Below are 55,918 nucleotides of genomic sequence, written 5' to 3'. Positions count from 1 at the left end.
GTGCCCTCGGCGCGGTGGATGTCGAAGAACTCCTGCACTTCGCGCAGGATCGAGTCGAAGGGCCGCGTCTTGTAGCCGGTCGAGGACTTGATGACATTGCCGTGCATCGGGTCGCAGGACCACAGCACCTTGGCGCCCTCGGCCTCGACCGTCCTGATCAGCCGCGGCAGGTGGTCGGCCACCTTGCCCGCGCCGAAGCGCGCGATGAGCGTCAGCCGCCCGGCCTCGTTCTCGGGGTTCAGCTTGGCCATCAGGACCTTGAGGTCTTCCTCGGTCGTGGTGGGGCCGCATTTCAGGCCGATGGGGTTCTGCACGCCGCGGCAGAACTCGACATGCGCGCCATCGGGCTGGCGCGTGCGGTCGCCGATCCAGATCATGTGGCCCGAGCCCGCCAGCCACTTTCCGCTGGTGGAGTCGAGCCGGCAGAGCGCCTCTTCGTATTCCAGCAGCAGCGCCTCGTGGCTGGTGTAGAAATCCACCGTCGACAGCTCGTGGTTGGTCTCGCCCGTCAGGCCCGCGGCCGCCATGAAATCAAGGCTGTCCTGGATGCGGTTGGCGATGTCGCGGTACCGCTCGGCATCGTCCTGGTCGGTGAAACCCAGCGTCCAGCTGTGAACGCGGTGGATGTCGGCGAAACCGCCGGTCGAAAACGCGCGCAGCAGGTTCAGCGAAGCCGCGGCCTGGGTATAGGCCTGCAGCATCCGGTTCGGGTCGGGGATGCGCGCCTCGGGCGTGGGGGTGATGTCGTTGATGATGTCGCCCTTGTAGGACGCCATCTCGACCCCGCCCACAACCTCCATCGGGGCCGAGCGCGGCTTGGCGAACTGACCGGCCATGCGGCCGACCTTCACCACCGGCACCTTGGCGCCGTAGGTCAGCACCATCGCCATCTGCAGCATCACCTTGAAGGTGTCGCGGATGTTGTCTGCGGAAAACTCCGCGAAGCTTTCGGCACAATCGCCGCCCTGCAGCAGGAAGGCCTCGCCCCGGCTGGCGGCGGCCAGCTCGGCCTTGAGGCGGCGCGCCTCGCCCGCGAAGACCAGCGGCGGATACTTGGACAGCTGCGCCTCGACGGCGTTCAGCGCCGCGGCGTCGGGATAATCGGGCATCTGCACGCGCGGCTTGGCGCGCCAGTCGGTTTTGCTCCAGGCCGCTGCGGTCATGGCGGTGCCTCCTCTGGTCGTGTCTCGGGGGCTTATAGGCAAGCGGGGTGCCGCTTCCAATGGCGAAATTCGCAAAGCCTTGGGGATTGCACCGGCTGACAATAAATGCTTTCGCTCACGGCACGGTCGGCGACGGGCTGGCCAGACGCAGATCCATGAGCACGCCATGCCCCAGCATATCGGCCCCCGCCGCTTCGTCTTCGTCCTGCTGGACCAATTCACCATGCTGTGCTTTTCCAGCGCGGTCGAGGCGCTGAGGATCGCCAACCGCATGTCGGGGCGCTCGCTGTATTCCTGGACGCTGGTGGGCGACGGCGGCGAGGTCGCGTGGTGCTCGGCGGGTATCGGTTTCAAGCTCGACAGCGACCTCGAGGAGGTGACGCGCGACGACACCGTGCTGGTCTGCGGCGGCATCGACGTGGCCGCGGCCACCTCGCGCCGCGTGGTCAGCTGGCTGCGCCGCGAAGCGCGCAAGGGCGCGGTGATGGGCGGGTTGTGCACCGCGGGCTACACGCTGGCCAAGGCCGGGCTGCTCGACGGCAAGCGCGCCACGATCCACTGGGAGAACCAGGACAGCTTCACCGAGGAATTCGAGGAGGTGACGCTGACCAAGTCGGTCTTCGTCATCGACGGCAACCGCATCACCACCGCGGGCGGCACCGCCTCGATCGACCTGATGCTCAAGATCATCGCCGACGATCACGGCGAGGACCTGGCCAATCTCGTGGCCGATCAATTGATCTACACCTCGATCCGCACCGATCAGGACACGCAGCGCCTGTCGATCCCGACCCGCATCGGCGTGCGCCACCCCAAGCTGGGGCAGGTCATCCGCATGATGGAGCAGAACATCGAGGACCCGATCAGCCCCGCGACGCTGGCCAAGGATGTCGGCATGTCGACGCGCCAGCTCGAGCGGCTGTTCCGGCGGTATCTGAACAGGTCGCCCAAGCGCTACTACATGGAGCTCCGGCTGGGCAAGGCGCGCAACCTGCTGATGCAGACCGACATGAGCGTGATCAACGTGGCGCTGGCCTGCGGCTTCGCCTCGCCCTCGCATTTCTCGAAATGCTACCGGGCGCATTACAACACCACGCCCTACCGCGAGCGTGGCGCGCATGGCGCGAAGGACCGTGCCTGACTCGAAGGAAGGCGAAGGACCGCGCCTGACTCGAAGCAAAGCGAAGGACCGCGCCCGCGCGATCAGCCGTCGCGCATCCGCGCCGCGCGCCCGCCGCGCCTGCGGGCGCTGGGGGCCTCGGTCAGCCCTTCGCGCAGGACCAAGGTCATCGGGTGATCCTCCGCGCCCGCGCCATAGCGCGCCAGAAGCGCCTCGATCGCGGCGCGCGGCTGGGTCTCGGACAGGCTCAGCGCCCAATCCACGAGGATCGACCGGCATTCCGCATCGGTGATCCCCTCGATCCGGTAGGACTCGCGGATCAGGCCCTTGGGGTCGTTGGGGTCGGCGGGCGCGCGCGGGTGGCTGGCGTCGGTCATCATGGCTCCTCCGGCGGCGGTGCGCCCAATACGCTGTCGATGATCTGTGCCGCGTGTGACCGGGTCTTGTCCAGATGCGACGCGAGCGCGGTCGCGTCGGGCTGTCCCGCGACCCGCGCCAGAAAGGCGCGGCCCCCCTCGCCGATGGCATCCGGGTCCAGCGCCTCATCGGTCAAGAGCCGCGCCGCCCCTTGCACGCGGGCGGCCAGCGCATGCGCCTCGGCCAGCGTCGCGGCGGCCTCTTGCGACAGCCAGCCGAGCGCAGGCGCATGGCCCAGCTGCGCCGCCGTCGCGCGGTCGCCCGCGCCTGCGGCCAGCGCCACGGCCTGACCCAAGAGCTCGATGTCCTGCATCCCGCCCGGTCCGTCCTTCACCGCCCATGTGCCCCCGGCCCGCCCCGCCGCGGCGAGCCGCGCGCGCATCTCGGTGGCCTCCCGGCGCACGGTGTCGGGCGCGGCCTTTTCCGTGATGACCGCGCAGCGCACGGCCTCGATCTCTTCGGCGAGGGGCGCAGGACCGGCCACCACCCGCGCGCGGGTGAGCGCCATGTGCTCCCAGGTCCAGGCTTCCTCGCGCTGATACGTGCGGAACGCGGTGATCGAGGTCGCCACCGGCCCCTGCCGCCCCGAGGGGCGCAGCCGCATGTCGACCTCGTAGAGCTTGCCCGCCGCGGTGGGTGCGGAAAGCGCGGTGATCAGCGTCTTGGTCGCCTTGGCATACCAGCCCCTAGGGTCGAGCGGGCGGCGGCCCTCGCTCATCTCGGCCTCGGCGGGGTCGTAGATCACCAGCAGATCAAGGTCCGAGCCCGCGCTCATCCGCCCCGAGCCAAGGCTGCCCATGCCCACGACCGCCCCGCCAATCCCCGGCGCGGGCCCATGCCGCGCGGCGATCTCGGCGCAGACCGCGGGCCAGAGCGCGCCGATCACGCCATGGGCAAGGTCGGTGTATTGCGCCTGCGCTTCATCGGTGTCGATCAACCCGCGCAGCTGGTGGACGCCGATGCGGAAATGCCAATCCTTCTGCCAGCGCCGCGCGAGGTCGAGCTGCTGCTCGTAATCGCGCCCCGAGAGCATCCGCGACAATTCTTGCGTCAGGCCCTCGGCCCCCGGCCAGTCCGCGAAGAAGCGGCCGTCGAGCACCGCGTCCAGCACGCCAGAATGACGGCTGAGATAGCGCGACAGCCCCGGCGCGGTGGCGCAGATGTCGACGATCAGGTCGACCAGCGTCGGGTTTGCCTCGAACAGGGAAAACAGTTGAACTCCGGCAGGCAAGCCCTTGAGAAAGCCGTCGAAATTCAAAAGTGCCTCTTCGGGTTTCGCGGCCGACTGGAAGCGGCGCAAAAGGTCGGGCTTCAGCCGCTCGAAGATCTCCTGCCCCCGCACCGAGCGCAGCGCCGGGTAGCCCGGCCAGCGCGCCACGATCTCGGCCTGCGCGGGGGGGATCTCGGGGGCGCGGGGCTTTTCGCCCTTGACCGGCTGGAAAAACTCTCCGGTCAACTGTTCGACGCGGCGGATGCGCTCGGCCAGCCTTGCGCGGAAGGCGCGCGTATCGCCCTCGCCGCAGAGCCGCGCAAGGCGATCGAACCCCTCGTCCGACTTCGGCAAGGCATGGGTCTGCGCGTCGTCGATCATCTGCACGCGATGCTCGACCTCGCGGTGATGGGCGTAAAGCGCGGTGAGTTCCTCCGCGACATCGCCCTCCAGCCAACCCGCCTGCGCCAGCGCCGCCAGCGCCTCGACCGTGCGGCGCGAGCGGAGCGAGGGGTCGCGCCCGCCTGCCACGAGCTGCCGGGTCTGGGCGAAGAACTCGATCTCGCGGATGCCGCCCGCGCCGAGCTTCATGTTGTGACCTTCCAGTTTAAGATCGCCGTGCAACCCTTTGTGATCGCGTATCCTTTGGCGCATGTCCATCGTGTCCTGCACCATTGCGAAATCGAGGTGCCGCCGCCAGACGAAGGGCTTCATCGTCTCGAGAAACCGCGCCCCCGCCGCAAGATCGCCCGCTGCGGGCCGCGCCTTGATATAGGCCGACCGCTCCCACGACCGCCCCTCGGCCTCGTAGTAGCGTTCGGCTGCCGTCATCGAGATGCAGACCGGCGTGACGCTCGCATCGGGCCGGAGCCGAAGGTCGGTGCGAAAGACGTACCCCTCGGCATTGGTGTCGCCAAGCGTCGCCGCGATCCGGCGCGTGGCGCGGATGAAGCCCGCGCGTGCCTCCATCACGTCGCCCTCATCGAAACGGTCGTCGTCGAAGAGGCAGATCAGGTCGATGTCGGAGGAATAGTTCAGCTCCCCCGCCCCCATCTTGCCCATGGCAAGCGCGACCATCCCCGCGCCGTCGCGGTGGGCGTCCTCCTCGGTCTGGCCCGGCAGCTTGCCGCGCCGCGCCTCGGCCGCCACATGGGACACAAGTGCCGCGGCAAGGCAGGCATCGGCGATGTCGGTCCAGTGCTGCGTGACCTCGTGCAGTGGCCAGAGCCCGCCGAGGTCGGCCAGCGCCACGATCAGCGCCGCGCGCCGCTTGATCCGGCGCAACCCGCTGTCCAGCTCGCCGGGGGCAAGCCGACCCGTCTCGGCGATCAGGGCTGCAACGGCCTCCTCGGGCGGGGCGGCCAGCGCCTGCGACAACCACACGGCCTCCTTCCCGATCAGCCCGGCGAGATAGGGCGACGAGCCTGCCGTGCCCTCGATCAGGGGGCGCAGGCCGATGTCCACATCGCCAAGGGCGGCCCAGCCCTCGGCCCCCCGCTCGGGGGAATGCGGGATGGGATGGCGGGCGATGCGGCTGGCGAATGTCATGGCACGGAGTTAGGGCCGCGGCCCCCCCGCGGTCAACGGCTTGCGCGGCGCTCCGGTCCCTGCAATGACGGCGGGGAACGGAGGGATGCCGATGTCGAAAAGCCTGAAACGGGTGGAACGCGCGTTGCAAGACGCCGGGGTCACGGTCGAGATCCTCGAAATGGCCGAGGGCACCCGCACCGCGGAGGATGCCGCGCGCGCGGCGGGCTGCGCGCTGGACCAGATCGCCAAGTCGATCATCTTTCGCGCCGAAACCCATGGCGACGCGGTCCTGTTCGTGACGGCGGGCGGCAACCGGGTGGATGACGCGAAGGCCAGCGCGCTGGCGGGCGAGCCATTGGGCAAGGCCGACGCAGGCCTGATCCGCGCGCAGACGGGATTCGCCATCGGTGGCGTCGCCCCGGTGGGCCACCTCAACCCGATCCGGGCGTGGTTCGACCCGCGCTTGCTGGAGTTCCCGGTGGTCTGGGCCGCCGCGGGCACGCCGCGCCATGTCTTCGCCATCGCGCCCGAGGTGCTCTTGCGCCTCAGCACTGCCGAAAAGGCCGATTTCACGGCCTGAAGCGCCCCGTTCCGGTCGCGTCAGATCACCGACAGCACCGAGCGCGCGGCGCGCAGGCCCGGCGGCTCGCCACCGCGGCCCAGCCGCTGCATGGTCAGCGCCATGGCATCCAGTTGCTCGAGCCGCGTCGCCTCGTCATCGAGCAGCCGGTTCAGGGCGGCGGCGACCGGCGCGGGCTTGCACGCCTCGCCAAGGAACTCGGGCACGGCGCGCGTGTCCGAGACGAGGTTGACCAGCGTCACCGTGTCGACCCGCAGCATGGAGGCGACCATCTTGCGGCTGAGCCAGCTCATGTCATAGGCGATGACCATCGGCGTCTCGGAGGCCGCAAGCTCGAGGCTGACCGTGCCGGACGCCGCCAGCGCCACGTCTGCCACGGCAAAGCCCGCGCGTTTCTCGGCGGCGAAGGCCTCGGCCCCCTGCCCGCGCGGATCGAGGAGGATGGGCTTGCCCGGCCATCCCGCCAGCTTGTCGCCAAGATACCCCGCCACCGCGGGGGCGGCGGGCAGGATCACCTGCGCATCCGGATGGCGCGCCAGCACCGGGCGCAGCGCCTCGCCGAAGACAGGGGCAAGGCGCTCGATCTCGGAGCGGCGCGAGCCGGGCAGGACCAGTACCTTTGGCCCGTCCCCCAGCCCGTGCTTGTCGCGGAACGCCGCGATCTCGGCCTCGGAGGCCCGCGGCTCGGTCACGACGGGGTGGCCCACGCAATCGCAGGACATGCCTTCGGCCTGCATGTAGGGTGGCTCGAAGGGCAGCAGGGCAAGGACATGGTCGATGCTTTTGGCCATCTTGCGCGCCCGCTTGGGCCGCCAGGCCCAGACGGTCGGGGCCACGTAATGCACCGTGGGCTGGTGCGGGGCTGCGGCCTTCACCTTGGAGGCGACGCGCAGCGAGAACTCGGGGATGTCGATTGTGATGAGCGCGTCGGGCTTCATCGCCAGCACCGCCTGCGCGGTGTCGGTCACGCGGCGGGCAAGGCGGCGGTAATTGGCGAGGATCTCGGTCAGGCCGATGACCGACAGCTCCTCCATCGGGAAGAGGGTCTGCAGCCCCTCGGCCTGCATCATCGGGCCGCCGATGCCGTGGAATTCGATGGGGTCCTCGACGAGGGCTTTCAGCCCCGCCATCAGCGCCGCCCCCAGCCGGTCGCCCGAGGGCTCGCCCGCGACAAGGAACAGCCGCAGCGTCATGGCACGGCCCAGAGGGTGACGTGATGCGCCGCGCAGGCGGCCCTGACGGCGGCGGGGTCGAGCAGAAGGACATGACCGGCCTGCAACTCGATGCCGGACAGGCCCGCTTTCGCCACGCGCGCCACCGTCTCGGGGCCGATCGCGGGCATGTCGACGCGCAGGTCCTGCCCCGGCTTGGCGCGTTTGACCAGCACGCCGCCCGAACCGGGCGCGGTGGCGGCGACGAAGTCGAGCATGGCGTCGGTGCCCTGCAAGGTCTCGATCCCCAGCATCTGCCCCTTGGCCGCAACGGCGGCCTGTCCCACGTCATGCGGCCCAAGCGCCGCAAGCACGGCGCGCGCACGGGCGGCGTCGCCCTCGGGGCGCGCCTCGCCATGCAGCGCGCCCGCGGGTGCAACAAGGTCGGGGCGCCAGTCATGGGCGCCGCGGATGGCGAAGCCCTCGGCCTCGAAGATCGCAACGATCCGGCGCAGGAGCGCGTCATCCCCCTGCCCCATCGCGGCCTCGAGGTCGGGCAGAAGCGTGGCCGTCTCGGCATCGAGCACCGCGCGGTCGAAGCCCGTCCGCCGCATCGCGCCCGCAAGGCACAGCTCGGTCACACCGCACGCGCGCAGCTCGGCGAAGAGGCCGCCCAACCGCTCCAGCCGGGCGACCACGTCCGCGCCATCGGTGCCGCCGGGCTGGCCCTCAAGCCGCACCATCAGCGCCGGTCCCGCCTCGGCCAGCAGCCCCGGCAGCGCGCCGTCGCCCGCGATGATCGCGCGGCCCATGGCTCAGCCCGGCGTGAGGAAGGAGCGGTCGCTGTCGCCCAGCACGAACTCGACGATCTCGCGCACATAGGGCGATTTGCCGGCCTCGTCCTCGGTCAGACGGCGGGCGCGGTCCTGGAAGGCCCCCTCGCCCTGCGCCAGCGCCTGAAACGCGGCGCGCAGCGCCATGATGTCCTCGCGCGCGACGCCCCGGCGCTTGAGCCCGACCAGGTTCAACCCGTCCAGCCCCCCGCGCGGCCCCTGCACGAGGCCGTAGGGGATCACGTCATTGGTCACCATGGTGACCGCGCCGATGATCGCGCCCTTGCCGATGCGCACCCATTGGTGAACGCCCGACAGCCCGCCGATGATGACATCGTCGCCGACGATGCAATGGCCCGCCAGCGCCGAGTTGTTGACCATGATCACCCGGTCGCCGACCTGCGCGTCATGGGCGACATGGGCACCGGCCATGAAGAGACCGTCATCCCCGATCCGCGTGACGCCGCCCCCGCCCTCGGTGCCGGTGTTCATCGTCACGCCCTCGCGGATGCGGTTGCGCTTGCCCACGATCAGGCGACTTTTCTCGCCCGCGTATTTCAGGTCCTGCGGCACCTCGCCGACATTGGCGAAGGGAAAGATCGTGCTGCCCTCACCGATCTCGGTCCAGCCGGTGACGACGACATGGGATTTCAGCGTGACCTCGGCGGCCAGCGTCACATCGCGGCCCACGACGCAGAACGGGCCGATCTCGCAGCCGGGGCCGATGCTGGCCCCCTCCTCGATCACCGCCGAGGGGTGGACGCGGGCCGAGGCGTCGATGCTCATCCGGCAGCCCCCGCGCCCGCACCTGCGCCAAGGTCCATCATCGCGGTGAACTCGGCCTCGGCGGCCATCTCGCCCTCGACCATGGCGCGGCCCGCGAATTTCCAGACCTTGCCGCCCGGCTTGCCACGGACGGTGGTGACATGCAGCTCCAGCACGTCGCCCGGCACCACCTTGCGGCGGAACTTCACCCCGTCGATGCCCATGAAGTAGATCAGCATCTTCTTGTCCACGAGATCGGCCGAGACGCCCACCATGACGGCGGCGGCCTGCGCCATCGCCTCGATGATGGTGACACCGGGCATGATCGGCGCACCGGGGAAATGGCCCTGGAAATGCGGCTCGTTCATTGTGACATTCTTGATCCCCACGGCCGAGGTGAAGGGCACGATGTCGCGCACCTTGTCGACCAGCAGGAACGGGTAACGGTGCGGAATGATCCGCTGGATCAGGTCGATGTCGGCAGTGGTGGGGGTTTCGGTCGTCATGGGTCCTCTGGCGTCGCGGGCCTTTGGGGTCTGGTAGCAACTCGGCCCCGCGGCGGCAAGCGCGCTCAGGGCGTCGCCCCCTCCCGCGGCAGGCTGCCGGTGCCGTCGAGGTCGATCAGCGGCGCATCGCCGCCCGCGCCGATCTCGGCGTCGACCAGCGCGATGGCTTCATCGGTGATGTCCGCCCCCTCGACCGACAGGAGCACCGCGCGGTTGTCCATCAGCACCGCCGCGCCGCGCTCACGCAGAAGCCCGATGAGCACCGGAAAGGCCTGTTCGAAGAACTGCGCCTGCGCCGCCTCGGCCTGCGCCTGCAGGGCGCGGCTCTTGGCTTCCTGGGCCGCGCGGATGCCCTCGACACGGGTGTCGAAGTCCTCGGCCAGTGGGCGGAAATCCTCGGCCGACATGGTCGCGCGCTGCTCGGTCAGGCGCAATTCCTCTTCGGTGAGCTGCGCCTCGATGCGGCGGTTCTCCTGCGACAGCGCAAGGCCCGCCGCCTCGACCTCGCGCTGGATGCGTTGGCCATAGAGCGATTGCGACAGGAGCCGTTCCTGGTTCAGGACCGCAATGGGAAAGCCCTGCGGTGACGGCTCTGCCGCGCGCAAGGGCGCGCCGAGGGGCAGAAGCGCATCCTGGGCCGCGGCCGGCGCTCCGAAAAGCGCCAGCGCGATCAGCGCCCGGAGGGACCGCCCCGTCAGGCCGCGCGCCGCAAGGCCCATGCCACCGACCTCAGAACCGCGCCTCGATGGTGAGGTCGAACTCGCGGGTCAGGTCATAAGTCTCGAAGGCGAGCGGATGCGAGAAGTTGAACCGCAGCGGGCCGATGGCCGTGTCCCAGAAGACCGACAGGCCGATGGTCTGCCGCCAGATCAGGCTGTCATCGACGACACCCGACGAGCCGGCCGTGTCATCAAGGCCCCAGACCGTACCGACGTCATAGAAAGCGCCGCCCGAGATGCCGTATTCATCCGGCAGCCCGAGGGGGAACGCCGCTTCGAAGCGCGCCACGGCCATGTAATTGCCGCCGAGCGCATCATTGCCATCCCGCGGCCCCAACCCGTTGGGCTCGAACCCGCGCATCTGGCGGCTGCTGAGGAAGAACCGGTCGCTGGAGCGCGTGTTGCCGCTCAGGGCCTCGATCGCGCCGGCCTCGAAACTGGCGCGCAGGGTGACTTCCTCGCGCATGATCTGCTGCTCGGCGATCCCGAGGAAGGTCGCGCGCAGGTATTCCGCATCGCCACCCAGCCCGGCATATTCCGTGCCGAACTGAAGCCGGACGCCGCGCGTCGGGTCGATGCCGCGATCCCGCGTGTCGTAGGAATATTGCCCGCCCACGTACGCCGCCAGCCGCGACCCCTCATCCGCCGCGATGATCGGCGACACGCCGCCCACGTTCGAAATCTCGTTCTGCTCGACCCCGGCATAGACGTTCAGGCGACCGAACTCGCTGACGGGGAAGCCGAGGCCGCCGCGCAGGCCGATGTCCAGCGTGTCGAAGTTGCGGTTCTGCGACGAGGTTTCCGAATAGAACAGGCGCAGGTTCAGGCTCAGGTCGCGGGCCATGAACTGCGGTTCGGTGAAGTTGAAGTCCAACGCGCGGCTGCCGTCGGTGGTGTTGAAGGAGAAGGCCAGCGCCTGCCCCCGGCCGAGGAAATTCGACTCTGAGAAATTCACCGCAAGCCCGACGCCCGTGTCGGTCGAGAAGCTGGCCGAGAAGCCGAGCGAGCCGGTCGGCTGCTCCTCGACATCCACGTCGACGATCACCTGGTCGGCCGCGGTTCCGGGCCGGCCGTCGACCTGCACGTCCGCGAAGAAGCCGGTCGCGCGCAGGCGCTCTGCCGCCTGGCGGATGGCGCGCGGATCGAAGGGGTCGCCTTCGACGGTGGTGAACTGGCGGCGGATCACGCGGTCCAGCGTGGTGGCATTGCCCTCGATGTCGATCCGCTCGACGAAAACGCGCTCGCCACGGCTGATGACGAATTCCACGTCCAGCGTGCGTGCGGCGTCGTTGCGGGTGATGACCGGCTCGACCCGAACGAAGCGCAGGCCCTGCTGGGTGGCGAGGTTCTCCAGCCGCGTGATCGTGTTGTCGATCAGCCGCGGGCTGTAGGTCTGGCCCGCGCGCAGCGCGATGGCGGCCTGGTAGGCGTCGGCATCCACACCCTCGATCTCGGACCGCGCGGTGACCGCGCCGATCTCGAAGCTTTGGCCCTCGCGGATGTTGAAGGTCACGAAATAGGCGTCCCGCCCGCGCGCCAGTTCCGGCGTCACGCTCAGGATCTGGAAATCGACGTAGCCGCGGTCCTGGTAGAAGTCCGTCAGCAGCTGCCGGTCCAGCGCGATGCGCTCGGAGATGAACGTGTCACGGCGGATGATCGCGCGGAACAGGCCCGCCTGCGTGCTTTCCAGCACCCGGCGCAGGCGGCGGTCGGAATAGGCGCGGTTGCCGACGAAAGAGATCCGCTCGGTCTCGACCACGCGGCCCTCGGCCACTTCGAACACCAGGTCGACACGGTTGTCGCTGCGGCGGATGATCCGCGGCGTCACGGTGGCGGTCAGTCGGCCGGCGACGCGATAGGCCTCGGCGATGGCGTTGGCGTCCTGTTCGGCGACGCTGGGCGAATAGGTGCGCCGCGGCGTCGATTGCAGCGTCGGCAGAAGCGCGTCGTCGTCGAGACGGTCATTGCCCTCGATCGAGATGCGGTTGATCGTCGGGTATTCGCGCACCGCGATCACCAGGGTGGTGCCGCGCGGCTCGATGGTGACCTCTTCGAACAGGCCGGAATTCTGGATGCGCTGCAGCGCGTCGTTGACCTGCGCACCGGACACGACCGCGCCGGGCGTGATGCCCGCGTAGGTCAGGATCGCGGAATCGCTGACCCGCTCGTTGCCCTGCACGTCGAAACCCGTGAAGCGGAAGGTCTGCGCCTGAGCGGTGGACGAAAAGCCCGTGGCAAGGCCCGTAGCAAGCACAAGGCAGGTCGCCAAGGCCATGGAAACACGAGAAAATCCCGAGCCGAACAAAGGGCTGTGCCCAAGGAAAGCTAGGCGTGCGCGCAGACGCATAGGCATCGATTCCAACCCCGTGTTCTTCAGCAGACCCTCCTTGCCTAGCGGAGGGCCAAGGGGTTGTCAAAACGATCACATCGGGGTGCGCGTCTTCCGGTGGCTGTGCCACATTTTCGCCATGATCCCGCAACTGGCCCTGTGCGGGCGGCCCGGCGTCAGTGGTCTGCCGGGTATTGGAGCAGCGCCGCGGCCAGCACGAGGGCTGCGCTGATCAGCAGCGGCACCAGCAGCCGATCCGCGTTCAGCTGCACCAGAACCGACATGTGACGGGTGTTTTCGACGATCAGTTTCATCTGCTCACTCTCTCGGCGCACTCGATACGGGGCCACCCGCGCAGGGGCGGCCACGCCCAAGGAGTGCCCCGCGAGTGTGGCAGGAATTCGGCCCGACCGGGGCCAGACTGCGGAGATTGCGCCAAGCGTCCCGGCATCGGGACAGCCGGGGATCAGGGGCAGAAGATGTCGTTGGTCAGCGCGAACAGCATCAGCGACAGGAGCAGCGTCAGGCCGATGGTCATGAACAGCCGCAACGCCTTTTCCGAGGGCGGCTTGCCCGTCACCGCCTCGTAGGCGTGAAACACCAGGTGGCCGCCATCCAGAACCGGGATCGGGAACAGGTTCAGAAGCCCCACCGCCGTGGACAGGACCGCGACGAACCAGATGAAATTGTCGATGCCCTGGCTTGCCGCCGCGCCCGAGGTCTCGGCGATGCCGATGGGGCCTTGCAGGTTGCACGAGGAAATCGCGCCCGTGATCATGTGCCACAGCCCCGACAGCGAGCTTTTCACCACGAACAGCGTCTGTTCCGCCCCGTACATCAGCGCCGCGCCGGGGCCGACGGCCTGCCGCACCGGCTCGAAGCTCAGGCCGCCGGTGACGCCGATCAGCCAGCGGGTCTCGAACCCGCCCTCGGGCAAGGGCAGGTCGGTGCGACGCGGCGACAGGGTGACCTCCATCGTCTCGCCCGCGCGCCAGATCGTCAGCGTCAGCGGCGCGCCCTCGGCCTCGGCCACCGCCTCGCGCAGCTGGCGGAAGGCGTAGATCGGCGCGCCGTCCACGTCGCGGATCACGTCGCCCTCTTCCAGCCCCGCGGAAATCGCGGCGGATTGCGGCGCGACCGATTGCACCAGCGGGATCAGGGGAAAGGCGGCCTCGGTCTCGATCACCGCGCCGTCGCGCTCCACGGTATAGGTGACGGTGGGCTGCGGCGGCAGTTTCTCGGCGACCTCGACGATCTCGTTGAAGGCGCTGACCTCCTGCCCCGCCACGGCCAGGATCAGGTCGCCCGCCTCAAGCTGCTGGACATCGGCCGGCAAAGGCGCCTGCGCACCGACCAGCGGCTCGTCGGCCGTGCGCCCGGTGAAGGCGAGGAACAGCGCGAAGATCAGGATCGACATGATGAAGTTGAAGATCGGCCCGGCCGCGACCGTGGCCGAGCGCGCCCAGAGCGGCGCGCCATGCATCGAGCGGCGGCGTTCCTCGACATCCAGCGCATCCAGCGCCGCCCCGTCCTTGCCCGAGGCCGCATCGGCATCGCCAAGGAACTTGACGTAGCCGCCGAAGGGAAGTGCCGCGATCTGCCAGCGCGTCCCGCGCCTGTCGGTGCGGCTGAGCAGCACGGGGCCGAAGCCGATGGAAAACACCTCGGCATGGATGCCCGACCAGCGCCCGACGATGTAATGCCCGTATTCATGCACGGCCACGATGATCGACAGCGCGGCCACGAAGGCCGCAAGCGTGAAGGCGATGCTGCCGAACTGGGGGATGAACTCCATGACTTACGTGCGCTCCATCTTCTCGATCTCGGACCAGGCCGTGTTACGGGCCATGTGGTCGGTATGTAGGACGTCCTCAAGACCGGACATGGGCGAAACAAGGCAAAGCCGGGGCGATATCGCGGACAGGGTGCGGTCCACGACCTCGGACATCTGCATGAAACCGATGCGCCCCGCGATGAAGGCGTCCAGCGCGATCTCCTTGGCGGCGTTGAAGACCGCGCCGCTGCGCCCGCCCGCCTCCATCACCTCGCGCGCGATCCTGAGCGCGGGGTAACGCACCAGGTCGGGGGCATAGAACTCCAGCGTGGCGATCTGCGCAAGGTCGATCCGCGCGACGGGCAACTCGCGCCGGTCGGGCCAATGCAGCGCGTAGCCGATGGCGTGGCGCATGTCGGGCGCGCCCAGATGCGCCATCAGCGCCCCGTCGCGGAAGCCGACAAGCGCATGAACGATGCTTTGCGGATGCACCACCGCCTCGATCCGGTCGGGCCCGACGCCGAAGAACTCTTTGGTCTCGATCAGCTCCATACCCTTGTTGAACATCGAGGCTGAATCGATCGTGATGCGCTGGCCCATCGCCCAGTTGGGATGCGCGCCCGCATCGGCGACGGTGGCCTTGGGCAGCGCCTCGAGCGGCCAGTCGCGCAGCCCCCCGCCGGAGGCGGTGATGATGATCTTCTCGACCGCCTCCATCTCTTCGCCGACGAGCGCCTGGAAGACGGCGGAATGCTCGCTGTCTACCGGCAGGATCGTGGCCCCATGCGCCCGTGCCTCGGCCAGCAGGAGGGGGCCCGCGGTCACAAGGCTTTCCTTGTTGGCCAGCGCCAGCGTGGTGCCATGCCTGAGCGCGCGGAACCCCGGCGCAAGCCCCGCCGCCCCCACGATGGCCGACATGACCCAGTCGGCGGGCCGGTCGGCGGCCTCGACCAATGCACCCTGCCCGGCCGTGGCCTCGACCCCCGACCCGGCGAGCGCCGCGCGCAGGTCGTCCAGCCGGTCGTCATGGGCGGTGACCGCCACCTCGGCCTTCAGGCGGATCGCGTCCTCGGCCAGTTGCGCGATATTCGCGCCCCCGGTCAGCGCCACCACGCGGTACGCCCCCGGATCGCGCGCGATCAGATCGACGGTGTTCTGTCCGATGGAGCCTGTCGCCCCGAAGATGCTGACGCTTCGCATGTCCCCGCCCTATCCTAGAGCGGCGGCGGCGGAAAGGCCGTCAGGCTCTCGACGATCACCAGAAGGAAGGCCGCGCCGAGCAGCCCGTCGAACCGGTCGTAGACGCCGCCATGACCGGGCAGGAGGTTGGACGAATCCTTCACCCCCATCTGCCGCTTCACCGCCGATTCCGCGATGTCGCCCATCTGGCTGGCCATGGCGAGCGCCACGGAAATGCCGATCAGCTCGATCCCCGAGCCGGTCTTGGCCATGAAGGCCCAGCCGACCAGCGCCGCCCCCAGCCAGCCCGCGACCGTGCCCGACCATGTCTTTTTCGGGCTGACCTTCGGCCAGAACTTCGGCCCGCCGAGGATGCGACCCGCGAAATAGCCCAGGATGTCGGAGGCGGCCACGACAAGCACCAGCCACAGCATCCAGGTCAGGCCGAAACTGTCGCGGTGCAGGATCAGGCCGAACCCCGCCAGCAGGATCATTGCCGTCATGGTGATGAAAAGCCGCCGGTTGCGCTCCAGCAGGGCGACGCCCGCAAGCGGCACAGCCATCGCCAAAGGCAAGGCGAAACCGACCGGCAACAGCTTGGTGGCGAGGATCGCCGCCCCCGCCATCGCGCCGAGGATCAGCGCCCGGCGCGGTCCGCCGCCCAGCATCCGGGCCAGCTCCCAGACCAGCGCGGCCGTCAGCACCAGCACCAGCCCGGTGAACCACCAGCCCCCGGCCCAGACCGCAGCCAGGCCGACGCAGGCGATCACGAGGCCCGTCGCCATCCGCGTGGCGAGATCCGCGAAACTGCCCTGTCCCAGCGCCAACCCGTTCCCCTCAGGCGGCAGGCACCGCGCCGAAGCGGCGCTCGCGCATCCCGTAGCGCGACAGCACCTCGGCAAAGACGGCGGGGGTGAAGTCGGGCCAGAGCGTGTCGATGAACTCGTATTCCGAATAAGCCGACTGCCACAGCAGGAAGTTCGAGATCCGCGCCTCGCCGCTCGTGCGGATCACGAGGTCGGGGTCGGGCAGCACATGGGTGTCGAGGTAGCGCGGAAAGGTCTCGTCGCAGATCTGGCGCGGGTCCAGCTTGCCCATCGCCACGTCATGCGCCAGCCGCCGCGCGGCGCGGGTCACCTCGTCCCGGCCACCGTAATTCAGCGCGATGGTCAGGTTGGTGCCGGTGTTGTCGGCGGTCAGAAGCTCGAGATTGTCCATCAGGTCGACCAGCGAAGGCTCCAGCCGCACGCGGTCGCCGATGAAGCGGACGCGCACGTTTTCCTCGTGGAGCGAGCGGGTTTCGCGGCGGATGTAGCGCTTGAACAGCTTCATCAGCCCCGCGACCTCGGTCTGGGTGCGCTTCCAGTTCTCGGTCGAGAAGGCGAAGATCGTCAGGTATTTGACGCCGAGACCGGGGCAGGCCCGCACGATCTCCTTCACGCGCTTGGCCCCGGCGTGATGCCCGATCAGCCGCGGACGGCCGCGGTTCTGCGCCCAACGCCCGTTGCCGTCCATGATGATCGCCACATGGCGCGGTGCCTGTTGGGGGGTCTTCATCGCTGCCGTCCTCGCTTGCCTTCATCGGCAGGCATAGCCGCTCCTGCGGGGTCGGCACAGACCGGAAACCCCTCCCCGCGCGGGAAACCGCCGGATGGTGCCGCTAGGGCAACAATCCGGCGCACGCGCCCGATGCTCAGACCTGCATGATCTCGCCCTGCTTGGTCTCGAGCGCGCTGTCGACCTTGGCGATATGGGCGTCCGTGATCTCCTGCACCTCGGCCTCCCAGAGTTTCACGTCGTCTTCCGACATGCCCGCGGCCTTGGCCTTCTTGATCTGGTCCATGCCGTCGCGGCGCACGTTGCGGATGGCGACGCGGGCATGCTCGGCATATTGGGCCGCGACCTTGGTCAGCTCGCGGCGGCGTTCCTCGTTCAGCTCGGGGATCGGCAGCATGATGATCGTGCCGTTGAGCTGCGGGTTGATGCCCAGCCCGCTTTCGCGGATCGCCTTCTCGACCTTGCCGACAAGGCTCTTGTCCCAGACGTTGATCGTGACCATCCGCGGCTCGGGCACGTTCACGGTGCCCACCTGGTTGATCGGCGTCATCGAGCCATAGGCATCGACCTGCACCGGGTCGAGCATCGAGGCCGAGGCGCGGCCCGTTCTGAGCGAGGCGAACTCTGTCCTGAGCGAGGCGATCGCCCCGTCCATGCGCCGTGCCAAATCATCGGTGTCGATGTCGATCTCGTCCTCGGACATGCCCCGTCTCTCCGTCAGGTTTTCGTGCTGAACGCGGTTCTAAGGTCTCAGGAGACCTTTGTATAGGTGCCCTGCCCCGCCAGTATCCCGCGGAAGCCGCCCGGCTCGTCGAGGCTGAAGACGATGATCGGCAGGTCGTTTTCGCGCGCCAGCGCGATGGCCGAGGCGTCCATGACGCCCAGGTGCTGCGCCAGCACCTCGTCATAGGTCACCGTCTCATACCGCTTGGCGTCGGCGTGTTTCTTGGGGTCCTTGTCATAGACCCCGTCGACCTTGGTGCCCTTGAAGATCGCCTCGCAGTTCATCTCGTTGGCGCGCAGGGTGGCTGCGGTGTCGGTGGTGAAATACGGGTTCCCTGTGCCGGCCGCGAAGATGCAGACGCGCTTTTTCTCGAGATGCCGCACGGCGCGGCGGCGGATGTAGGGCTCGGCCACCTCGTTCATCGTGATCGCCGAGATCACGCGGGTGAAGACGCCAAGGCTTTCCAGCGCCGATTGCATCGCCAGCGCGTTCATCACGGTGGCCAGCATCCCCATGTAATCGGCGGTGGTCCGCTCCATCCCCTGCGCACTGCCCTGGAGCCCGCGGAAGATGTTGCCGCCGCCGATCACCATGCAGATCTCGACCCCGAGGTCATGGACGATCTTCACCTCGCGCGCGATGCGCTCGACGGTGGGCGGATGCAGGCCGAATCCCTGGTCGCCCATCAAGGCCTCGCCCGAGATCTTCAGCATGACGCGGCTGTAGAGCGGCTCGACCGAGGGGGCGGTTTCGTCCGGCATGGGTGTTTTCCTTTGGCTGTGTTCGGCTGGCACGTGGGAACGCGGCATTGCGCGGGGCGCACCATGGTCTAAAACCGGGGCGGGTTCAACGCCCCTTCGGGCGGCCAACCCTGCACCCGCGCCCACGGCGCGTTCCGCATCGCACCATCAGCACCACAAGGCAGCGCGTTGATTTCACTCGACTCCATCCCGCCGGACCGCCCCGTTCTGATCGCAGGGCCGACCGCCTCGGGCAAATCGGCGCTGGCGCTTCGCATCGCCGAGGCGCAGGGCGGCGTGATCATCAACGCCGATGCGCTGCAGGTCTACGAGGGCTGGCGCATCCTGACCGCCCGCCCCTCCCCCGAAGAGGAGGCGCGCGCACCCCACGCGCTTTACGGCCATGTCCCGTTCGGGGCGGAGTATTCCGTCGGCGACTGGCTGCGCGCGCTGCGCCCGCTCCTGTCCGGCGCGGCCCGCCCGATCATCGTCGGAGGCACCGGCCTCTACTTTCGCGCGCTGACCGAAGGGCTGGCCGAGATCCCGGCGATCCCGCCCGAGGTCCGGGCCGAGGCCGACACGATGCCCGACGCGGGCCTGCTGGCCGCGCTCGACCGGGTCGACCCGGTGCTGGCCGCACGCATCGACCGGCAGAACCGCGCCCGCGTGCAGCGCGGCTGGGAGGTCTGGCGCGCCACCGGCCGCCCCCTCAGCGCGTGGCAGGCCGAGACGGCCGCGCCCGACCTGCCGCTTGCGCAGACCGTGCCGCTGGTGATCGACGCCGACCGCGACTGGCTCAACGACCGCATCGCGCGGCGCTTCGACAGGATGCTGGACGAGGGCGCGCTGGAGGAGGCGCGCGCCAACCTGCCGCGCTGGGACACGGCGGGCGGCGCGCGCAAGGCCATCGGCGCGCCCGAGCTGATCGCGCATCTGCGCGGCGAGATGACGCTGGCACAGGCGCGCGAGGCCGCCATCATCGCCTCGCGCCAATATGCCAAGCGTCAGCGCACCTGGTTCCGCGCCCGGATGGGCGGCTGGACGTCGGTTCGCCTGCCCTGACCGGCGACCGCCTTGCATATTTCGAACCTGCGCCGCAGCTTGGCCCCATGGCCGAGTCACACCGCTCCTTCTCCGTCCTGTCGCTGGGCAAGCTGCGCATGCAGGAGGCGTGGCGGCTGGAACACCTGCACAGCCAGACCCGCCACCGGCTTTACTGGGTGACGCGCGGACAGGGCCGCGTGACGGTCAACTGCATCACCCGCGGGTACGGGCCCAACACCGCCGTCTTCGTGCCCGCGGGCTGCCAGATGGCGCTGGAGCTGCCGAGCCAGCTTCAGGGGCTCGAGCTGTCGCTGCCGCCCGAGGCGGAGCTGCACCTGCCCGAGGCGCCCTTTCACCTGCGCATCTCGCATATCGAGGCGCAGGCGAGCCTGACCAGCCATGTCGAGAAGATCGAGCGCGAGCTGTCCGCCCGCGCCCCGGCGATGGACCGGGCGTTGATGGGCTACGGGCTGCTGATCTCGGCCTGGATGCAGCGCGAACTGGGCCGGGCCGAGGGCGCCATCCTGCGCGAAAGGACGCACCGCCTCGCCGAGCTCTACGCCGAGAAGATGGAGGCGCAATTCCGCTCGGGCCGGGGCGTCGCCGACTATGCCGAGGCGCTGCAGGTCACGCCGACGCACCTGTCGCGCGTCTGCAAGGACGCCGCCGGCCGCCCAGCCCATGCCCTGCTGGTCGAACGCGTGATGCACGAGGCCCGCCGCCTGCTGCGCGACACCGACATGCCGGGCCGCGAGATCGCCCAGACCCTCGGGTTTTCCTCGGCGGCCTATTTCACCCGCGCCTTCCAGCAAGCGACGTCACACACGCCCAGCGAGTTCCGCGCTGCACCGCGTCGCTTCTGAGCTGTGCAGGTGCAGAAACCCGGAAAAAGGGTTGCGAGCGACGGCCATGTCGTTTTTGTTGGGGGTGGGTGTCGCAAACGATGCCAAACCATTCGCAACCGGCGATTGACGAATATCGAATTCTGCTGACGACTGGGCCCGTGGGTTCAGCTTACGTCTCGTAAGGGGCGGCGAAACGTCAGACCGAAGAAACAACCAAGTCAAGCAACACCACAGGGAGAACATACATGTTGCCAACGACAACCCAGCATCTCGAAAACCATCCGGTCGCCGAGATGTATGCCGAGGAGTACAAGGCAGGCCAGCTCAGCCGCCGCGAATTCCTCGTGCGCTCGACCGCGCTGGGCGTTTCCGCCGCGGCGGCCTACTCGATGATCGGCCTCAGCCCGGCCATGGCCGGTGGCCACATGGTCACGCCGCCGATGGGCGGCAGCCTGCGCATCCAGATGGAGGTGCGCGCCCAGAAGGACCCGCGCACCTACGACTGGTCGCAGCTGGCCAATGTCGTGCGCGGCACGCTCGAATACCTCGTCGAAAGCCGCGCCGACGGCTCCTTCGCCGGTGTCCTGCTCGAAGGCTGGGAAGCCAACGAGGACGCCTCGCAATACACCCTGCGCGTGCGTCAGGGCGTGACCTTCAACAACGGCGACGCCTTCACCGCCGAGGACGTGGCCGCCAACTTCCGCGGCTGGTGCGACGCCACGGTCGAGGGCAACTCGATGGCCGCCCGCATGGGCGCGCTGGTCGACCCCGAGACGAACCAGGCGCGCGAGGGCGCGATCGAGGTTGTCGACGACTACACCGTCGTGGTCACCTTCCCGGCCTCCGACATCACGCTGATCGCGGGCATCGCCGACTATCCGGCCGCCGTGCAGCACCGTGACCTGATCGGCACCAACCCGCTGGATCACGGCGTGGGCACCGGCGCCTACCGCGTCACCGATTACGAGGTCGGCGTCTCGGCCCGGCTCGAGAAGAACCCCGATCACACCTACTGGGGTGACGCCTATCTCGACGAGATCGTCTTCATCGACCTCGGCCAGGACCCGGCGGCATGGTTCGCGGGCGCCGAAGCCGGTGAATTCGACATGACCTACGAGACCGTGGGCGAGTTCGTCGATCTGTTCTCGGCAATCGGCTGGACCCAGTCGGAAGTGGTGACCGCCGCGACCGTCGTGATCCGTCCGAACCAGAACAACGCGCCCTATGACAACGTCATGGTGCGCAAGGCGATCCAGCTTGCCGTCGATCCGCAGGTCTGCCTCGACCTCGGCATCAACGGCCAGGGCATCGTGGCCGAGCATCACCATGTCTGCCCGATCCACCCGGAATACGCCGAGCTGCCGCCGCTGACCGTGGACAAGGACGCCGCAGCGGCCATGCTGGCCGAAGCGGGTCACGCGGACCACGTCTTCGAGATCGTGTCGATCGACGACGACTACCGCCGCAACACCACCGACGCCGTCGCCGCACAGCTGCGCGATGCCGGCATGACGGTGGAACGGACGGTCATCCCCGGTTCGACCTTCTGGAACGACTGGACGACCTACCCGTTCTCCTCGACGAACTGGAACCACCGCGAACTTGGCGTGATCGTTCTCAACCTCGCCTATCGCTCCGGCGTGGCGTGGAACGAGTTCGGCTACGCGAACCCCGAGTTCGACGCGCTGCTCGACCAGGCGAACGGCATCGCCGACGCCGACGGGCGCCGCGAGGTGATGGCGCAGCTCCAGCAGATCCTGCAGGAGGACGCCGTGACGCTGCAGCCCTACTGGCGGTCGCTGTTCCGGCATTACCGTGACGGGGTTCTCAACGCGGAGATGCATCCGAAGTTCGAGATCAACGTCCACTATCTCGGCGTCGAGGCCTGATCGACGCAAGCGGCGGCCCGGAGAACCCCTCCGGGCCGCCGTCCCCGGACAGGGCGCAGCCCTGCCGATCCTGACCGAGGCCCGCGACAGAACGGGCCATGCCACGCCGCACCGGCACAGCTCTAACGACAGGGGACTTCATGGCATTCTTCATCCTGCGCCGCGTCGGCGTGATGGTGCTTACTGCCCTTTGCCTGACCTTCGTGGTCTTTTTTCTCACGAACCTTTACCCGAACCTCGAAAAACTCGCCAAGACGCAGGGCAATGCCCGCATGACCGACACCGAGGTCGCCAGCTGGATCGACCGCAACGGCTACGGCGGCCCGATGATCCTGCGATACGGCGAATGGCTGGGCGTGATGCCCGGCTGGGTGCGCGAGGACCCGGTGAACGGCGAATGGCGCGGGCGCTGCCTCGAGCGCGGCCAGACCCCGGAGGACGCGCCGCGCTATTGCGGGCTGCTGCAGGGGGATCTCGGCTTTTCCACCGTCTCGGATGACGAGGTGTCGAACATCATCGGCGGCCGTCTCGCCCTGACCGGCGTCCTGATGTTCTGGGCCTTTGCCGTCATGGTGCCCTCGGCGCTGCTGGTGGGCGTGCTGGCGGGGATGCGCGAGGGAAGCCGCCTCGACCGAAGTCTGTCGACGCTTGCCATCGGATCGACCGCGACCCCGGAATACGTCTCGGGCGTTATCTTCATCGTGTTGCTCGCTTCCAGCCAGGCGGGACTGTCGCCGCTGCTGGTCGAATGGGGCTGGCTCGATGGCGGCACGCTGTTCCTCGGCTCGGCGCGCTCGGCGATGGACGGGCCGAATTTCTGGAACTTCACCCTGCCGGTGATGACCATCGCGCTCTACGGCATGGGCTACATCGCGCGCATGACCCGCGCCTCCATGGCCGAGGTGATGACCGCGCAATACATCCGCACCGCGCGGCTGAAGGGCGTGAGCTTCCGCAACATCGTGCTGAAACACGCGCTGCGCAATGCGCTGATCGCGCCCTTCACCGTCATCATGCTGCAGTTCCCCTGGCTGCTGACCGGCGTGGTGATCGTCGAGACGCTCTTCAACTACAACGGCTTCGGCTGGACACTGGTGCAAGCCGCCTCGAACAACGACATCGAGCTGCTTCTGGCCTGTTCCATCGTCGCCGTCTTCGTCGTGCTGGTGACGCAGCTCATATCCGACATCGGGTATGTGTTCCTGAACCCGCGCATCCGCATTTCCTGAGGGAGGACCATAGATGGAACCCTTGAGCTGGTCCGGCGCGCTCGGCCCCTTCCTCAACCCGCTGATGCTGGCCGCCGTCGTGGTCTTCGTTGCGGGCTTTCTCGCCAATACCGTGATGACCCTTGCGGGCCTGCGGGCGGGCGAGATGGTGGTCAACCCCGACCACACGCTCAGCCTGCGGCGCACGCCCGTCGATTACGCGCTGATGTCGATGAAATACGCGGTGCTGCTGGTGCTCGCCTGCTGCCTTGTCTACGTGGTGGCCGGCGTCGTGATCGCCGCGCCCGAAACCACGGGCATCATCGGCGCCATGGCCGCGCGGCTCACGCCGGTCTGGATCGCGCTGGTCGCGCTCTTTGCCGTGTCGATCACCTTCAAGCGCAAGCTCGGCCTCTACGGCAAGCTCTTCGACAGCATGATCGGCATGATCGGCTTCGGGCTGGTGATGTTCTGGATCTTCACCGCGCTCTTCGCGGGGATGGTCGCCACCCACGGGCCGATCGACGTCATCAGCCAGATGCGCAACGAACTGCCGGGCTCGCCCCTGCCCTCGCCCGAGGACGGACAATACGCCTGGTATCTTCTGGGGGGCGACAACCTCGGCCGCGATGTCTTCAGCCGGATGGTCTACGGCTCGTTCGAGGTGCTGAAGATCGCGCCCCTTGCCACCCTCTTCGCCTTCATGGTCGGCATCACGCTGGGCCTTCCGGCAGGCTATTACGGCGGCAGGCTCGACACGGTCATCACCTTCATCGCCAACCTCGTGCTGGCCTTCCCGGTGATCCTGCTCTTCTACCTGCTGGTGACACCCGAGATCGTGGCGGCGGGCGTTCCGAACTACCTGTCGCTGGTGCTGTTCATCTTCCCGCTGCTGTTCCTCGTGGTGCTCTTCAACTCGCGCTACAGGACGCAGCCGCCGGTGCGCAACGTCATCGTCTCGGTCGTGCTGGTGCTGGGCGGTCTGGCCTACCTGTCGCTCATCTCGGACAAGTCCGACCCCGATCTACCGTTGCTCTTCCGGCTCTGGCCCGAGGCGCTGGACCTCTTCGACATCCCCGGCAACCTGCTGATCGTCTTCGTCTCGGTCGTCTTCGTGAACTCGCCCACGGTGTTCCGCATCGTCCGCGGCATCGTGCTCGACATCAAGACGCGCGACTACGTGGCCGCGGGCCAGACCCGTGGCGAAGGCCCGTGGTACATCATGCTGTGGGAGATCCTGCCGAACGCCCGTGGCCCCCTGATCGTCGATTTCTGCCTGAGGATCGGCTACACCACGATCCTGCTCGGAACGCTGGGCTTCTTCGGCCTCGGCGTCTCGCCGGAATCACCTGACTGGGGATCGACGATCAACGAGGGCCGCCGCCTTCTGACGATCTACCCGCATCCCGCCCTGCCCCCGGCGCTTGCCCTCATGAGCCTCGTTCTTGGCCTGAACCTCTTGGCCGACGGGTTGCGTGAAGAAAGCCTGAGGGACTGAAGATGCAGAATTTTCGCATGAAAATTCGCACCCGCCGAAATCTTCGGACGAAGATTTCGGCGGGCGGACAACCGAACACGAGGGAAACCCGCCATGCTCGATGAAACCCCCGATCCCTCCAGCGTCGTTCCCGAAACCTACGACGGCCCGATCCTCGAGATCGAGAACCTCTCGATCTCCTTCTTCACGCGGCTGCGGGAAATCCCCGCCGTGATGGACTTTTCCACCAAGGTCATGCCCGGCGAGGCGATGGGCCTTGTGGGCGAGTCCGGCTGCGGCAAGTCCACCGTGGCGCTTGGCGTGATGCAGGACCTTGGCGTGAACGGCCGCATCGTCGGCGGCTCGATCAAGTACAAGGGCCGCAATCTCAACGAGATGAGCCAGGAGGAACTGCGCGCGATCCGCGGCCGCGAGATCGCCATGATCTACCAGGAGCCGATGGCCTCGCTCAATCCCGCCATGCGGATCGGCCGGCAGCTGATGGAAGTGCCCATGATCCACGAGGGCATCTCCGAGGCCGAAGCCTACAAGCGCGCCCTCGAGGTCGTGACCGACGTGCGCCTGCCCGACCCCGAACGGATGCTGCGCTCCTACCCGCACCAGCTGTCCGGCGGCCAGCAACAGCGCATCGTCATCGCCATGGCGCTGATGTCGAAACCCTCGCTCCTGATCCTCGACGAGCCGACCACCGCGCTCGACGTGACGGTCGAGGCAGCCGTGGTGGACCTGGTCAAGGATCTCGGCCGGAAATACGGCACCTCGATGCTGTTCATCTCGCACAACCTCGGCCTCGTGCTCGAGACCTGCGACCGCATCTGCGTGATGTATTCCGGCGAGGCGGTCGAGACCGGCTCGATCACCGATGTCTTCGACCAGATGCAGCACCCCTACACGCAGGCGCTGTTCCGCTCGATCCCTCTGCCCGGTGCCGACAAGACCCAGCGCCCGCTGGTGGCCATTCCGGGCAATTTCCCCCTGCCCCATGAACGCCCGCCGGGCTGCAACTTCGGACCGCGGTGCGACTACTTCCAGCAAGGGCGCTGTGACGCGCAAGAGATCCCGATGGTCGGCGTGCCGGGCAATGACCGCCACGCGACCCGCTGCCTGCGCCACGAGGAAATCGACTGGGACGCCCCGCTTGCGGCCGCGGTGGAACAGGCCGGCACCGAGAAGGGCGACGTCGTGCTGCGGGTCAACAACCTCAAGAAATATTACGAGGTCGCGGCCAGCGCGCTGTTCGGCGGCGGCGACACGCGGGTCGTGAAGGCGAACGAGACGCTCAGTTTCGAGGCCCGCGAAAGCGAGACGCTGGCCATCGTGGGCGAGTCGGGCTGTGGCAAGTCCACGCTCGCCAAGGTGTTGATGGGGCTCGAGACGGCCACCTCGGGCGAGGTCCATCTCGGCAACCGCTCCATCGGCAACACCGCCATCGAGGACCGCGGCACCGACACGGTGTCCTCGATCCAGATGGTGTTCCAGAACCCGTTCGACACGCTCAACCCCTCGATGACCGTGGGCCGCCAGATCATTCGCGCGCTCGAGGTCTTCGGCATCGGCGCATCGGACGCCGAGCGGCGCAACCGGATGCTGGAACTTCTCGACCTCGTGAAACTGCCCCGCGCCTTCGCCGACCGCATGCCGCGGCAGCTGTCGGGCGGGCAGAAGCAGCGCGTCGGCATCGCGCGCGCCTTTGCGGGCGACGCGCGGATCGTGGTGGCGGACGAACCCGTCTCGGCGCTCGACGTCAGCGTGCAGGCCGCGGTGACCGACCTGTTGATGGAGATCCAGCGCACCCAGAAGACGACGCTTCTGTTCATCTCCCACGACCTGTCCATCGTGCGCTACCTCAGCGACCGGGTGATGGTGATGTATCTCGGCCACGTGGTCGAGATCGGCGAGACCAACCAGGTCTTCAGCCCGCCCTACCACCCCTATACCGAGGCGTTGTTGTCGGCCGTTCCGATCGCCGACACCAAGGTGAAGAAGAAGCACATCGTGCTCGAGGGCGACATCCCCTCGGCGATGAACCCTCCGCCGGGTTGCCCGTTCCAGACGCGCTGCCGCTGGAAATCCGAGGTGCCGGGCGGCAAATGCGAGACCGAGGTGCCGCCGATGGTGACGCTGGCCGAGGGGCACCAGGTCAAGTGTCACCTGTCGCGTGAGATCCTCGAACGGATGGAACCGGTCATCACCTTCGACGCGGCGGAATAAGCGCCGTCGGCGCTCAGGGCACCTCGTGCCCGAGCGCCGCGGTGTAGATCTCGAACCAGGTCTGCCGATCAAGCGTCACTTTAGCCGCGTCGCCCAAGCCCTTGATCCGGCGCAGGTTGTTGGTTCCCATCACCGGCAGGATCAGCGCCGGATGCCGCAGCAGCCAGGCGACCGCCACGGCCTCCGGCCCCACGCCCGCCTCCGCGCCGATGCGCGTCAGCACCTCGCGCACCGCGGCGCCTTCGTCACCGAACAGACGCCCGCCCGCCAGCGGCGACCAGGCCATGATCGGCACGGCTTTCTCCTGCATCCAGGCGACCTCGCCATCGGTCAGCGGGGCATGATGCATGACCGACAGCTCGACCTGGTTGGTCGCCAGCGGCACCTCCATCGCCGATTGCAGCAGCGACCAGTCATGCCGCTTGAAGTTCGACACGCCGACCGCGCGCACCTTTCCGGCAGCCACCAGCGTATCGAGCGCATGGCCCGTTTCCTCGTGGTTCATCAGCGGATCGGGACGGTGTATCAATAGCAGATCAATCACCTCGATCCCCATCGCGCTCAGCGATTGTTCGACCGAAGCGGTGATGTGATGCGCCGAGGTGTCGTAGTATTTCACCCGCCGGTCCGCGTAGCGGCCCACGGGCGCGATGATGTCGCATTTGGTGACGATCTCGATCTTGTCGCGCAGGCCGGGGGCCGCCCGCAGCGCATCGCCCAGGATCGCCTCGGCGGTGTAGCCGCCGTAGATGTCGGCCTGGTCCATCGTCGTGATGCCCTGTGCGAGGCACGCCTCGATCTTGGCCTGAACATGCGCGGGCGAGGTATCCGCGTCATCACCCAGCCGCCACATGCCGTAGACGATGCGGCTGACATCAAGCGGCCCTACTTTCACACGATCCATCAGCGTCTCTCCCCAATCCCCAGTGGTGTGGCGGGCGTGCTCGCGGGCACCCGCCCGTATTCATGCGGCAGCGAGCAGGTCTTCAGCTCCGGCATCACCAGCCGCCCGAAATGCTCGCATTCGTCCATATGCGGATAGCCCGAGAAGATGAAGGCCCGGATGCCCATCTTGCGATAGGCCTCGATCTCGGACAGCACCTGGTCGGCGGAGCCCACCAGCGCCGCCCCGCAGCCCGAGCGCGCGCGACCGACGCCCGTCCACAGATGCGGTTCGACATAGCCGAACTTGTCCGCAAGCTCCCGCGCCTTGGCCTGGTGGCTGACGCCGAGCGACCCTGAGTCAAGCGCCCGCTCGCGGATCAGCTGCCCCAGCTCGTCGTTGAGCTTCGAGGTCAGATGCTCCGCATACTCCCGCGCCTCGGCCTCGGTGTCACGGACGATCATGTGAACGCGCAACCCGTAGTCGAGCGTTCTGCCATATCTTTCAGCGACTTGGTGGACGTCCTTCATCCTTTGCGCGAGCATCTCCTTGGGCTCGGGCCACATCAGGTAGACGTCGCAATGCTGCCCGCAGAGCTCCAGCGCGTCGGGGGAATATCCCCCGAAATACAAGAGCGGCCCGCCGGTCTGGTAGGGCTTGGCCGGGTCGGTCGTCAGCCCTTTGAAATCATAGACTTGGCCGGTGTAGTTGATCTGATCTTGGGTCCATGCCTGCTTCAGGATCTCCACCACCTCGCGGCTGCGCTGGTAGCGAAAGCCGCTCTCGGCCTTCTCGCCCGGAAAATCCGACGAGATGATATTCACCGTCAGCCGCCCCTCGAGCATGTGGTCGAGCGTGGCGAGGGTGCGCGCCAGCATGATCGGCTGCATCTCGCCGCAGCGCACGGCGGCAAGGAAGTTGATCTTGTCGGTGATCGGCGCGCAGCCCGCGACGAAACTCAGCGTGTCCTGCCCCACCTGGTAGGAGGACGGGCACAGGATGTTGCGGAACCCCTGTTTCTCGGCCGCCTTCACGATGCCCGAGCAATGCGCCCAGCTGGAACGCAGCCGCCCGTCGGGCACGCCGAGAAACTCGTAATCGTCCGAGCAAAGCGCCGCGAACCAGCTGACTTCGCTGGCGTCGAGATCGGGGGACGTGACGGGAACGACGGTCATGATGCGGCCCTCCCAAGCCTTGTGACTGGACAAAGGCGTAGCGCGGCGGGCACACTGGATCAATGGTGTATCAATCGGCGGAAACCAAGGGGGGCCGCGATGCAGGGGGCCTTGCCCAGCTACCTCAGGATCGCCGAGGCGCTGACCCGCGACATCGGCGCGGGGCTGCTGCGCCCCGGTGACAAGCTGCCGACCGAGCGCACGCTGGCCGCGCAGCACGGCGTGACGGTGACGACGCTGCGCAAGGCGCTGGCCGTGCTGACCGAGCGCGGTCTGCTGGAGCGGCGTCAGGGGTCGGGCAACTACATCCGTCCGGGCGAAGGCGCGCAGGGCACCTATGCACTCTTCCGGCTGGAACGCCCCGAGGGCGGCGGGCTGCCCACCGCCGAGCTGATCACGCTGACCCGCCGCGACAAGCCCGCCGATCTGCCCGATCTCGGCTCGGACGCGGCCCAGGCGTGGAACATCCGCCGGTTGCGCTCGCTCGACCACCAGCCCGTCGCGGTGGAGGACATCTGGCTCGACGGCCGTTTCGACGGCGCGCTCACGCCCGAGCGGGTCTCGGAATCGCTCTACCGCAGCTACCGCGAGCGTCTCGGCCTGCAGATCGCCCGCGCCGAGGACCGGCTGTCTGCGGGCGCCCTGCCCGGTTGGGCCGCCACCCGGCTGGGTCTGCCCGAGGGCGCGATGATGGGGCTTGCCCAGCGTCGCGCTTTCGACGCAGATGGGCGAATTGCGGAGGTCTCGACCACCTGGTTCGACCCCGCCCGCGCGGCCTATGTCGCGCGCATTCCGTGACGCGCAAGGGTTGGGAGGCCGCGCATGACACGATACGGCATCATCGGGTCCGGCATGATGGGGCAGGAGCATATCCGCAACATCGCCCTTCTGACCGAGGCCGAGGTTTCGGCCTTTGTCGAGCCCGATCCGGGCATGGCGGCGGCGACCCAAGGCCTTGTGCCGATGGCGGCCAATTGCCCCGACATCCCCAGCCTTCTGGCGCGCAACGACGTGGACGCGCTGGTCATCGCCTCGCCCAACCACATGCATGTCGGCCAGTTGAAACAGGTGGCGGGGCTGCGCCCCCTGCCCGTGCTGGTGGAAAAGCCGCTTTACACCGACGAGGCGCAGATCCCCGAGTTGCAGGAGATCATGGCGGCCTATCCCGCGCCCATCTGGGTGGCGATGGAATACCGCTACATGCCCCCGGTGCAAAAGTTCCGCGAGATGGCCGCAGAGGCCACCGGCGGCATCCGCATGCTCACGATCCGCGAGCACCGCTTTCCCTTCCTGACAAAGGTCGGCGACTGGAACCGCTTCAACCGCAACACCGGCGGCACGATGGTCGAGAAATGCTGCCATTTCTTCGACCTGATGCGCCTGATCCTCGAGGATGAACCGGTGCGCGTGATGGCCAGCGCCGGGCAGGCGGTGAACCACCTGGACGAGGCCTATGGCGGCGAGACGCCGGATATCTGGGACCACGGCTATGTCATCGTCGATTTCGCGCGCGGCGCGCGGGCGATGCTGGAGCTGTGCATGTTCGCCGAAGGCTCCCGTTACCAGGAGGAGATCTCCGCCGTCGGCCCCGCGGGCAAGATCGAGGCGCTGGTGCCGGGGCCCACGCGGTTCTGGAACTTCGACCACGGGCCGGCACCCACGCCCAAGGTCGTGGTCAGCCCGCGCAGCCCCGCAGGCCCGGTCGAGCATGAGGTGCCGGTGGACCGGCAGCTTTTGGCCGCAGGCGACCATAACGGGGCCACGTATTACCAGCACCAGCGCTTCCTCGAGGTGATCCGCAGCGGGCGGCGGCCCGAGGTGACGCTCGCCGATGGGGCCAACGCGGTGCGGATGGGACTGGCCGCGCAGGAGTCGGCGCGGACAGGACAGGCGGTTTCGCTGGTCTGAGCTTCGGCATAGATTGGGCCACATGACACCCCGGATCGACATCGGCATCGACGGCGGCGGCACCGGCTGCCGCGTGGCGCTGTCGGTCGCGGGCGGCCCGGTGCATGAGACACGCGGCGGCGCGGCCAATATCGTGACCGACCCTGCAGGGGCCGAGGCGGCGATCCGGCTGGCAATGACCGAGGCGTTGGCGGCCCATGGCCTCGGGCTGGATGCATTGGCCGAGGCCCGCATCTGCGCGGGCCTTGCCGGTGCGCGCCTGCCGGGCGAGGCCGACCGCTTCGCCACCCGCCTGCCCTTTCTCGCCTATGTCGTGGACGACAGCGTGACCGCCTTGGAGGGCGCGCTGGAGGGGGCCGAGGGCACGTTGGCAAGCCTTGGGACAGGCAGTTTCTTCATCTCGAAATCGGGCGGTCGTGTGACCCATGTCGGCGGCTGGGGCTTCCGCCTCGGCGACGAGGGGTCCGCCGCATGGGCGGGCCGGATGGCGCTGTCGCTGGCCCTGCGCGTGGCCGATGGCCGCCTGCCCGCCGACCCCTTGGCCGAGGCGCTGATGGCCGCCTGCCCGCCGCACCCCGTCCTCTGGGCGCGGGAGGCGACACCGGGGGATTTCGCGCAGCTGGTGAAGCTGGTCGTGGCGCATCCCGAAAGCGCGATCTCAGCAAGCGTGCTGGCCGCGATCCTCGGGGCCTTGCGCGAGGGGGTGGAGGCCGTGGGCCACGCCCCCGGCGCGCCCTGGGTGCTGACCGGGGGCTTGGGCGAGATGCTGGCGGGCCGCCTGCCCGAGGACCTGCGCGAAGGGCTGCGCCCGGCGTCGGGGCGTCCGCTTGACGGCGCGCTCAGGCTGGCGCGGGGCTTGCCGTGAGCTGGCTGACCGGTCTGGACCTGCTCGACGGGGCGGGCCTGCGCCGCAACATGGCGCTGCGGGTCGCGGGCGACCGGCTGGCCGAGGTGGCGGCGTTTGACGGGCAAAAGGGCACCGACCTGTCCGAGGGCGGCGCGCGGGCGCTGGTGACGCCGGGGCTGTTCGACCTGCAGGTCAATGGCGGCGCGGGGCTGATGCTGGGCGACTGCCGGACGCCCGCCGACGTGCTGACCATCGCCGCGGCCCATTGGGCCAGCGGCACGGCGGCGATCCTTCCCACGCTGATCTCGGACCGGCCCGAGGTGACGGCCCGCGTGATCGACCTCGTCGTCGCGGCGCAGGCGCAGGCGGAGACGCAGGCAACGGGGGCGTTGCCGGGCCTGCATCTCGAGGGGCCGCATCTGGCCATCGCGGGGGCGCATGACCCGGCCTGCCTCCGGCCCATGACCGACACCGACCTCGCGCTCTATGCCGAGGCCCGCGCCCGGCTCGGCCGCCTGCTGATCACCGTCGCGCCCGAAGTGGTGCCGCCCGCGCAGATCGCCGCGCTGACGGCGGAGGGCATTACCGTGGCGCTGGGTCATACCGCATGTGACAGGGATTTGGCCGAAAGCGCCTATGCGGCGGGCGCGGTCATGGCGACGCATCTCTTCAACGCGATGTCCGGGCTGCATCACCGCGCGCCGGGGCTGGTGGGGGCGACGCTCGACCGGGGCGCCCCCTTCGGGCTGATCGCGGACGGGGTGCATGTGGACCCCGCGGTTTTGCGCGTGGCGCTGCGCGCCAGCCCCGGCGCGGCGGTTCTGGTCTCGGACGCGATGGCGGTCGCGGGAACCGGGGCGGAGCGGTTTACCTTGGCAGGCCGCGAAGTGCTGCGCCGGAACGGGCGGCTGGAGCTGGCCGACGGCACGTTGGCGGGGGCGGACCTGACGCTTGTGCAGGCGGTGGAGAATGTCGCGGGATGGCTTTTCGCCGGGATCGAGGAGGTCGCGCCGATGGGGTTCGACGCGCCTGCCCGGGTGCTGGGCATGGAGGCGCCGGAGCTGGCCGAGGGGGCGGCGGCAAGACTGCTGGTCTGGCGCGGCGGGCGCGCGGTGGCGCGGGTGGATGGGGGCGGGGTCTTGCCCGTCATGGACGGGCAAGTGCCGGGATTGCCGGGCTGAAGCCCGGCCTACGGCCCTACAACGCCTGTCCCACCAGCGTGCCGATGGCGCTGGTCGCGGCCATGGCGAGCACGCCCCAGACCATCACGCGCAAGGCCGCGCGCCTGCGCGGTGCGCCGCCCGCCTGTGCGCCCAAAGCGCCAAGCGCGCCGAGCGCCAGCAGCGTGGCACCGCCGACCCACAGCGGCAGCGTCTCGAGCGGGGCCACGGCCCCCACGACCAGCGGCACCGCCGCCCCCGCGGCGAAGGTTCCGGCCGAGACCACGGCCGCCAGCATCGGCTGCGGCGGCGACAGGTCGGTCAGCCCGATCTCGTCGCGCAGATGCGCGCCAAGCGCGTCGGCGCGCGTCAGCTCCTCGGCCACCTCGCGGGCCAAGGTCGGCGGCAGGCCGCGGGTCTCGTAGATCGCGGTCAGCTCGTCCAGCTCCCCCTCGGGGTTGAGCCGCAACTCGCGCTTTTCCTTGGCGATATCGGCGCGCTCCACGTCCTCTTGGCTGGAGACCGAGACATATTCCCCCGCCGCCATGCTGAGCGCGCCCGCGACCAGGCCTGCGACGCCCGCCAGAAGGATCGTCACGTGATCGGCCGCCCCCGCGGCCACCCCCACGATCAGCGAGGCGGTCGAGAGGATGCCGTCATTCGCCCCCATCACCGCCGCGCGCAGCCAGCCCGAGCGGCTGGACAGATGCGGCTCCAGATGCGCCGAGGGGATGCCGTGATGCGTGGGCCGCGCCATCAGCCCAGCCCCATCTTGCCGGGGTTCAGGATGTTCAACGGGTCCACCGCCCGCTTGATCGCGCGCATCATCTCCATTGCGCCCGGCCCCAGTTCGCGCTCGAGGTATTTCGCCTTGCCCTGCCCTATCCCGTGCTCGCCGGTGCAGGTGCCGCCCATGGAAATCGCCAGGTCGTTGAGCCAGCCGATGAACTCCTCGGCGCGCGCGATCTCGGCGGGGTTCTCCATGTCGATCAGCAGAAGGGAATGGAAATTCCCGTCGCCCACATGGCCCACGATCGGCGCGATGAAGCCGTCGGCGGCCAGCCGCGCCTGCGCGGCACTCACACATTCGGCAAGCCGGCTGACCGGCACGCAGACATCGGTGGAAATCCCCTTGGCGCCGGGGCGCAGGGTCAGCGCCGCCCAATAGGCATCGTGCCGCGCCTGCCACAGCTTCGTGCGGTCCTCCTCGCGCGTGGTGAAGGTGAAACCGCTGCCGCCCATCTCGGCTGCGATCCCCCCGAAGACGTCGGCCTGTTCGGTGACCGCGGCCTCGGTGCCGTGGAACTCGAGCAGCAGAAGCGGCGTCTCGGGCAGATCGAGTTTCGAATAGGTGTTCACGGCGCGCACCTGCAGCGCGTCCAACAGCTCGATCCGCGCGACGGGCAGGCCATACTGGATCGTCAGGATCACGGCGTTGCAGGCGGCCTCGACGCTCGGGAAAGAACAGGTCGCCGCGGAGATCGCCTCGGGGATGCCCTGCAGCCGCAGGGTCAGCTCGGTGATGATGCCGAGCGTCCCCTCGGAGCCGACCATGAGCCGCGTCAGGTCATAGCCCGCGCTGGTCTTGCGGGCGCGGGACGCGGTCTGCACCAGCTCGCCCGAGGGCAAGACCGCTTTCAGCGCCAAAACGTTGTCCTTCATCGTGCCGTAGCGCACCGCGTTGGTGCCCGACGCGCTGGTTGCGGCCATGCCGCCGAGCGAGGCGTCGGCCCCCGGATCGACCGGGAAGAACAGGCCCGTGTCGCGCAGATGCGTGTTCAGCGCCTTGCGCGTCACACCGGGCTGGATGACCGCGTCCATATCCTCGGGATGGACCGCGAGGATCGCGTTCATCTCCTTGAAATCGAGCGAAATCCCGCCCGCGGGCGCGTTCACGTGGCCCTCGAGCGAGGTGCCGGTGCCAAAGGGGATGACGGGGGCGCGATGGGCGGCGCAGATGCGGACGATCTCCTGCACCTCCTCGGTGCTTTGGGGGCAGATAACCGCGTCGGGCGCTTGCGTGGCAAGCCATGTGGTCGTGTGACCGTGCTGCGCGCGCAGCGCCTGCCCGGTCTCGAGCCGCGCGCCGAAACGCTGGCGCAGAACGTCCAGCGCCGTGGCGATGCCGCTCTCGTTGCGTGGCAGATCGTGAATGCCCATGCCGCCGTCCCTTCCCCGGTGCGAACCCGGCCGCACTATCCCCCCGGGCGGCGCGCTTCGCAAGACGCGGGCCTGCGGCGCAGCGCCTCTTGCCTCTGTCGATGATCCGGTCTCAGATACCCGCCGCGAGAGGGAGGACAGACATGACACGACCCACGCCCCTGTGGCTGCTTGTGGTTCTGCAGGGGGGCATCTCGGCCGCCTCGCTGGTGGTGGAAATCGTGGCGGGCCGGATGCTTGCGCCGCATGTGGGCATGTCGCTCTACACCTGGACCGCGGTGATCGCGGTCGTGTTGGCGGGTTTCTCCGCCGGGCACTGGTGGGGCGGACGGCTGGCCGCGCTGCCCGCGAACCGGGCGCTGGCCTGGACCGGCGGCGCGATCCTTGCGGCGGCGGCCACCACGGCGGCGGCGGTGCTGATCCTGCCGCTTGTCGCCGGGCCGGTGCTGGCCGTGGTCACAAGCCCCGTCTGGGGCATCACCGCGCTGACGATGGTGGTGTTCTTCTTGCCCTCCTTCTTCGCGGGCGTGCCTGCGCCGGTGCTTGCGCAGATCGCCATCACCGCGCATGCCGACCGCTCCGGCCCGGCGCTGGGGGCGATGTTCGCCTCGGGCGCGGTGGGGGCCATCGCGGGGGTGCTGCTGGCGGGCTTCGTCTTCATCGCCTGGCTCGGCTCGGCGCTGACGCTGGTGCTGGTGACCTTCGTCTATATCTTCTCGGGCCTGTTGTTCTTCTGGCTCGGCCGCTCGCGCGGCTTCGCGCTGGCGATCCTTGCGGGGGCCGCGGCGGCGGGCATGGCGGGGCTTGCGCTGGCCGCGCCTGCGCAATGCCAGCGCGAGACGCATTATTTCTGCCTGCGGGTCGAGGACCTGTCGGCCGACCCCTCAAGCCCCGTTCACCTGATGGTCATCGACCACCTCGCCCACGGCATCAGCGCGCGCGACGCGCCGCAGGTGCAATTCACCGTGCATGGCGCGATGCTCGACACGCTCACGCGCCTGCGCGCCCCGCGCGAGGATTACAGCACCTATGTCATCGGCGGCGGCTCCTTCTCGGTGCCGCGCAGCCTGCTGGCGCAGGGGGCCGGGCCGATGACCGTGGCCGAGATCGACCCAGAGGTGACGCGGCTGGCCGCCGAGGAGTTCTGGTTCGACCCCGACAGCGCCGAGATCTGGCACGAGGATGCGCGCCGCGCCATGCTGATCCGGCCGGAGGTGGAATTCGACGTGATCATCGGCGACGCCTTCACCGATGTGGTCGTGCCCGTCCACCTCATCACGCGCGAGTTTTACGAGCTGGTCGCCGCCCGGCTGACGCCCGAGGGCAGCTTCCTGATGACGGTGATCGACTACGAGGACCGGCTGGGCGCGCTCGGCTCCATCGTGCTGACGCTGCGAGAGGTCTTCCCGGTGGTCGAGGTCTGGACGCAGGCCGCCCAGCCTGCGCCCGGCGCGCGCATGGTGTTCGCCGTGGTGGCGGGCAACGCACCCACGCCGGTGGACCAGTTCACCGCGCCTGCGCCCGACCTGATGACCTTCGGCGCGCTTGGCGACGGGTTCGTGCAGGCGCTGGCGCAGGATCGCGGGATGATCCTGACGGATGATTACGCGCCCATCGACCGGCTGATGGGGCGGCCGGACTGAGGCTCAGGCAAACAGCTCGTGGCAGAGCTCCAGCGCGTCGACCAGCGCGTCGATCTCGGCCTCGGTGTTGTACATCCCCATGCTCGCCCGGCAGGTCGCCGTGACGCCCATGTGCTCCATCAGGGGCTGCGCGCAATGATGGCCCGCGCGCACCGCGACGCCTTTCTTGTCGAGCACGGTCGAGATGTCATGCGCATGGGCCGCGCCCTCGAGCGTGAAGGAGAAGATCGCGCCCTTGGACGCCGATTTTCCCTGCACGTTCAGCCAGTTCAACCCGTCGAGCCGCGCCCGCGCATACTCGGTCAGGCGGCGTTCATGGGCGGCGATGTTCTCCATCCCCACGCCCATCATGTACTCCAGCGCCACGCCAAGGCCGATCTGCTGGACGATGCCGGGCGTGCCCGCCTCGAACTTCATCGGCGGGTCGTTCCATGTGACCTCGTCGCGGTGAACCTCGCGGATCATGTCGCCGCCGCCCATGAAGGGGCGCATCTCGGCCATGCGCGCGGCCTGGATGTGCATCGCGCCCGACCCCGAGGGGCCGTAAAGCTTGTGGCCCGTGATCGCGTAGAAATCCGCGCCGAGCGCGTCGAGGTTCAGGGGCATGTGAACGGCGGCCTGCGAGCCGTCGACCAGCACGGGAACGCCCTTCGCATGGGCCGCGTCGATCACCGGTTTCACGTCGAAGACCGTGCCCAGCACGTTCGACATGTGCGACATCGCCACAAGCTTGGTCCGCGGCCCGATCGCGTCGATCACCGCTTGCGGATCAAGATCGCCGTTGGCGTCCACATCGACCCATTTCAGCACCACCCCCTGCCGCTCGCGCAGGAAGTGCCAGGGCACGATGTTGGCGTGATGCTCGGCGATGGTCAGGACGATCTCGTCCCCCGCCTCCATCCGCGGCATGGCCCAGCCATAGGCGACAAGGTTGATGCCCTCGGTCGTGCCCGAGGTGAAGACGATCTCATCCTCGTTCTTGACGCCCAAGAAGCGCGCGATGGTGCCGCGCACGCCCTCGTATTTCTCGGTGGCGAGGTTCGACAGGTAGTGCAAGCCACGGTGAACGTTGGAATATTCCATCGAATAGGCGTGGCTGATCGCGTCGATCACCACCTGCGGCTTCTGCGCCGAAGCACCGTTGTCGAGATAAACCAGCGGCTTGCCGTTCACCTCGCGCGCAAGGATCGGGAATTCGGAGCGGATCTTGTCGATGTCATAGGTCATTCAGACGGGGGGTCCTTCGAAGGTGACGCCGAGCAGGGTCAGGATCAGGCTCAGGACGAAAAGGATGGTGAAGCCCGACAGGATGGTCATCACGAAGACCATCCCGAGCGAGGTGAAGCCGTGCAGCGTGGCGATGAAATTCACGAGCAGCCAGAAGAACAGGCCGACGGCCAACATGGTGATCAACCCCGCCATCGGCGGGATCACGAGAACGGCGAAAAGCTGCAGGATCTGCACGCAGAGAAAGATGAACTGAAGCCAGACGATCAGCGCCAGCGCCTCGTCGAAGCGGCCGGTGCCGCCGAACAGGCGGCCGACATGGGTGACTGCATGGGCCATCAGGAACAGGAAGGCCCCCTGCATCAGCCCCATCACGAGGGGTGAGGCCCCGAGCGGCCCGGTCATCGCGCCGTCCTGCGGCAGGTCGGCCAGCATGTAGAGCAGGTCGCCCAGCAGCATCGACAGCACCACGACCAGCGCAAAGGCCAGCCACAGCGCCTGCCGCGGCAGGCCGAGGGACAGCACCGTCTCGGCCCCCTCGCGGGGGTTCGAGACCGTGTCGCGCGCCATGCGCAGCAGGTTGCCCATGTTCATCAGGTGGGTCATGTCGCCGTTTGCGCCTCGGGTTCGCGTTCCGCCTCGCGCAAGCAGATGATCCAGATTGTCAGAAAGGCAACCGCCCAGAGGATGCCCGCGCCATTCGCCGCGGGCCCCGGCCCGATGAAGCCCGCCACCATCCCGTAGAACAGCCACGCGGGCGAGGCCGCCAGAAGCGCCCAGAACAGCGCCAGCCGCGCCGTGTAATGGCTGCCGCGCCCCCCGAAGAGACGCGCCACCAGATGCGTCAGCCCGCCAAGCGCGTAAAGCGCGATGGGCCAGACCATCAGCCATGCGAAGAACGTGATCGCCAGCCGCGCCTGCAGCGGTGCGCCCTGGTCGGGCATCAGCGCCTCTTCGCGGGCGATGAGCGGCCATTGGCCGACGAACATCAGCCCGCAGCCCAGCATCAGGAACATCAGCGCCCGATCCTCGCGGCGGCCCATGTCCAGCAGGCGGCGCATGACCCGGCCGGGTCGCCGCCAGCTGCCCACGATATCGGTGGAAACCGGCATCTCAGCCCTTCCTGCGCCGCTCCAGCCACTGTTGCAGCCGGAGACGGATGTCATCGGCCAGCCGCTCGTCCGCGATCTCCTGGATCGCCTCGTCGAGGAAGGCCAGCACCAGAAGGTCGGTGGCAAGATCGGTCGGCACCCCGCGCGAGCGCAGGTAGAACAGCGCGGTGTCGTCGATCGCGCCGGTGGTCGAGCCATGCGAACAGCTCACGTCATCGGCGTAGATCTCCAGCTCGGGCTTGGCCTGAAAGGACGAATCCTCGTCCAGAAGCAACGACTGGCTGATCTGGTAGCCGTCCGTCTTCTGCGCGTCGGGCTTCACCAGGATCTTGCCCTGGAAGACGCCCGCAGCCCCGTTGCGCAGCACCTTCTTGAAGACCTGCCGGCTTTCGCAATTCACCGCGTCATGGGTGATGAAGACCGTGTCGTCATGGTGGAACGCGCCGCTCTTGCCGTCGCCCATCGCGGCCCCCGCGACATGCGCACTGGCGTCGTCGCCGGTCAGTTCGATCACATGCTCGTTGCGCGTCATCACGCCATTGGCGGTGAGGGTGAAGGACTTGTAGGTGCTGCCCTCGCCCAGCCGTGCGAACATGTGGGTGGCCGCGCGGCGCTCATGGTCGCGGCCCTGTGCGCGGACATGGTGGAAGGCACCGCCATCGGCCACGCTGATTTCCATGCACTTGTTGAAGCGCGCTGCCGCCGGTCCGTTCTCGAGGATGGTCAGCTCGGCCCCCTCCTCGACGCGCACGACATGGTGAAGGATCGCGTCCGACCGGTCCGAGCGGTGCAGGTAGATCAGGCTGACGGGCCTGGCGGCCTTGCCGGTGGCGCGGATCACCACGCCGTCCGTGGCAAAGGCGGTGTTGAGCGCCGCCAGCGGGCGCGCGACGGGCGTCTGCCCCGCGGCCTCGAGCTGGCCGAAGACCTCGCGCGCCCAGTGGATGTCCTTGGCCGTGGCCTCAGACAGGCGCTCGATCTCCACACCGGCAAGGCTCAGATCGTCGGACGCCCCGGCATCGAAGACGCCGTCGACGAAGACGATCTTCAACCGCTCGATCCCGTCGAACATCGCCGCCTCGTCGGTGGCGTCGAAGACGGCGGCGCGCGGGGCCTCGATCTGGGTCAGGCTCGTGGGGTCGGTGTATTTCCAATACTCGTCCCGCCGCCCCGGAAGGCCCATCGCCCGCAGCCGCGACAGCGCGTGACCGCGCGCCTCGTCGGCCCATCCGGCCCCGCCGGGCATCTCCAGCGCGTCGATGCGCGCCTCGGTCAGATCCTGTTTCGCTTGAGCGACCGCCATCACGCCACCTCGTTCAGGATGTCGGCATAACCGTTCTGTTCCACTTCCAGCGCCAGCTCGGGGCCACCCGTCTTGATGATGCGGCCATCCGCCATGATGTGCACCACGTCGGGTTTGATGTGATCGAGAAGCCGCTGGTAATGGGTGATGACAAGGAACCCGCGCCCCTCGGAGCGCAGCGCGTTCACGCCGTCCGACACCAGCTTCATCGCGTCCACGTCGAGGCCCGAGTCCGTCTCGTCGAGGATGCACATCTTCGGTTCCAGCATCGCCATCTGCAGGATCTCGTTGCGCTTCTTTTCGCCGCCCGAGAAGCCCACGTTGACGGGGCGCTTCAGCATCTCGGCGTCGATCTTCAGATCCTTCGCCTTGGCGCGGATCAGCTTGAGGAAATCGCCCGCGCTCATCTCCTCCTCGCCGCGCGCCTTGCGCTGCGCGTTGAGCGCGGTGCGCAGGAAGGTCATGTTGCCCACGCCGGGGATCTCGACCGGATACTGGAACGCAAGGAACAGGCCCGCCGCCGCGCGCTCTTCGGGTTCCATCGCCAGCAGGTCCTCGCCCTCGAGCGTGGCGGAGCCCCCGGTCACCTCGTAGCCGTCGCGGCCCGACAGCACGTAGGAGAGCGTGGACTTGCCCGAACCGTTCGGCCCCATGATCGCGTGGACGCGGCCTGCCTCGACCTCGAGATCGACGCCCTTGAGGATCTGCTTGTCCTCTTCCTCCAGCTTCACCTGCAGGTTCTTGATGCTCAGCATTGTCTTTCCCTCTCTGGTCTCGTGTGGGGTGGCTCAGGCCACCGTCATGGCGGTTGCGGCCGACATGGCGGCCGAACAGTGTTTCCTCTTGTCCCCCGTGTCGGGGTGGCCGGGCCCGTGCCGCGCGGCGGACCCCGCGGGCGGCTGGCGCGGATCACCCAGCGCGCGGTGCGACGACCGGACGACGGGAGCCACGGCGCGACCGCGCTGCAGGCCGATATCGAGATCGCGCATCGCCCTACCCCCCCGCCGCTTTCGCCGCGCCGGCAAGGTCCGGCACTTGCCCGACATAGGCCTTGGCCGCGCGCCGGTCGACCACACCGCGCGCGATCAGCAGATCGAGGCAACGCACGGCGACGTCATGGCTTTCGAAGACCGCATCGGCCAGGATGGCCATGTGCTTGAGCTGCTCGTCGGTCATCGCCTCGGGGCTGCGCAGGCTGCGCAGAAAGACCGCATCCCCGTCAAGCAGCTGGTTGGCATGGGCGCGCTGGTCGAGCTTGCCCGCCAGCCCGCCCCGCAGGGCGACGGGTTTGGCGAACATGAACTTGTGCAGGTCCATCCCCCGCGCGCGCAACGCCACCATCTGCGCGTCGAGAAGCGGCTGACCCTCGTAGAGCGGCACGAAGCCCACCTCCGAGATCACCGCGACCGCCCGGTCGAGATGACCGCGCGCGCCCTCGTAGACCATCACCTCGGCGCCCTGAACATCGATCTTAAGAAGGTCGAACTCCGGCAGCTCCTCCATCGCGTCGAGCGCCCGTGTCTCGACCTCCAGCTCGCGCTCGACCTCGAGCACGTCGCCGAACCTCTGGAACAGCGCCACCGCCGCCGGGTCGGGCCGGAACAGCGAGGTCAGCGCCGGCCCCCTCGTCAGGTGCAGCGTGCCGCGGCTGCCGTCGCCGACGGCGTGGTTGAGATAGGTCTCATGCGCGGTCTGGGTCAGCTCGGCGAAACTGCGGGCGTCGGGCTCGAAGCCCCAGACATCGCACAGCCCCGCCGCCAGAAGCTTGCGATAGGGGCTTGCGTTGACGGGGTTGGCCCCCACGTCGACGATCCGCGTCAGCCGCGCAGGCGACAGCACCCCGACCAGGGTCTCGATCCGTTTGCGGTCGAAGCGGCGTGACATCGTCCTGTCTCCCGGCCCCTGCGGTCAGCCCAGCGTCACGGCCGTGCCCGAGGCCGACACCATGAGCATGTTGTTGATGACCTCGTAATCGAGATCGACCCCGACGACTGCGGTGGCGCCCACCTGGCGCGCGCGGTCCTCCATCTCCTGCAGGGCGACGGTGCGAGCGCGGCCCAGTTCTTCCTCGTAGGCCCCCGAGCGCCCGCCGATGATGTCGGTGATCCCCGCGAAGAGATCGCGGAAGCCATTGGCCCCCAGGATCGCCTCGCCCACGACGATGCCGTGATAAGCGGTGATGCGGTGCCCTTCGACCGATGGTGTGGTGGTGACGATCATGCCGGTCCTCTCACTCCGCGGCTTCGGTTGCGGCGGCACCCTCGGTGTCATGGATGCGCGCCCATCGTGCCGGGCGCATCGGCACCAGCATGAAATTCTCGTTCGCCTTGTATCGCTGGTAGCGGTCGGCGATCTTGAACCCGTTCCGCTCGACCCAGGCGAGGAAGGCCTGCTGGTTCTCGTTGTCGACCTCGATGAACATGCGCGGCCGGTTGCGCACGATGGTGCCATGCAGCCCGGCCAGAACCGTCATCTCCATGCCCTCGACGTCGATCTTGATGAAATCGACCGGCGTGTCGCCGACGATCTCGTCACCCGGCAAGAGCCGCAGCTCTCCGCCCTCGGCCGAGACGCGCCCGGCCCCGATGTTGTGATCCCCGTAGGTGATCGACGCGGTCTCGGAGGCGGTGTCGGACACCCCGATCCCGAGGCGCGACAGGTCGACCACGTCGTCCAGACCGTTCAGCATGACATTGGCGATCAGCGTCTGGTAGGCGACCGGGTTCACCTCGAGCGGGATGACCCGCGCGGCATGCAGGAACTTGGCCGCGAAGATCGAATGGTTGCCCACATTGGCCCCCACGTCGAGAAAGGTGCCCCCGAAGGGGAAATACCGCTTGATGATCTCGAGCTCTTCGGGCTCGTAGAACTCGCCCTGCATGTGGTGCCGCCGCTGGATGCGGTCGCGCATCTGCGTCACGAGGAACATCACCACCTTGCCATGCACATTGGCCCGCACCACGCGGCCCAGCGGCGCCACATAGGGCTGCCCCTGTCCCGCGTCCCGTCCCTCGTTACCCGTCTCGATCATCGACGCACCAGACCGGGGGCCTCAGCCCACCGACCCTTCCAGCGAGATGGCGACCAGCTGCTGCGCCTCCATGGCGAACTCCATCGGCAGCGCCTGCAGCACTTCGCGCGCGAAGCCGTTGACGATCAGCGCGACCGCCTCTTCCTCGTCCATGCCACGCTGGCGGCAATAGAACATCTGTTCGTCATCGACCTTGGAGGTCGTGGCCTCATGCTCGACGCGGGAAGAATTGTTCTTCACCTCGATGTAGGGAACCGTGTGCGCGCCGCACTTGTCCCCGATCAGAAGGCTGTCGCATTGCGTGTAGTTGCGGCTTTCCTTGGCCTTGGGGTGCATCGACACAAGCCCACGATAGGTGTTCTGCGCGCGGCCCGCGCTGATCCCCTTGGAGACGATGCGCGATTTCGTCCGCTTGCCCAGGTGCACCATCTTGGTGCCGGTGTCGGCCTGCTGGGCGTTGTTGGCGATGGCGATGGAGTAGAACTCGCCCTGGCTGTCGTCACCGCGCAGGATGCAGGAGGGGTATTTCCACGTGATCGCCGAGCCGGTCTCGACCTGCGTCCACATCACCTTGGACCGGTCGCCGCGGCAATCGGCGCGCTTGGTGACGAAGTTGTAGATCCCGCCCTTGCCGTTTTCGTCGCCCGGATACCAGTTCTGCACGGTCGAATACTTGATCTCGGCATCATCCAGCGCGACCAGCTCCACCACCGCGGCATGCAGCTGGTGGGTGTCGCGCATCGGCGCGGTGCAGCCCTCGAGGTAGGAGACGTAGGACCCCTTGTCGGCGATGATCAGCGTCCGCTCGAACTGGCCGGTGTTCTCGGCGTTGATGCGGAAATAGGTCGACAGCTCCATCGGGCAGCGCACGCCGGGCGGCACGTAGACAAAGGAGCCGTCCGAGAAGACGGCACTGTTCAGCGTCGCAAAGAAATTGTCGGTGATCGGCACGACCGAGCCGAGGTATTTCTTCACGAGATCGGGGTGCTTCTGGATCGCCTCGGAGATCGAGCAGAAGATCACGCCCGCCTTCTCCAGCTCCTTCTGGAAGGTGGTGCCGACGCTGACCGAATCGAAGACGGCATCGACCGCCACCTTGCGCCCTTCGGCCGGCGCATCCTCGGCCCCCTCGACACCCGCAAGGATCATCTGCTCCTTCAGCGGGATGCCCAGCTTGTCATAGGTCGCCAGGAGCTTCGGGTCGACCTCGTCCAGCGACTTGGGCTTTTCGGCCATGCTTTTCGGCCGGGCGTAGTAATACTGCTCCTGGTAGGCGATCGGAGGGTAGTTCACCATCGCCCAGTCGGGCTCGTCCATCTGCTTCCAGCGCTTGAACGCCTGCAGCCGCCAGTCGAGCATCCATTCCGGCTCGCCGTTCTTCTCCGAGATGAGGCGAACGATATCCTCGTTCACGCCCTTGGGGGCGTAATCCATCTCGATCTCGGTTTCCCAACCGTATTTGTACTTGCCGCCCATCGCCTGGACGGTTTCCACGGTTTCACGGTCGACGCCGTCCTTGACCTGGGTTTCCGCGATATCGCTGTCGAGGGCTGCCATGTTTCGTCCTCCTGTTCCCGGCCCGGGGCCGGTTCGTCCTGTTCTCGGGCCGTCGCCTGCCCTGTTTCCGTCAGCGCCCGCGCGCCGCCCACCTGTCCCGCGCCGCAAGCCACGCTTCGGCGAACGCCATCACCTCGGCCTCGGTCGTCTCCGGCCCCAGCGAGACCCTGAGCGCCGATGCGGCCTCGGCCTCGCCAAGGCCCATCGCGCGCAAGACGCCGCTGGCCTTCACCTTGCCCGAGGAACAGGCCGACCCCGCCGAAACGGCAAAGCCCGCAAGGTCCATCTGCATCACCTGCGTCTCGCCCTTCCACCCGGGCGTGACCATCAGGCTGGTGTTCGGAAGCCGGGGCTTTCCTTTCCCGACAAAAATAGTCCCGTTCGCGCGGGGGTCCAGAGCCTTTTCTAGAATATTTCTAAGTTTGTCCACCCGGTCCCAGACGCCAGAGGCCAGATCTTGCGTCGCTGCTGCCGCCGCCGCGCCAAATCCGGCGATGCCGATCAGGTTCTCGGTGCCCGACCGGCGCCCCATCTCCTGCCCGCCGCCGCGGATGCGCGCCGCCACGTCCAGACCGCGCCGCAAGACAAGCGCGCCGATTCCCTTCGGCCCCCCGATCTTGTGCGCCGAGACGAAGGCCATATCGACCCCCGACCAGTCGAAGGCCACGGGGATCTTGCCGAACCCTTGGGTCCAGTCGCTGACCGCCAGCCCCTCGGGCAGGTCCTGGATGATCCCGGTCTCGGAATTGGCCAGTTGCAGCGTGCTCGCGCCCGGATCGGCCACCGCCACGCGGCCCGCCGCATCGACGGGCAGGTCCTCGGTCACCCAGGCGCGCACCGCGTCATGTTCCACCGCGGCCCCGTGCAGCCCCCGCCCCGCCAGCGCCAGCGCCGCGGCCTCGGTGCTGCCCGAGACGAAGACGATATCGGCGGCCTGCGCCCCCAGCGCCTCGGCCAGCTGGCCGCGCGCGCGCTCCATCAGGCCCTTGGCCGCGCGCCCCTCGGCATGGACCGAGGAGGGGTTGCCGGCCAGCTCCATCGCCTCGACCATCGCGGCGCGCGCCTCGGGCCGCAACGGTGCCGTCGCATTGTGATCGAGGTAGACCCGCCCCATCGCGCCCCTGCTTCATCTTCCCATAAATACGGATATCCCGCCCTCCGCCACCGGCGCGGCGGGCGGTGGATCAGCCCTCGTCCACCACTTCGAACAGCGTCGGCACCGCCGGGCAGGGCGTCAGGTCGTTCTGCACCACGTCCGACAGGCGCGTCTGGTGCAGGAAGACATAGACATGCGCCGAGAGGCTTTCCCACAACCGGTTGGTCATCGACTGCGCCCGGCTGCCCGAGACCCCGCCCGAGGCGCCCGCGCCGGTGTGCAGCGCGCTGACCGTCTCGTCCACCGCGGCGAAGATCTCGACCACCCGGATCTCGGCGGCGGGCCGCGCCAGCCGGTAGCCGCCCCCCGGTCCGCGCACCGAGGCCACCAGCCCCGCGCGCCGCAGTTTCACGAAAAGCTGCTCCAGGTAGGGCAAGGAGATGTCCTGCCGTTTCGACAGCTCCGAGAGCGGCACCTGCACTCCCTCTTTCTGAAGCGCCAGATCTGCCATCGCCACCATCGCGTAGCGCCCCTTGGTGCTGAGCTTCATCGCGCCCCTATCCCCTGCAATGATTGACCTTTCCGGTCCACAGGCTTAACTGCGAAACGATCCGGCGCGGGGCCTGCCCGCACCGACAAGTTTGGAACGGTTCTAGGGAGCGGTCCGCAGCCCGTCAAGCGCGCGCTCCCCCATGGCCACCTGAAGGAGAGATGGATTGCCCGAGGTGATTTTCCCCGGCCCCGAAGGCCGGCTCGAAGGCCGCTACCACCCGCAAAAGGCCAAGGATGCGCCGATCGCCATCATCCTGCACCCGCATCCGCAATTCGGCGGCACGATGAACAACCGCGTCGTCTACAACCTGCATTACGCCTTCCACAACATCGGCTTCACGGTGCTGCGCTTCAACTTCCGCGGCGTGGGCCGCAGCCAGGGCGAATACGACCAGGGCATCGGCGAGCTGTCGGATGCCGCCTCGGCGCTGGATTACCTGCAGTCGATGAACCCCAATTCCAAGCATTGCTGGGTCGCGGGGTTCTCCTTCGGCGCGTGGATCGGGATGCAGCTTCTGATGCGGCGGCCCGAGATCACCGGGTTCATCTCGGTCTCGCCGCCCGCCAACATGTATGACTTCAGCTTCCTCGCGCCCTGCCCCGCCTCGGGCCTGATCATCAACGGGGCATCGGACCGCGTGGCCAAGCCGCAGGACACCCGCATCCTCGTGGACAAGCTGCACGAGCAGAAGGGCATCACGATCACCCATCAGGAGGTCGAGGGCGCGGGCCATTTCTTCGAGCCGCCGCACATGGACCCGATGATCGACAGCGTGAAAAGCTACGTCAAACGCCGCCTGACCGAGACCACGCGGTAAGGACCGGCCATGGCCCTTGCCCAAGACCTCGCCGAGCAGCTCGCCAAGGACACGGTCGCCGCGTCCGAGCAGCTCGGCGACGAGAACCTGCCCGAAGAGATCGCACGCGCCGTCGGGGCCTCCTCGCCCACCACGGAAGAATTCTTCCGCACGGCCGTGCGCACCATCCTCGCCGAAAAGCGCGCGCGCAAGCTGCTGGAGCGGAAACTGGCCGCCGCGGGCATGACGGCCAAGCCGCCCGAGGCCTGAGCGCCGCGGCATCCCGCCACGGTATACAATCGCATACCAAGCTTTCCCGAAACCTCCGGATCGGCTAGACGTCCCCCGACGCAACCGCCCTGACCGGAGCCTTCCCCATGTCCAAGATCAAGGTCGAGAACCCCATCGTCGAGATGGACGGCGACGAGATGACCCGCATCATGTGGGATTTCATCAAGAAAAAGCTCATCCTGCCCTATCTTGATGTCGATCTGCTTTACTACGACCTCGGCATCGAGGAGCGCGACCGCACCGAGGACCAGGTCACCATCGACGCCGCCGAGAAGACGAAGGAGGTGGGCGTCGCCGTCAAATGCGCGACGATCACCCCCGACGAGGCCCGCGTCGAGGAATTCGGCCTGAAAAAGATGTGGCGCAGCCCCAATGGCACGATCCGCAACATCCTGGGCGGCGTGGTGTTCCGAGCGCCGATCATCTGCCGCAACGTGCCGCGCCTCGTGCCGGGCTGGACGAAGCCCATCGTCATCGGCCGCCACGCCTTCGGCGACCAGTATCGCGCGACGGACATGAAATTCCCCGGCCCCGGCAAGCTGAGCATGAAATTCGTGGGCGAAGACGGCACCGTGATCGAGCACGAGGTCTATGACGCCCCCGCCTCGGGCGTGTTCATGGGGATGTACAACCTCGACGAGAGCATCCGCGATTTCGCGCGGGCCTCGATGAATTACGCGCTGGGGCTGAACTGGCCGCTGTATCTGTCGACCAAGAACACGATCCTCAAGCAATACGACGGCCAGTTCCTGCAGATCTTCGCCGAGGTCTACGAGACGGAATTCGCCGACAAGTTCAAAGAGGCCGGCATCTGGTACGAACACCGGCTGATCGACGACATGGTCGCCTGCGCGATGAAATGGAACGGCGGGTTCGTCTGGGCCTGCAAGAACTACGACGGCGACGTACAGTCGGACACGGTCGCGCAGGGCTTCGGCTCGCTGGGGCTGATGACCAGCCAGCTGATGACGCCCGACGGCAAGATCGTCGAGGCCGAGGCGGCGCATGGCACCGTCACCCGCCATTACCGCCAGCACCAGAAGGGCGAGGCCACTTCGACCAACTCGGTCGCCTCGATCTACGCCTGGACCGGCGGGCTCAAGCATCGCGCCAAGCTCGACGGGAACGAGGCGCTGAAGCATTTCGCGGAAACGCTGGAACGCGTCGTGGTCGAAACCGTCGAGGCGGGCTTCATGACCAAGGACCTCGCGCTTCTGGTCGGTCCCGATCAGAAATGGCTGACGACGATGGGCTTTCTGGACAAGATCGACGAACGGCTGGCCCGCGCCCTCGCGGGCTAGGCCCCGCCCCTTTCCCGCATCTGCCCCTGCCCCCGCAGCCCCCCGGCCGCGGGGGTTTTCGCATCTGCGACATGTTCACCGCAGGGGTAAACCAGCGGGCAACCGTGCCGTTCAGCCATGCGGGTAACGCGCGAAACGAAACCCGAATGAAAGTCTACACACCAGATGGCACTCCCCTCACCGAGCAAGCTTGCGACGCTCATCACCTCCGACGAAAACCTTGCAGGGGCCTCCCTGGCCACCCGCATCCTCCTTGGTCGCCTGCGGATCGAGGTGCGCAACAACCCCGCCCAGCTTGATGCCAAGGTCGCGGAACTACTCGATTTCGCCCGGCGCAATGACTACGCCGCCGCCGATCTCGCCCATATCTGATCCAGGGACATTCCCATGAAAAACGAACTCCTGTCTCTCGAAGACGCATCCCGCCGCATCGAAAGCGGTGCGGTCATGACCATCGCGGGCGATGCTGCCCTTCTGGCGCAGCTGCCCCGCGGCAGCTGGATCGGCGGCACCTCGGTCTATTTCGTGACCGAGACCGGCGGCGCGATGATCCGCGACCGGCTCTATTGCACCACCTTCGACGAGGTGACGCGCGCCGATATCCGCGTGCTCGACGCCGACGCGCTTCCGCGACTGTCCGACGGGCACCAGCCGGGCGGCTTCTCCTTCATCCTGATCCCGGCCTTCGGGAAGGCCCACGCGGCCTTCGCCATGGAAGGCCAGACCTATCCCGGCGTCTTCGACCAGCCGCTTGTCGGATGGGTCGCGGGCGTGCATCTCGACGAGATCGGCGAGAGCGCGCCGATGGTCTTCGACGGCACCACCGGCACGGCCCATGGGGATGCCGCCGTCGTGATGCATCTTGCGCTGGCCGCGGGCGCGGTGCCCTCGGTCGATATCGTCAACATCTTCAGCCAACCCGGCGCCGACGCCCCCGCCTTGCGCTTCACCACAACCGGCTTCGGTGCCTCGAGCGCGCTGGTCGACGGCGTCGAAACCGCGCTGGCCACCTACCTGCGCGAGCAGGGCATCGACACGCGCCTGCCGCTGATCGCCAATTACGGCGGCGCGCTGATCAACGTCTCGATCCGCGACGTGGACGCGGATACCGGCGCCGTCGCCTTCTACGCGCCCGTGATGGAGGGGGTGGAGTATCGCTTTGCCCGGCCGCTGGCGGATTACGCGGGCGCCTTTGCCGATCGCTCGGGCGCGGGCGGCGCGGGGCAGTATTCGTGCAACTGCATCCTGAACTACGTCCACGGCGAGCTGGAGGGCAAGCCGACGGGCGGCTTCACCGGCCCCGTCACCTTCGGCGAGATCGCCTACATGCTGCTGAACCAGACGCTCGTGCGGCTGGACCTCACCGCGGCCTGACGAGGGGCGGCGGGGGCTTCGGCCCCTGCCGGTCCGCCCTCAGTCCAGCGCCTCGACCAGCACCAGGTCGCGCTCCGAGGCGCCCTGCGCATGGCTCAACGCCTCCTGGTAGGTGGCGCTGTCATAGCAGGCATTGGCCGCCTCGAGGCTGGGGAAGCGCGCCACCACGTTGCGCGGATGGGCGCGCCCCTCCTTCTGGATGGCACGGCCCCCGCGGGCGAGAAACTCGCCGCCATGCTCGGCGATGGCCTTGGTCGCAAGGGCCGCGTATTTCGCATAGGCCTCGTCATCGCTGACGGTGACATGGGCGATCCAGAACGCTCCGGGCATGGCTCAGGCTCCTTTCAGGACATCTTGCGCGGCCGCGATGGCCGCCTCGGCATTGGCGGCATCCTTGCCGCCGCCTTGCGCGAAATCGGGGCGGCCGCCGCCGCCCTTGCCGCCCAGCTGCTCGACCGCCGCGCGAACCAGGTCGACCGCCGAAAGCCGGTCGGTCAGGTCATCCGTGACACCGGCGGCAACTGCCGCCTTGTCGCCCGTGTCGGCGATCAGCAGCACCGCGCCCGAGCCGATACGCGCCTTGTGCTCGTCGATCAGCCCGGCAAGGTCCTTTCCGGTGACACCGGTCAAAGCCTGCCCGTGGAAGGCGATGCCGTTGATGCTTTGCGCCTCGGGCGCGGCCTGACCCGCGCCGCCCGCCATGGCGAGCTGGCGGCGCAGCTGCGCCACCTCGTTCTCCAGCTTCTTGCGCTCGTCCTTGAGGATTTTCACGCGGTCCAGCAACTCGCCCGGCGTCGCGTTCATCTCGGCGCTGAGGGCTGCGACGCGCTGGTCCTGCGCGCTGAGGTAGTCGAAGGCCGCGGGCCCGGTCAGCGCCTCGATCCGGCGCACCCCTGCGCTGGAGGCGGAATCGCCAAGCGCCACGAAGACGCCGATATCCCCCGTCTGCCGCACATGCGTGCCGCCGCACAGCTCCAGCGAATAGGTCCGCCCATCCGTGCCCTTGCCCGACCCGTCGAGCTGGCCCATCGAGACCACGCGCACCTCGTCGCCGTATTTCTCGCCGAAGAGCGCCTGCGCGCCAAGCGCGCGGGCATCGTCGGGCGTCATGATCCGCGTCTCCACCGGCGCGTTCTGACGGATGAAGTCGTTCACCTCGCGCTCGACGCGGGCCAGTTCCTCCGCCGACAGCGCCTTGGCATGGCTGAAGTCAAAGCGCAGCCGGTCGGGCGCGTTGAGCGAGCCGCGCTGCGCGACATGATCGCCGAGCGCGCGGCGCAACGCCTCGTGCAGCAGGTGCGTGGCCGAATGGTTCGCGCGGATCGTCGTGCGGCGCGCGTGATCCACGGCCAGCTCCGCCCCCTGCCCCGGTTTCACCTCGCCCTCGATCACCTCGGCCATGTGCAGGAAGACGCCCGCGACCTTCTTGGTGTCCGACACATGCGCCGTGCCCGTCGCCGTGCGGATCGTGCCGGTGTCACCGACCTGCCCGCCCGATTCCGCGTAGAAGGGCGTCTGGTTCACCACGATGGCGACGGTTTCGCCCAGCTTCGCGGCCTCCACCGCCGCGCCGTCGCGCACCAGCGCCAGAACCTGCCCCTCGGCCAGCTCGGTGTCGTAGCCGAGGAATTCCGTCGTGCCATGCGTCTCGGCCAGGTCGAACCAGATCGCCGCATCCGCCTGTTCGCCCGAACCGGACCAGGCCGCGCGGGCCTTGGCCTTCTGCGCCGCCATCGCGGTGTCGAACCCCTCGGTATCCACCGCGCGGCCCTTTTCGCGCAGCGCGTCCTGCGTCAGGTCGAGCGGGAAGCCGTAGGTGTCGTAAAGCTTGAACGCCGCCTCACCCGGCAGGGCCTCGCCCTCGGGAAGGCTCGCCAGTTCCTCGTCCAAGAGCTTCAGACCCCGGTCCAGCGTGGTGCGGAAGCGCTCTTCCTCCAGCTTCAGCGTCTCGGTGATCAGCGCCTGCGCGCGGCCAAGCTCCGGATAGGCCTGCCCCATCTGCTGCACCAGCGCCGGCACCAGCCGGTGCATCAGCGGGTCCTGCGCGCCCAGCAGATGCGCGTGCCGCATCGCGCGGCGCATGATCCGGCGCAGCACGTAGCCGCGCCCCTCGTTCGAGGGCATCACCCCGTCCGCGATCAGGAAAGAGGTCGAGCGCAAATGGTCCGCGATCACCCGGTGATGCACGTTCTTCGGCCCGTCCGGGTCGACGCTGGTCGCATGCGCCGAGGCCTCGATCAGCGCGCGCATCAGGTCGGTGTCGTAATTGTCATGCTTGCCCTGCAACAGCGCGCCGATCCGTTCCAGCCCCATGCCGGTGTCGATCGACTGCATGTCGAGCGGGCGCATCGAGCCATCCGCGAATTGCTCGTTCTGCATGAAGACGATGTTCCAGATCTCGATGAACCGGTCGCCGTCCTCCTCGGGGGAACCGGGCGGGCCGCCCCAGATGTGGTCGCCGTGGTCGTAGAAGATCTCGGTGCAGGGGCCGCAGGGGCCGGTCGGGCCCATCTGCCAGAAATTGTCCGAGGTGGCGATGCGGATGATCCGGTCTTCGGGCACGCCGACCTTCTTCCAGATCTCGAAGGCCTCGTCATCGGTGTGGTAGACGGTCGTCAGAAGGCGGCTGGCGTCGATGCCGAAATCCTTGGTGATCAGCTCCCAGGCAAAGGGGATCGCCTCGGTCTTGAAGTAATCGCCGAAGCTGAAATTCCCCAGCATCTCGAAGAAGGTATGGTGCCGCGCCGTGTAGCCCACGTTGTCGAGGTCATTGTGCTTGCCGCCCGCGCGCACGCATTTCTGGCTGGTCGTGGCGCGCGTGTAATCGCGGTGCTCGACGCCCAGGAACAGGTTCTTGAACTGCACCATCCCCGAATTGGTGAACATCAGCGTCGGATCGTTGCGCGGCACCAGCGGGCTGGAGGCCACGATCTCGTGATCGTTGCGCTTGAAATAGTCGAGGAAGGTGGAGCGGATATCGTTGAGGCTGGCCATCGGTCTCGGGTCTCGCGCGGGGCTGGGAACGGGTCGGCTTTCGCATCTATCCCGCTGCCCGGCCCCTGTCCACAGGCGCGCGCGCCCGGCGTGACAAAACCATTCGAAAAGGCGGCAGAACCACGAGAAAAGGCGGCCCGTCGGCCGCCTTTTCCCGGAGTATTCTCCGCCCCGGCGTCCCGGTGCGTGGGCCATTTCTGCAGTCGGCCGTCTGCGTTCCGAACGGGGCGATGCCCTCAGTCGTCGACCATGTCCATCGGGCCGTCGTCGTCACTTGCCCCCATGTCGAAGTCCAGTCCATGCGCACCGCGGATCTTGTCCTCGATCTCGAGCGCCACGGCGGGATTGTCCTTGAGGAAGGTCTTGGCGTTCTCGCGCCCCTGCCCGATCCGCTCGTCGCCGTAGGAATACCACGAGCCCGATTTCTCGACGATCCCGGCCTTGACGCCCATGTCGACCAGCTCACCGGTCTTCGAGATGCCTTCACCGTACATGATGTCGAACTCGACCTGCTTGAAGGGCGGCGCGACCTTGTTCTTCACCACCTTCACACGGGTCGAGTTGCCGACCACCTCGTCGCGGTCCTTGATCGAGCCGATGCGGCGGATGTCGAGCCGGACGGAGGAATAGAACTTCAGCGCATTGCCGCCCGTCGTCGTCTCGGGGCTGCCGAACATGACGCCGATCTTCATGCGGATCTGGTTGATGAAGATCACCATGCAGTTCGAGCGCGAGATCGAGCCGGTCAGCTTGCGCATGGCCTGGCTCATCAGGCGGGCATGCACGCCCACCGACGAATCGCCCATGTCGCCCTCGAGCTCGGATTTCGGCGTCAGCGCCGCGACCGAGTCGACCACGACAAGGCTGACCGCGCCCGAGCGCACCAGCGTGTCGGTGATTTCCAACGCCTGCTCGCCGGTGTCGGGCTGCGAGATCAGCAACTCGTCGAGGTTCACGCCCAGCTTCTTGGCATATTGCGGGTCGAGCGCGTGTTCGGCATCGACGAAGGCGCAAACGCCGCCCTTTTTCTGTTCCTCGGCCACGACATGCAGCGTCAGCGTGGTCTTGCCCGAGCTTTCCGGCCCGTAGATCTCGATGATGCGGCCCTTGGGCAGCCCGCCGATGCCGAGCGCGATGTCGAGACCGAGAGAGCCGGTCGATGTCGCCTCGATATCCCGGAAGGCATTCTCGCCGCCCAGTTTCATGATGGAGCCCTTGCCGAACTGGCGTTCGATCTGGGCCAGCGCACTGTCGAGCGCCTTTTGCTTGTCGGCCTGTTTGCGGTCGGTCATGTCGAGAAGAGTTGCCGTTGCCATTGCTGTGGTCCTCCTTGTGACACGTCGCCGGGGGCGCGGCAACGGAATGCTCTTGTTCACCACTTGTTCTGCGTTCCTTTTGCAAACAAAACGGGAACATGGCAAGTGATTTCTTGTCATCCGGCAGGATTGCCGAAAAAGATTAAGCAAGGGTTTACGAATTCGCTGTGCGGGGTCGCTGATGTTGGTCTTCTGGAAGGCGCGGCTGGTCGTTCTGGCGGTGCCCAAGACGGGAACCACCGCGCTCGAGGCGGCGCTGGCGCCCCATGCGGATGCGCTGATCCGCAATCCGCCCGAGAAAAAGCACGTCACGGCAAGGCGTTACCGCAACCAGCTGGCTCCGTTCCTCGAGAACCGGGGCAATCGCCCGCTGGAGCTGATGGCCGTGATCCGCGAGCCACGCGACTGGCTGGGCAGCTGGTATCGCTACCGCGCGCGCGACCGGATCGCGGGCACGCCCGCCTCGACCGCGGGGCTGTCCTTCGACCGCTTCGTCGAGGGCTGGCTGAGCACGCCCGAACCCGAGTTCGCCCGCGTCGGGCGGCAATCGCGCTTCGTTTCGGACGAGGACGGCGCGGTGATCGTCGACCACCTGTTCCGCTACGAGGCGCTGGAGGAGGCCGTGGCCTTCCTGCAGGACCGGCTGGGCCGCCGCATCGACCTGCCCCGGCGCAATGTGTCGCCGCCTGCCGCCCTGTCGCTCGATCCCGCGCTCGAGGCACGTCTGCGACGCGAGGCGGCGGCGGATTTCGACCTCTGGGCCTCGCTGGGCGGGGCCGGGGCGGTCAGTGCAACTGGCGCTGCACCGTCTCGGTCAGGTCGGTGAGCGAAAAGGGTTTGGGCAGGAAGACGGAATTGGGGATGCTCATCGACCCGTCGCCCAGCTGCTCCTCGGCATAGCCCGAGACGAAGACGACCTTGACCTCGGGTCGGCGTTCCAGCGCCGCGCGCACCCAGGTGGGCCCGTCCATGCCGGGCATCACGACATCGGTGACGAAAAGATCGACCTTCAGCGTCTCGTCGCGCAAGGTCTCGAGCGCCTCTTCGGCCGACCCGGCCTCGATCACGGTATGGCCGCGCAGCCGCAGCGCGCGCGAGGCGAAAGCGCGCACCGGGGCCTCGTCCTCGACCAGCAGGACCGTGGCAATGCCGCGCGGCGCGGCGGCCCGTCCGCCGGGCGGGCGGGACGGGTCCGTCGG

At 67.9% G+C, this 55,918-nt stretch carries 55 protein-coding genes (1 of these 55 cut by a window edge); 19 read left to right on the top strand and 36 right to left on the bottom strand.

Features of this window, described 5'->3' with window-relative positions; all coding sequences use genetic code 11:
- Positions 1–1,163 carry the 5' portion of a class II 3-deoxy-7-phosphoheptulonate synthase gene (locus QQK83_RS08730; RefSeq protein WP_284263431.1) on the bottom strand. It extends 208 nt beyond the left edge of the window, so the window shows 1,163 of its 1,371 coding nt (coding positions 1–1,163); its start codon is at positions 1,161–1,163; its stop codon lies off the left edge, out of view.
- A gap of 166 nt (positions 1,164–1,329) precedes the next feature.
- On the opposite strand from QQK83_RS08730, the gene QQK83_RS08725 reads away from it, so the two are divergent.
- On the top strand, positions 1,330–2,304 hold the full coding sequence (locus tag QQK83_RS08725; RefSeq protein WP_284263430.1) for a GlxA family transcriptional regulator: 975 nt from the start codon (positions 1,330–1,332) through the stop codon (positions 2,302–2,304).
- 62 nt (positions 2,305–2,366) lie between these two features.
- Here the strand turns inward: QQK83_RS08725 and QQK83_RS08720 are convergent, their stop codons facing one another.
- Together QQK83_RS08720 and QQK83_RS08715 are read right to left on the bottom strand one after the other, a co-directional pair.
- Complete coding sequence (locus QQK83_RS08720) at positions 2,367–2,660, bottom strand: hypothetical protein (RefSeq protein WP_284263429.1); 294 nt, start codon at positions 2,658–2,660, stop codon at positions 2,367–2,369.
- Positions 2,660–5,458, bottom strand: a complete 2,799-nt coding sequence (locus tag QQK83_RS08715; protein ID WP_284263428.1) for a [protein-PII] uridylyltransferase family protein — start codon at positions 5,456–5,458, stop codon at positions 2,660–2,662. The genes QQK83_RS08720 and QQK83_RS08715 overlap by 1 nt, the downstream gene beginning before the upstream one ends.
- 91 nt (positions 5,459–5,549) lie before the next feature.
- On the opposite strand from QQK83_RS08715, the gene QQK83_RS08710 reads away from it, so the two are divergent.
- Positions 5,550–6,020: a YbaK/EbsC family protein gene (locus QQK83_RS08710; protein ID WP_284263427.1), complete on the top strand. Its 471-nt coding sequence runs from the start codon at positions 5,550–5,552 to the stop codon at positions 6,018–6,020.
- 20 nt (positions 6,021–6,040) lie between these two features.
- Here QQK83_RS08710 and lpxB read toward each other — a convergent pair whose 3' ends face one another.
- From lpxB to pyrH, 13 genes are all read right to left on the bottom strand, one after another.
- Entirely contained in the window at positions 6,041–7,207 is a 1,167-nt protein-coding gene (lpxB, locus tag QQK83_RS08705) for a lipid-A-disaccharide synthase (RefSeq protein WP_284263436.1), read from the bottom strand.
- A 2-nt stretch (positions 7,208–7,209) separates the two neighbouring features.
- On the bottom strand, positions 7,210–7,983 hold the full coding sequence (locus tag QQK83_RS08700; RefSeq protein ID WP_284263426.1) for an LpxI family protein: 774 nt from the start codon (positions 7,981–7,983) through the stop codon (positions 7,210–7,212).
- Positions 7,984–7,986: 3 nt separating this feature from the next.
- Positions 7,987–8,790 carry an acyl-ACP--UDP-N-acetylglucosamine O-acyltransferase gene (gene lpxA / locus QQK83_RS08695; RefSeq protein WP_284263425.1) on the bottom strand — a complete coding sequence of 268 codons (804 nt, stop codon included), beginning with the start codon at positions 8,788–8,790 and terminating at the stop codon, positions 7,987–7,989.
- The gene (gene fabZ / locus QQK83_RS08690; protein WP_284263424.1) at positions 8,787–9,275 is read right to left on the bottom strand and encodes a 3-hydroxyacyl-ACP dehydratase FabZ; all 489 of its coding nucleotides are present in this window, start codon (positions 9,273–9,275) and stop codon (positions 8,787–8,789) included. Before fabZ ends, lpxA begins: the two co-directional genes overlap by 4 nt.
- Before the next feature lie 65 nt (positions 9,276–9,340).
- Entirely contained in the window at positions 9,341–9,994 is a 654-nt protein-coding gene (locus tag QQK83_RS08685) for an OmpH/Skp family outer membrane protein (protein WP_284263423.1), read from the bottom strand.
- A 10-nt stretch (positions 9,995–10,004) separates the two neighbouring features.
- Positions 10,005–12,269 carry an outer membrane protein assembly factor BamA gene (bamA, locus tag QQK83_RS08680; protein ID WP_284263422.1) on the bottom strand — a complete coding sequence of 755 codons (2,265 nt, stop codon included), beginning with the start codon at positions 12,267–12,269 and terminating at the stop codon, positions 10,005–10,007.
- 230 nt (positions 12,270–12,499) lie between these two features.
- Complete coding sequence (locus QQK83_RS08675; RefSeq protein WP_284263421.1) at positions 12,500–12,637, bottom strand: hypothetical protein; 138 nt, start codon at positions 12,635–12,637, stop codon at positions 12,500–12,502.
- A 152-nt stretch (positions 12,638–12,789) separates the two neighbouring features.
- Complete coding sequence (gene rseP, locus QQK83_RS08670; protein ID WP_284263420.1) at positions 12,790–14,118, bottom strand: RIP metalloprotease RseP; 1,329 nt, start codon at positions 14,116–14,118, stop codon at positions 12,790–12,792.
- Between the two features lie 3 nt (positions 14,119–14,121).
- Positions 14,122–15,297: a 1-deoxy-D-xylulose-5-phosphate reductoisomerase gene (gene dxr, locus QQK83_RS08665; RefSeq protein WP_284263419.1), complete on the bottom strand. Its 1,176-nt coding sequence runs from the start codon at positions 15,295–15,297 to the stop codon at positions 14,122–14,124.
- A 14-nt stretch (positions 15,298–15,311) separates the two neighbouring features.
- Complete coding sequence (locus tag QQK83_RS08660; RefSeq protein ID WP_284263418.1) at positions 15,312–16,103, bottom strand: phosphatidate cytidylyltransferase; 792 nt, start codon at positions 16,101–16,103, stop codon at positions 15,312–15,314.
- A gap of 10 nt (positions 16,104–16,113) precedes the next feature.
- Entirely contained in the window at positions 16,114–16,833 is a 720-nt protein-coding gene (locus QQK83_RS08655) for an isoprenyl transferase (RefSeq protein ID WP_284263417.1), read from the bottom strand.
- 136 nt (positions 16,834–16,969) lie between these two features.
- Positions 16,970–17,536, bottom strand: coding sequence for a ribosome recycling factor (gene frr, locus QQK83_RS08650; RefSeq protein ID WP_284263416.1), 567 nt, complete (start codon positions 17,534–17,536; stop codon positions 16,970–16,972).
- Positions 17,537–17,583: 47 nt separating this feature from the next.
- Positions 17,584–18,318, bottom strand: a complete 735-nt coding sequence (gene pyrH / locus QQK83_RS08645) for a UMP kinase (protein ID WP_284263415.1) — start codon at positions 18,316–18,318, stop codon at positions 17,584–17,586.
- A gap of 168 nt (positions 18,319–18,486) precedes the next feature.
- On the opposite strand from pyrH, the gene miaA reads away from it, so the two are divergent.
- The 6 genes from miaA to QQK83_RS08615 all read left to right on the top strand — a co-directional run bounded on the left by miaA (position 18,487) and on the right by QQK83_RS08615 (position 26,992).
- Positions 18,487–19,359, top strand: a complete 873-nt coding sequence (miaA, locus tag QQK83_RS08640) for a tRNA (adenosine(37)-N6)-dimethylallyltransferase MiaA (RefSeq protein WP_284263414.1) — start codon at positions 18,487–18,489, stop codon at positions 19,357–19,359.
- Between the two features lie 47 nt (positions 19,360–19,406).
- Positions 19,407–20,204: an AraC family transcriptional regulator gene (locus QQK83_RS08635; protein ID WP_284263413.1), complete on the top strand. Its 798-nt coding sequence runs from the start codon at positions 19,407–19,409 to the stop codon at positions 20,202–20,204.
- Positions 20,205–20,431: 227 nt separating this feature from the next.
- On the top strand, positions 20,432–22,075 hold the full coding sequence (locus QQK83_RS08630; RefSeq protein WP_284263412.1) for an ABC transporter substrate-binding protein: 1,644 nt from the start codon (positions 20,432–20,434) through the stop codon (positions 22,073–22,075).
- A 140-nt stretch (positions 22,076–22,215) separates the two neighbouring features.
- Complete coding sequence (locus QQK83_RS08625; protein ID WP_284263411.1) at positions 22,216–23,304, top strand: ABC transporter permease; 1,089 nt, start codon at positions 22,216–22,218, stop codon at positions 23,302–23,304.
- 13 nt (positions 23,305–23,317) lie between these two features.
- A complete protein-coding gene (locus QQK83_RS08620; RefSeq protein WP_284263410.1) occupies positions 23,318–24,781 on the top strand; it encodes an ABC transporter permease in 1,464 nt (487 codons plus the stop codon).
- Positions 24,782–24,874: 93 nt separating this feature from the next.
- Positions 24,875–26,992 carry a dipeptide ABC transporter ATP-binding protein gene (locus QQK83_RS08615; protein ID WP_284263409.1) on the top strand — a complete coding sequence of 706 codons (2,118 nt, stop codon included), beginning with the start codon at positions 24,875–24,877 and terminating at the stop codon, positions 26,990–26,992.
- Positions 26,993–27,005: 13 nt separating this feature from the next.
- On the opposite strand, the gene QQK83_RS08610 is transcribed toward QQK83_RS08615, so the two are convergent.
- On the bottom strand, positions 27,006–27,896 hold the full coding sequence (locus QQK83_RS08610) for an aldo/keto reductase (RefSeq protein ID WP_284263408.1): 891 nt from the start codon (positions 27,894–27,896) through the stop codon (positions 27,006–27,008).
- Positions 27,896–29,050: an LLM class flavin-dependent oxidoreductase gene (locus QQK83_RS08605; RefSeq protein ID WP_284263407.1), complete on the bottom strand. Its 1,155-nt coding sequence runs from the start codon at positions 29,048–29,050 to the stop codon at positions 27,896–27,898. Before QQK83_RS08605 ends, QQK83_RS08610 begins: the two co-directional genes overlap by 1 nt.
- Before the next feature lie 99 nt (positions 29,051–29,149).
- Here QQK83_RS08605 and QQK83_RS08600 point away from each other — a divergent pair, with 99 nt between their 5' ends.
- The 4 genes from QQK83_RS08600 to QQK83_RS08585 are packed head-to-tail and all read left to right on the top strand — an operon-like array spanning position 29,150 to position 32,986.
- A complete protein-coding gene (locus QQK83_RS08600) occupies positions 29,150–29,848 on the top strand; it encodes a GntR family transcriptional regulator (RefSeq protein WP_284263406.1) in 699 nt (232 codons plus the stop codon).
- 24 nt (positions 29,849–29,872) lie between these two features.
- Entirely contained in the window at positions 29,873–30,958 is a 1,086-nt protein-coding gene (locus QQK83_RS08595; RefSeq protein WP_284263405.1) for a Gfo/Idh/MocA family protein, read from the top strand.
- A 22-nt stretch (positions 30,959–30,980) separates the two neighbouring features.
- Positions 30,981–31,823: a glucosamine kinase nucleotide-binding domain-containing protein gene (locus tag QQK83_RS08590; RefSeq protein ID WP_284263404.1), complete on the top strand. Its 843-nt coding sequence runs from the start codon at positions 30,981–30,983 to the stop codon at positions 31,821–31,823.
- Complete coding sequence (locus QQK83_RS08585) at positions 31,820–32,986, top strand: N-acetylglucosamine-6-phosphate deacetylase (RefSeq protein WP_284263403.1); 1,167 nt, start codon at positions 31,820–31,822, stop codon at positions 32,984–32,986. Before QQK83_RS08590 ends, QQK83_RS08585 begins: the two co-directional genes overlap by 4 nt.
- A 16-nt stretch (positions 32,987–33,002) precedes the next feature.
- Here the strand turns inward: QQK83_RS08585 and QQK83_RS08580 are convergent, their stop codons facing one another.
- Together QQK83_RS08580 and QQK83_RS08575 are read right to left on the bottom strand one after the other, a co-directional pair.
- Positions 33,003–33,722: a VIT1/CCC1 transporter family protein gene (locus QQK83_RS08580; protein WP_284263402.1), complete on the bottom strand. Its 720-nt coding sequence runs from the start codon at positions 33,720–33,722 to the stop codon at positions 33,003–33,005.
- Positions 33,722–35,125, bottom strand: a complete 1,404-nt coding sequence (locus QQK83_RS08575) for an FAD-binding oxidoreductase (RefSeq protein ID WP_284263401.1) — start codon at positions 35,123–35,125, stop codon at positions 33,722–33,724. The genes QQK83_RS08580 and QQK83_RS08575 overlap by 1 nt, the downstream gene beginning before the upstream one ends.
- Positions 35,126–35,268: 143 nt before the next feature.
- On the opposite strand from QQK83_RS08575, the gene QQK83_RS08570 reads away from it, so the two are divergent.
- Positions 35,269–36,768: a fused MFS/spermidine synthase gene (locus QQK83_RS08570; RefSeq protein WP_284263399.1), complete on the top strand. Its 1,500-nt coding sequence runs from the start codon at positions 35,269–35,271 to the stop codon at positions 36,766–36,768.
- A gap of 3 nt (positions 36,769–36,771) precedes the next feature.
- On the opposite strand, the gene QQK83_RS08565 is transcribed toward QQK83_RS08570, so the two are convergent.
- The 12 genes from QQK83_RS08565 to iscR form a co-directional block, all read right to left on the bottom strand.
- On the bottom strand, positions 36,772–37,995 hold the full coding sequence (locus QQK83_RS08565; protein ID WP_284263398.1) for a cysteine desulfurase: 1,224 nt from the start codon (positions 37,993–37,995) through the stop codon (positions 36,772–36,774).
- The gene (locus tag QQK83_RS08560; protein ID WP_284263396.1) at positions 37,996–38,601 is read right to left on the bottom strand and encodes a Yip1 family protein; all 606 of its coding nucleotides are present in this window, start codon (positions 38,599–38,601) and stop codon (positions 37,996–37,998) included.
- Positions 38,598–39,107, bottom strand: a complete 510-nt coding sequence (locus QQK83_RS08555; RefSeq protein WP_284263394.1) for a YIP1 family protein — start codon at positions 39,105–39,107, stop codon at positions 38,598–38,600. Before QQK83_RS08555 ends, QQK83_RS08560 begins: the two co-directional genes overlap by 4 nt.
- Position 39,108: 1 nt before the next feature.
- A complete protein-coding gene (locus QQK83_RS08550; RefSeq protein ID WP_284263393.1) occupies positions 39,109–40,410 on the bottom strand; it encodes a SufB/SufD family protein in 1,302 nt (433 codons plus the stop codon).
- Entirely contained in the window at positions 40,410–41,165 is a 756-nt protein-coding gene (gene sufC, locus QQK83_RS08545; RefSeq protein ID WP_284263392.1) for a Fe-S cluster assembly ATPase SufC, read from the bottom strand. Before sufC ends, QQK83_RS08550 begins: the two co-directional genes overlap by 1 nt.
- Before the next feature lie 33 nt (positions 41,166–41,198).
- Positions 41,199–41,399 (bottom strand): hypothetical protein, encoded by a 201-nt coding sequence (locus QQK83_RS08540; RefSeq protein WP_284263391.1) that lies wholly within the window; start codon positions 41,397–41,399, stop codon positions 41,199–41,201.
- A 4-nt stretch (positions 41,400–41,403) separates the two neighbouring features.
- Entirely contained in the window at positions 41,404–42,294 is an 891-nt protein-coding gene (locus tag QQK83_RS08535; RefSeq protein WP_284263390.1) for an FkbM family methyltransferase, read from the bottom strand.
- A gap of 24 nt (positions 42,295–42,318) precedes the next feature.
- On the bottom strand, positions 42,319–42,630 hold the full coding sequence (locus tag QQK83_RS08530) for a heavy metal-binding domain-containing protein (protein ID WP_284263389.1): 312 nt from the start codon (positions 42,628–42,630) through the stop codon (positions 42,319–42,321).
- Positions 42,631–42,640: 10 nt separating this feature from the next.
- The gene (locus QQK83_RS08525) at positions 42,641–43,441 is read right to left on the bottom strand and encodes an FkbM family methyltransferase (RefSeq protein WP_284263388.1); all 801 of its coding nucleotides are present in this window, start codon (positions 43,439–43,441) and stop codon (positions 42,641–42,643) included.
- Between the two features lie 21 nt (positions 43,442–43,462).
- Positions 43,463–44,998 (bottom strand): Fe-S cluster assembly protein SufB, encoded by a 1,536-nt coding sequence (gene sufB, locus QQK83_RS08520; protein ID WP_284263387.1) that lies wholly within the window; start codon positions 44,996–44,998, stop codon positions 43,463–43,465.
- Between the two features lie 70 nt (positions 44,999–45,068).
- Positions 45,069–46,112: a cysteine desulfurase family protein gene (locus QQK83_RS08515; protein WP_284263386.1), complete on the bottom strand. Its 1,044-nt coding sequence runs from the start codon at positions 46,110–46,112 to the stop codon at positions 45,069–45,071.
- Positions 46,113–46,182: 70 nt separating this feature from the next.
- Positions 46,183–46,644: a Fe-S cluster assembly transcriptional regulator IscR gene (gene iscR / locus QQK83_RS08510; RefSeq protein ID WP_284263385.1), complete on the bottom strand. Its 462-nt coding sequence runs from the start codon at positions 46,642–46,644 to the stop codon at positions 46,183–46,185.
- A 166-nt stretch (positions 46,645–46,810) separates the two neighbouring features.
- Here iscR and QQK83_RS08505 point away from each other — a divergent pair, with 166 nt between their 5' ends.
- From QQK83_RS08505 to QQK83_RS08485, 5 genes are all read left to right on the top strand, one after another.
- A complete protein-coding gene (locus QQK83_RS08505) occupies positions 46,811–47,464 on the top strand; it encodes an alpha/beta hydrolase (protein WP_284263384.1) in 654 nt (217 codons plus the stop codon).
- A 9-nt stretch (positions 47,465–47,473) separates the two neighbouring features.
- Entirely contained in the window at positions 47,474–47,713 is a 240-nt protein-coding gene (locus tag QQK83_RS08500; RefSeq protein WP_284263383.1) for a hypothetical protein, read from the top strand.
- A gap of 107 nt (positions 47,714–47,820) precedes the next feature.
- Positions 47,821–49,035: an NADP-dependent isocitrate dehydrogenase gene (locus QQK83_RS08495; RefSeq protein WP_284263382.1), complete on the top strand. Its 1,215-nt coding sequence runs from the start codon at positions 47,821–47,823 to the stop codon at positions 49,033–49,035.
- Between the two features lie 165 nt (positions 49,036–49,200).
- On the top strand, positions 49,201–49,407 hold the full coding sequence (locus tag QQK83_RS08490; protein ID WP_284263380.1) for a hypothetical protein: 207 nt from the start codon (positions 49,201–49,203) through the stop codon (positions 49,405–49,407).
- Positions 49,408–49,422: 15 nt separating this feature from the next.
- The gene (locus QQK83_RS08485) at positions 49,423–50,409 is read left to right on the top strand and encodes a DUF6976 family protein (RefSeq protein ID WP_284263379.1); all 987 of its coding nucleotides are present in this window, start codon (positions 49,423–49,425) and stop codon (positions 50,407–50,409) included.
- Between the two features lie 39 nt (positions 50,410–50,448).
- Here the strand turns inward: QQK83_RS08485 and QQK83_RS08480 are convergent, their stop codons facing one another.
- The 3 genes from QQK83_RS08480 to recA all read right to left on the bottom strand — a co-directional run bounded on the left by QQK83_RS08480 (position 50,449) and on the right by recA (position 54,719).
- The gene (locus tag QQK83_RS08480) at positions 50,449–50,739 is read right to left on the bottom strand and encodes a DUF1330 domain-containing protein (protein WP_284263378.1); all 291 of its coding nucleotides are present in this window, start codon (positions 50,737–50,739) and stop codon (positions 50,449–50,451) included.
- 3 nt (positions 50,740–50,742) lie between these two features.
- On the bottom strand, positions 50,743–53,403 hold the full coding sequence (alaS, locus tag QQK83_RS08475; RefSeq protein ID WP_284263377.1) for an alanine--tRNA ligase: 2,661 nt from the start codon (positions 53,401–53,403) through the stop codon (positions 50,743–50,745).
- Positions 53,404–53,639: 236 nt separating this feature from the next.
- Positions 53,640–54,719: a recombinase RecA gene (gene recA / locus QQK83_RS08470; RefSeq protein WP_284263375.1), complete on the bottom strand. Its 1,080-nt coding sequence runs from the start codon at positions 54,717–54,719 to the stop codon at positions 53,640–53,642.
- 181 nt (positions 54,720–54,900) lie between these two features.
- Here recA and QQK83_RS08465 point away from each other — a divergent pair, with 181 nt between their 5' ends.
- Positions 54,901–55,545 carry a sulfotransferase family protein gene (locus tag QQK83_RS08465; RefSeq protein WP_284263373.1) on the top strand — a complete coding sequence of 215 codons (645 nt, stop codon included), beginning with the start codon at positions 54,901–54,903 and terminating at the stop codon, positions 55,543–55,545.
- Here QQK83_RS08465 and QQK83_RS08460 read toward each other — a convergent pair.
- Positions 55,505–55,918: response regulator (locus tag QQK83_RS08460; RefSeq protein WP_284263371.1), on the bottom strand; the 414-nt coding region annotated here is incomplete at its 5' end. The two genes, QQK83_RS08465 and QQK83_RS08460, sit on opposite strands and share 41 nt — an antisense overlap.

Origin of the sequence: Roseicyclus amphidinii (genome assembly GCF_030163755.1) — a bacterium.
Lineage (GTDB): Bacteria > Pseudomonadota > Alphaproteobacteria > Rhodobacterales > Rhodobacteraceae > Roseicyclus > Roseicyclus amphidinii.
This window is presented reverse-complemented; position numbering and strand designations above follow the sequence as displayed.

Coding starts and splice junctions, on each gene's coding strand:
- QQK83_RS08610 (WP_284263408.1), bottom strand. CDS start 27,896: ATGGATCGTGTGAAAGTAGGGCCGCTTGATGTCAGCCGCATCGTCTAC.
- QQK83_RS08685 (WP_284263423.1), bottom strand. CDS start 9,994: ATGGGCCTTGCGGCGCGCGGCCTGACGGGGCGGTCCCTCCGGGCGCTG.
- QQK83_RS08580 (WP_284263402.1), bottom strand. CDS start 33,722: ATGGCGCGGCCCACGCATCACGGCATCCCCTCGGCGCATCTGGAGCCG.
- QQK83_RS08565 (WP_284263398.1), bottom strand. CDS start 37,995: ATGACCTATGACATCGACAAGATCCGCTCCGAATTCCCGATCCTTGCG.
- QQK83_RS08675 (WP_284263421.1), bottom strand. CDS start 12,637: ATGAAACTGATCGTCGAAAACACCCGTCACATGTCGGTTCTGGTGCAG.
- recA (WP_284263375.1), bottom strand. CDS start 54,719: ATGGCAACGGCAACTCTTCTCGACATGACCGACCGCAAACAGGCCGAC.
- QQK83_RS08605 (WP_284263407.1), bottom strand. CDS start 29,050: ATGACCGTCGTTCCCGTCACGTCCCCCGATCTCGACGCCAGCGAAGTC.
- QQK83_RS08655 (WP_284263417.1), bottom strand. CDS start 16,833: ATGAAGACCCCCCAACAGGCACCGCGCCATGTGGCGATCATCATGGAC.
- QQK83_RS08635 (WP_284263413.1), top strand. CDS start 19,407: ATGGCCGAGTCACACCGCTCCTTCTCCGTCCTGTCGCTGGGCAAGCTG.
- QQK83_RS08710 (WP_284263427.1), top strand. CDS start 5,550: ATGTCGAAAAGCCTGAAACGGGTGGAACGCGCGTTGCAAGACGCCGGG.
- pyrH (WP_284263415.1), bottom strand. CDS start 18,318: ATGCCGGACGAAACCGCCCCCTCGGTCGAGCCGCTCTACAGCCGCGTC.
- QQK83_RS08590 (WP_284263404.1), top strand. CDS start 30,981: ATGACACCCCGGATCGACATCGGCATCGACGGCGGCGGCACCGGCTGC.
- QQK83_RS08560 (WP_284263396.1), bottom strand. CDS start 38,601: ATGACCCACCTGATGAACATGGGCAACCTGCTGCGCATGGCGCGCGAC.
- lpxA (WP_284263425.1), bottom strand. CDS start 8,790: ATGAGCATCGACGCCTCGGCCCGCGTCCACCCCTCGGCGGTGATCGAG.
- QQK83_RS08515 (WP_284263386.1), bottom strand. CDS start 46,112: ATGGGGCGGGTCTACCTCGATCACAATGCGACGGCACCGTTGCGGCCC.
- sufB (WP_284263387.1), bottom strand. CDS start 44,998: ATGGCAGCCCTCGACAGCGATATCGCGGAAACCCAGGTCAAGGACGGC.
- QQK83_RS08490 (WP_284263380.1), top strand. CDS start 49,201: ATGGCACTCCCCTCACCGAGCAAGCTTGCGACGCTCATCACCTCCGAC.
- QQK83_RS08725 (WP_284263430.1), top strand. CDS start 1,330: ATGCCCCAGCATATCGGCCCCCGCCGCTTCGTCTTCGTCCTGCTGGAC.
- QQK83_RS08525 (WP_284263388.1), bottom strand. CDS start 43,441: ATGATCGAGACGGGTAACGAGGGACGGGACGCGGGACAGGGGCAGCCC.
- QQK83_RS08715 (WP_284263428.1), bottom strand. CDS start 5,458: ATGACATTCGCCAGCCGCATCGCCCGCCATCCCATCCCGCATTCCCCC.
- QQK83_RS08530 (WP_284263389.1), bottom strand. CDS start 42,630: ATGATCGTCACCACCACACCATCGGTCGAAGGGCACCGCATCACCGCT.
- QQK83_RS08540 (WP_284263391.1), bottom strand. CDS start 41,399: ATGCGCGATCTCGATATCGGCCTGCAGCGCGGTCGCGCCGTGGCTCCC.
- fabZ (WP_284263424.1), bottom strand. CDS start 9,275: ATGACGACCGAAACCCCCACCACTGCCGACATCGACCTGATCCAGCGG.
- QQK83_RS08500 (WP_284263383.1), top strand. CDS start 47,474: ATGGCCCTTGCCCAAGACCTCGCCGAGCAGCTCGCCAAGGACACGGTC.
- QQK83_RS08700 (WP_284263426.1), bottom strand. CDS start 7,983: ATGGGCCGCGCGATCATCGCGGGCGACGGCGCGCTGCCGGGGCTGCTG.
- bamA (WP_284263422.1), bottom strand. CDS start 12,269: ATGGCCTTGGCGACCTGCCTTGTGCTTGCTACGGGCCTTGCCACGGGC.
- QQK83_RS08620 (WP_284263410.1), top strand. CDS start 23,318: ATGGAACCCTTGAGCTGGTCCGGCGCGCTCGGCCCCTTCCTCAACCCG.
- alaS (WP_284263377.1), bottom strand. CDS start 53,403: ATGGCCAGCCTCAACGATATCCGCTCCACCTTCCTCGACTATTTCAAG.
- QQK83_RS08575 (WP_284263401.1), bottom strand. CDS start 35,125: ATGGGCATTCACGATCTGCCACGCAACGAGAGCGGCATCGCCACGGCG.
- QQK83_RS08625 (WP_284263411.1), top strand. CDS start 22,216: ATGGCATTCTTCATCCTGCGCCGCGTCGGCGTGATGGTGCTTACTGCC.
- QQK83_RS08550 (WP_284263393.1), bottom strand. CDS start 40,410: ATGGCGGTCGCTCAAGCGAAACAGGATCTGACCGAGGCGCGCATCGAC.
- iscR (WP_284263385.1), bottom strand. CDS start 46,644: ATGAAGCTCAGCACCAAGGGGCGCTACGCGATGGTGGCGATGGCAGAT.
- QQK83_RS08615 (WP_284263409.1), top strand. CDS start 24,875: ATGCTCGATGAAACCCCCGATCCCTCCAGCGTCGTTCCCGAAACCTAC.
- QQK83_RS08600 (WP_284263406.1), top strand. CDS start 29,150: ATGCAGGGGGCCTTGCCCAGCTACCTCAGGATCGCCGAGGCGCTGACC.
- QQK83_RS08555 (WP_284263394.1), bottom strand. CDS start 39,107: ATGCCGGTTTCCACCGATATCGTGGGCAGCTGGCGGCGACCCGGCCGG.
- frr (WP_284263416.1), bottom strand. CDS start 17,536: ATGTCCGAGGACGAGATCGACATCGACACCGATGATTTGGCACGGCGC.
- QQK83_RS08535 (WP_284263390.1), bottom strand. CDS start 42,294: ATGTCACGCCGCTTCGACCGCAAACGGATCGAGACCCTGGTCGGGGTG.
- QQK83_RS08485 (WP_284263379.1), top strand. CDS start 49,423: ATGAAAAACGAACTCCTGTCTCTCGAAGACGCATCCCGCCGCATCGAA.
- QQK83_RS08495 (WP_284263382.1), top strand. CDS start 47,821: ATGTCCAAGATCAAGGTCGAGAACCCCATCGTCGAGATGGACGGCGAC.
- sufC (WP_284263392.1), bottom strand. CDS start 41,165: ATGCTGAGCATCAAGAACCTGCAGGTGAAGCTGGAGGAAGAGGACAAG.
- dxr (WP_284263419.1), bottom strand. CDS start 15,297: ATGCGAAGCGTCAGCATCTTCGGGGCGACAGGCTCCATCGGACAGAAC.
- QQK83_RS08480 (WP_284263378.1), bottom strand. CDS start 50,739: ATGCCCGGAGCGTTCTGGATCGCCCATGTCACCGTCAGCGATGACGAG.
- QQK83_RS08630 (WP_284263412.1), top strand. CDS start 20,432: ATGTTGCCAACGACAACCCAGCATCTCGAAAACCATCCGGTCGCCGAG.
- QQK83_RS08595 (WP_284263405.1), top strand. CDS start 29,873: ATGACACGATACGGCATCATCGGGTCCGGCATGATGGGGCAGGAGCAT.
- QQK83_RS08570 (WP_284263399.1), top strand. CDS start 35,269: ATGACACGACCCACGCCCCTGTGGCTGCTTGTGGTTCTGCAGGGGGGC.
- rseP (WP_284263420.1), bottom strand. CDS start 14,118: ATGGAGTTCATCCCCCAGTTCGGCAGCATCGCCTTCACGCTTGCGGCC.
- QQK83_RS08720 (WP_284263429.1), bottom strand. CDS start 2,660: ATGACCGACGCCAGCCACCCGCGCGCGCCCGCCGACCCCAACGACCCC.
- QQK83_RS08465 (WP_284263373.1), top strand. CDS start 54,901: ATGTTGGTCTTCTGGAAGGCGCGGCTGGTCGTTCTGGCGGTGCCCAAG.